General features: G+C 44.7%; 53 protein-coding genes, 1 tRNA gene, 1 rRNA gene and 2 other annotated features (1 of these 57 only partly in view). Of the genes, 12 read left to right on the top strand and 43 right to left on the bottom strand.

Going from position 1 to position 57671, the window contains the following annotated elements:
* Positions 1–168, bottom strand: the start of a protein-coding gene (locus tag ADU24_RS01360) for an AAA family ATPase (protein WP_053364951.1). Its footprint begins 2148 nt before the window's first position; 168 of the gene's 2316 nt are visible here — the first part of the coding sequence; the start codon lies at positions 166–168; its stop codon lies beyond the left edge, outside the window.
* A 394-nt stretch (positions 169–562) separates the two neighbouring features.
* Here ADU24_RS01360 and ADU24_RS01355 point away from each other — a divergent pair, with 394 nt between their 5' ends.
* The gene (locus tag ADU24_RS01355; protein ID WP_053364950.1) at positions 563–1462 is read left to right on the top strand and encodes a GIY-YIG nuclease family protein; all 900 of its coding nucleotides are present in this window, start codon (positions 563–565) and stop codon (positions 1460–1462) included.
* Positions 1463–1638: 176 nt separating this feature from the next.
* Here the strand turns inward: ADU24_RS01355 and ADU24_RS01350 are convergent, their stop codons facing one another.
* The 3 genes from ADU24_RS01350 to ADU24_RS01345 form a co-directional block, all read right to left on the bottom strand.
* Complete coding sequence (locus ADU24_RS01350; protein WP_053364949.1) at positions 1639–1839, bottom strand: hypothetical protein; 201 nt, start codon at positions 1837–1839, stop codon at positions 1639–1641.
* Positions 1829–1993, bottom strand: coding sequence for a hypothetical protein (locus ADU24_RS22855; protein WP_156324484.1), 165 nt, complete (start codon positions 1991–1993; stop codon positions 1829–1831). Before ADU24_RS22855 ends, ADU24_RS01350 begins: the two co-directional genes overlap by 11 nt.
* A 90-nt stretch (positions 1994–2083) precedes the next feature.
* Positions 2084–2302 carry a helix-turn-helix transcriptional regulator gene (locus tag ADU24_RS01345; protein ID WP_053364948.1) on the bottom strand — a complete coding sequence of 73 codons (219 nt, stop codon included), beginning with the start codon at positions 2300–2302 and terminating at the stop codon, positions 2084–2086.
* A gap of 208 nt (positions 2303–2510) precedes the next feature.
* On the opposite strand from ADU24_RS01345, the gene ADU24_RS01340 reads away from it, so the two are divergent.
* A complete protein-coding gene (locus ADU24_RS01340) occupies positions 2511–3278 on the top strand; it encodes an NYN domain-containing protein (protein WP_053364947.1) in 768 nt (255 codons plus the stop codon).
* A gap of 285 nt (positions 3279–3563) precedes the next feature.
* Here the strand turns inward: ADU24_RS01340 and ADU24_RS01335 are convergent, their stop codons facing one another.
* The 6 genes from ADU24_RS01335 to ADU24_RS01310 all read right to left on the bottom strand — a co-directional run bounded on the left by ADU24_RS01335 (position 3564) and on the right by ADU24_RS01310 (position 12150).
* Positions 3564–3935 (bottom strand): hypothetical protein, encoded by a 372-nt coding sequence (locus ADU24_RS01335; protein ID WP_053364946.1) that lies wholly within the window; start codon positions 3933–3935, stop codon positions 3564–3566.
* A gap of 392 nt (positions 3936–4327) precedes the next feature.
* On the bottom strand, positions 4328–5815 hold the full coding sequence (locus ADU24_RS01330) for a class I SAM-dependent DNA methyltransferase (RefSeq protein ID WP_053364945.1): 1488 nt from the start codon (positions 5813–5815) through the stop codon (positions 4328–4330).
* Positions 5812–7059 (bottom strand): restriction endonuclease subunit S, encoded by a 1248-nt coding sequence (locus tag ADU24_RS01325; RefSeq protein WP_053364944.1) that lies wholly within the window; start codon positions 7057–7059, stop codon positions 5812–5814. The genes ADU24_RS01330 and ADU24_RS01325 overlap by 4 nt, the downstream gene beginning before the upstream one ends.
* Positions 7056–9851 (bottom strand): type I restriction endonuclease subunit R, encoded by a 2796-nt coding sequence (locus ADU24_RS01320; protein WP_053364943.1) that lies wholly within the window; start codon positions 9849–9851, stop codon positions 7056–7058. Before ADU24_RS01320 ends, ADU24_RS01325 begins: the two co-directional genes overlap by 4 nt.
* 232 nt (positions 9852–10083) lie before the next feature.
* Positions 10084–11463 (bottom strand): 23S rRNA (uracil(1939)-C(5))-methyltransferase RlmD, encoded by a 1380-nt coding sequence (gene rlmD / locus ADU24_RS01315; protein ID WP_053364942.1) that lies wholly within the window; start codon positions 11461–11463, stop codon positions 10084–10086.
* An 84-nt stretch (positions 11464–11547) separates the two neighbouring features.
* Entirely contained in the window at positions 11548–12150 is a 603-nt protein-coding gene (locus tag ADU24_RS01310) for a hypothetical protein (protein WP_053364941.1), read from the bottom strand.
* A gap of 124 nt (positions 12151–12274) precedes the next feature.
* Here ADU24_RS01310 and ADU24_RS01305 point away from each other — a divergent pair, with 124 nt between their 5' ends.
* Positions 12275–13075 carry a hypothetical protein gene (locus tag ADU24_RS01305; RefSeq protein ID WP_053364940.1) on the top strand — a complete coding sequence of 267 codons (801 nt, stop codon included), beginning with the start codon at positions 12275–12277 and terminating at the stop codon, positions 13073–13075.
* Between the two features lie 49 nt (positions 13076–13124).
* On the opposite strand, the gene ADU24_RS01300 is transcribed toward ADU24_RS01305, so the two are convergent.
* From ADU24_RS01300 to ADU24_RS01280, 5 genes are all read right to left on the bottom strand, one after another.
* A complete protein-coding gene (locus tag ADU24_RS01300) occupies positions 13125–13673 on the bottom strand; it encodes a GNAT family N-acetyltransferase (RefSeq protein ID WP_053364939.1) in 549 nt (182 codons plus the stop codon).
* A 783-nt stretch (positions 13674–14456) separates the two neighbouring features.
* Positions 14457–15932: a nicotinate phosphoribosyltransferase gene (locus ADU24_RS01295; RefSeq protein WP_053364938.1), complete on the bottom strand. Its 1476-nt coding sequence runs from the start codon at positions 15930–15932 to the stop codon at positions 14457–14459.
* Between the two features lie 27 nt (positions 15933–15959).
* A complete protein-coding gene (locus ADU24_RS01290; RefSeq protein WP_053364937.1) occupies positions 15960–16511 on the bottom strand; it encodes a cysteine hydrolase family protein in 552 nt (183 codons plus the stop codon).
* A gap of 184 nt (positions 16512–16695) precedes the next feature.
* On the bottom strand, positions 16696–17637 hold the full coding sequence (locus ADU24_RS01285; protein WP_053364936.1) for a diacylglycerol kinase: 942 nt from the start codon (positions 17635–17637) through the stop codon (positions 16696–16698).
* A gap of 220 nt (positions 17638–17857) precedes the next feature.
* Positions 17858–18070 (bottom strand): hypothetical protein, encoded by a 213-nt coding sequence (locus ADU24_RS01280; protein WP_053364935.1) that lies wholly within the window; start codon positions 18068–18070, stop codon positions 17858–17860.
* Positions 18071–18688: 618 nt separating this feature from the next.
* On the opposite strand from ADU24_RS01280, the gene plsY reads away from it, so the two are divergent.
* Complete coding sequence (gene plsY, locus ADU24_RS01275; protein ID WP_053364934.1) at positions 18689–19309, top strand: glycerol-3-phosphate 1-O-acyltransferase PlsY; 621 nt, start codon at positions 18689–18691, stop codon at positions 19307–19309.
* A gap of 70 nt (positions 19310–19379) precedes the next feature.
* Here plsY and ADU24_RS01270 read toward each other — a convergent pair whose 3' ends face one another.
* Complete coding sequence (locus tag ADU24_RS01270) at positions 19380–19931, bottom strand: thioredoxin family protein (RefSeq protein ID WP_053368719.1); 552 nt, start codon at positions 19929–19931, stop codon at positions 19380–19382.
* Between the two features lie 234 nt (positions 19932–20165).
* Between ADU24_RS01270 and putP the strand changes: the two genes are divergently transcribed.
* Complete coding sequence (gene putP / locus ADU24_RS01265; RefSeq protein ID WP_053364933.1) at positions 20166–21659, top strand: sodium/proline symporter PutP; 1494 nt, start codon at positions 20166–20168, stop codon at positions 21657–21659.
* 242 nt (positions 21660–21901) lie between these two features.
* Here putP and ADU24_RS01260 read toward each other — a convergent pair whose 3' ends face one another.
* The 8 genes from ADU24_RS01260 to ADU24_RS01225 are packed head-to-tail and all read right to left on the bottom strand — an operon-like array spanning position 21902 to position 27416.
* Positions 21902–22387 (bottom strand): hypothetical protein, encoded by a 486-nt coding sequence (locus ADU24_RS01260; RefSeq protein WP_053364932.1) that lies wholly within the window; start codon positions 22385–22387, stop codon positions 21902–21904.
* Between the two features lie 57 nt (positions 22388–22444).
* Entirely contained in the window at positions 22445–23269 is an 825-nt protein-coding gene (locus ADU24_RS01255; RefSeq protein WP_053364931.1) for an urease accessory protein UreD, read from the bottom strand.
* A gap of 1 nt (position 23270) precedes the next feature.
* Complete coding sequence (gene ureG, locus ADU24_RS01250) at positions 23271–23882, bottom strand: urease accessory protein UreG (RefSeq protein ID WP_053364930.1); 612 nt, start codon at positions 23880–23882, stop codon at positions 23271–23273.
* 34 nt (positions 23883–23916) lie between these two features.
* Positions 23917–24603: an urease accessory protein UreF gene (locus tag ADU24_RS01245; protein WP_053364929.1), complete on the bottom strand. Its 687-nt coding sequence runs from the start codon at positions 24601–24603 to the stop codon at positions 23917–23919.
* Entirely contained in the window at positions 24596–25051 is a 456-nt protein-coding gene (ureE, locus tag ADU24_RS01240; RefSeq protein WP_053364928.1) for an urease accessory protein UreE, read from the bottom strand. Before ureE ends, ADU24_RS01245 begins: the two co-directional genes overlap by 8 nt.
* Positions 25052–25061: 10 nt before the next feature.
* Complete coding sequence (gene ureC, locus ADU24_RS01235; RefSeq protein ID WP_053364927.1) at positions 25062–26777, bottom strand: urease subunit alpha; 1716 nt, start codon at positions 26775–26777, stop codon at positions 25062–25064.
* Complete coding sequence (locus tag ADU24_RS01230; protein ID WP_053364926.1) at positions 26774–27097, bottom strand: urease subunit beta; 324 nt, start codon at positions 27095–27097, stop codon at positions 26774–26776. Before ADU24_RS01230 ends, ureC begins: the two co-directional genes overlap by 4 nt.
* A gap of 16 nt (positions 27098–27113) precedes the next feature.
* Complete coding sequence (locus ADU24_RS01225) at positions 27114–27416, bottom strand: urease subunit gamma (protein ID WP_053364925.1); 303 nt, start codon at positions 27414–27416, stop codon at positions 27114–27116.
* Between the two features lie 455 nt (positions 27417–27871).
* Here ADU24_RS01225 and nikR point away from each other — a divergent pair, with 455 nt between their 5' ends.
* The 6 genes from nikR (at position 27872) to ADU24_RS01195 (ending at position 33345) form a co-directional block, all read left to right on the top strand.
* Positions 27872–28291 carry a nickel-responsive transcriptional regulator NikR gene (gene nikR, locus ADU24_RS01220; protein ID WP_053364924.1) on the top strand — a complete coding sequence of 140 codons (420 nt, stop codon included), beginning with the start codon at positions 27872–27874 and terminating at the stop codon, positions 28289–28291.
* Between the two features lie 59 nt (positions 28292–28350).
* The gene (locus ADU24_RS01215; protein WP_053368718.1) at positions 28351–29943 is read left to right on the top strand and encodes an ABC transporter substrate-binding protein; all 1593 of its coding nucleotides are present in this window, start codon (positions 28351–28353) and stop codon (positions 29941–29943) included.
* Between the two features lie 2 nt (positions 29944–29945).
* Positions 29946–30935, top strand: coding sequence for an ABC transporter permease (locus ADU24_RS01210; RefSeq protein WP_442853731.1), 990 nt, complete (start codon positions 29946–29948; stop codon positions 30933–30935).
* Positions 30932–31762, top strand: coding sequence for an ABC transporter permease (locus ADU24_RS01205; protein WP_053364922.1), 831 nt, complete (start codon positions 30932–30934; stop codon positions 31760–31762). Before ADU24_RS01210 ends, ADU24_RS01205 begins: the two co-directional genes overlap by 4 nt.
* A 73-nt stretch (positions 31763–31835) precedes the next feature.
* Complete coding sequence (locus tag ADU24_RS01200; RefSeq protein WP_053364921.1) at positions 31836–32759, top strand: ABC transporter ATP-binding protein; 924 nt, start codon at positions 31836–31838, stop codon at positions 32757–32759.
* Positions 32749–33345, top strand: a complete 597-nt coding sequence (locus ADU24_RS01195) for an ABC transporter ATP-binding protein (protein WP_053364920.1) — start codon at positions 32749–32751, stop codon at positions 33343–33345. The genes ADU24_RS01200 and ADU24_RS01195 overlap by 11 nt, the downstream gene beginning before the upstream one ends.
* A gap of 170 nt (positions 33346–33515) precedes the next feature.
* Here ADU24_RS01195 and ADU24_RS01190 read toward each other — a convergent pair whose 3' ends face one another.
* Positions 33516–34358: a carbonic anhydrase gene (locus tag ADU24_RS01190; protein ID WP_053364919.1), complete on the bottom strand. Its 843-nt coding sequence runs from the start codon at positions 34356–34358 to the stop codon at positions 33516–33518.
* A 428-nt stretch (positions 34359–34786) separates the two neighbouring features.
* On the opposite strand from ADU24_RS01190, the gene ADU24_RS01185 reads away from it, so the two are divergent.
* Complete coding sequence (locus ADU24_RS01185; RefSeq protein WP_053364918.1) at positions 34787–35002, top strand: hypothetical protein; 216 nt, start codon at positions 34787–34789, stop codon at positions 35000–35002.
* 172 nt (positions 35003–35174) lie between these two features.
* Here ADU24_RS01185 and ADU24_RS01180 read toward each other — a convergent pair.
* From ADU24_RS01180 to rrf, 18 genes are all read right to left on the bottom strand, one after another.
* Positions 35175–35248: transfer RNA gene (locus ADU24_RS01180), tRNA-Pro, on the bottom strand.
* 530 nt (positions 35249–35778) lie between these two features.
* Positions 35779–37206: an Asp-tRNA(Asn)/Glu-tRNA(Gln) amidotransferase subunit GatB gene (gene gatB / locus ADU24_RS01175; RefSeq protein WP_053364917.1), complete on the bottom strand. Its 1428-nt coding sequence runs from the start codon at positions 37204–37206 to the stop codon at positions 35779–35781.
* Positions 37207–37220: 14 nt separating this feature from the next.
* Positions 37221–38666, bottom strand: coding sequence for an Asp-tRNA(Asn)/Glu-tRNA(Gln) amidotransferase subunit GatA (gatA, locus tag ADU24_RS01170; protein WP_053364916.1), 1446 nt, complete (start codon positions 38664–38666; stop codon positions 37221–37223).
* Positions 38667–38678: 12 nt separating this feature from the next.
* Positions 38679–38972 carry an Asp-tRNA(Asn)/Glu-tRNA(Gln) amidotransferase subunit GatC gene (gene gatC, locus ADU24_RS01165; RefSeq protein WP_053364915.1) on the bottom strand — a complete coding sequence of 98 codons (294 nt, stop codon included), beginning with the start codon at positions 38970–38972 and terminating at the stop codon, positions 38679–38681.
* 356 nt (positions 38973–39328) lie between these two features.
* On the bottom strand, positions 39329–41197 hold the full coding sequence (locus ADU24_RS01160) for a S8 family peptidase (protein ID WP_053364914.1): 1869 nt from the start codon (positions 41195–41197) through the stop codon (positions 39329–39331).
* Between the two features lie 142 nt (positions 41198–41339).
* Complete coding sequence (locus tag ADU24_RS01155; RefSeq protein WP_053364913.1) at positions 41340–42164, bottom strand: VanW family protein; 825 nt, start codon at positions 42162–42164, stop codon at positions 41340–41342.
* A 156-nt stretch (positions 42165–42320) separates the two neighbouring features.
* A complete protein-coding gene (locus ADU24_RS01150) occupies positions 42321–42767 on the bottom strand; it encodes a YueI family protein (protein ID WP_053364912.1) in 447 nt (148 codons plus the stop codon).
* A 526-nt stretch (positions 42768–43293) separates the two neighbouring features.
* Positions 43294–44457 (bottom strand): CamS family sex pheromone protein, encoded by a 1164-nt coding sequence (locus tag ADU24_RS01145; RefSeq protein ID WP_053364911.1) that lies wholly within the window; start codon positions 44455–44457, stop codon positions 43294–43296.
* Between the two features lie 17 nt (positions 44458–44474).
* Positions 44475–46478 (bottom strand): NAD-dependent DNA ligase LigA, encoded by a 2004-nt coding sequence (gene ligA / locus ADU24_RS01140; RefSeq protein WP_053364910.1) that lies wholly within the window; start codon positions 46476–46478, stop codon positions 44475–44477.
* 32 nt (positions 46479–46510) lie between these two features.
* A complete protein-coding gene (gene pcrA / locus ADU24_RS01135; RefSeq protein WP_053364909.1) occupies positions 46511–48766 on the bottom strand; it encodes a DNA helicase PcrA in 2256 nt (751 codons plus the stop codon).
* 67 nt (positions 48767–48833) lie between these two features.
* Positions 48834–49526: a heptaprenylglyceryl phosphate synthase gene (locus ADU24_RS01130; RefSeq protein WP_053364908.1), complete on the bottom strand. Its 693-nt coding sequence runs from the start codon at positions 49524–49526 to the stop codon at positions 48834–48836.
* Positions 49527–49680: 154 nt separating this feature from the next.
* Entirely contained in the window at positions 49681–49995 is a 315-nt protein-coding gene (locus tag ADU24_RS01125) for a YerC/YecD family TrpR-related protein (protein WP_053364907.1), read from the bottom strand.
* A gap of 54 nt (positions 49996–50049) precedes the next feature.
* Positions 50050–51096, bottom strand: coding sequence for a DUF3048 domain-containing protein (locus ADU24_RS01120; protein ID WP_053364906.1), 1047 nt, complete (start codon positions 51094–51096; stop codon positions 50050–50052).
* A 122-nt stretch (positions 51097–51218) separates the two neighbouring features.
* A complete protein-coding gene (locus ADU24_RS01115; RefSeq protein ID WP_053364905.1) occupies positions 51219–52961 on the bottom strand; it encodes an adenine deaminase C-terminal domain-containing protein in 1743 nt (580 codons plus the stop codon).
* Positions 52962–53295: 334 nt separating this feature from the next.
* Positions 53296–54588: an adenylosuccinate lyase gene (gene purB / locus ADU24_RS01110; protein WP_053364904.1), complete on the bottom strand. Its 1293-nt coding sequence runs from the start codon at positions 54586–54588 to the stop codon at positions 53296–53298.
* A gap of 160 nt (positions 54589–54748) precedes the next feature.
* Entirely contained in the window at positions 54749–54934 is a 186-nt protein-coding gene (locus ADU24_RS01105; protein WP_053364903.1) for an NETI motif-containing protein, read from the bottom strand.
* A 98-nt stretch (positions 54935–55032) separates the two neighbouring features.
* Positions 55033–55713 (bottom strand): DUF421 domain-containing protein, encoded by a 681-nt coding sequence (locus ADU24_RS01100; RefSeq protein WP_053364902.1) that lies wholly within the window; start codon positions 55711–55713, stop codon positions 55033–55035.
* A 637-nt stretch (positions 55714–56350) separates the two neighbouring features.
* Positions 56351–56466 (bottom strand): 5S ribosomal RNA (gene rrf, locus ADU24_RS01095).
* A gap of 87 nt (positions 56467–56553) precedes the next feature.
* Positions 56554–57420: a sequence feature (23S ribosomal RNA rRNA prediction is too short), on the bottom strand.
* A gap of 34 nt (positions 57421–57454) precedes the next feature.
* Positions 57455–57671: a sequence feature (23S ribosomal RNA rRNA prediction is too short), on the bottom strand.

Raw genomic sequence — 57671 nt, 5'->3', positions numbered from 1 at the left:
CCTTTCGTCTTTGTGGATGCGGGATTTGCCAGCCATCACGAGCAATCGGGCAATTTCCTTTGCGCTAAGCGTTTGATCATGCTCCATTATATAAGCGAGGATTTCTACCTCGTCATCGATGTACCCTTTTTGTTCTAGTTCATCGTTCCATGTTGTTTGCCCCTGCATAGTTCCTCACACCTGTTTACTGTTTCTTACTATCGTATCATATTGGACACGGGGTTACGAAAGGCTGCGTTTAAAAGGAACAAAGGCCTGATTTTAAGACCCCTTTAAGACTGCCCTTCACGAAGCAGTCATAAGCAGTGAACAATATGAAAGTAAAGGTTATTCAAACATCTCTCGCCTTTCTTGCTCTACCTTCACCGTTTACACTTCCACTATGAAATCTAAAATGAATCATAGCAACTTGACACTAAATTGTATTTTGTAAACAATAATCTACTAATTTGCATTAACACATTCAAAAGAATACGATAAAGAAAATAAATATGATAGCCTTAACTGGCCTTGAAAATATTGCAGAAGTAGTTCCTGGGCCTGTTAAAAGGAGGATATGTAAATGGCCTTACGAGGTAAGAGCATTAATCTGTTTTTAATGGATGGCACATCAAGCGGCAGAATTAAATGCACTTTGGCGAATTGGACAGGCGTTGCTTACAGAATCCCACGTACAGAACTTGATAAATGTAAGGGACGTGATGACCTTTCACAAAGTGGCGTTTATTTTTTATTCGGTACATCTGACCAAACTGGAGACAATGTGGTGTATGTCGGACAAGCTGGGGTTCGTAAAAATGGAGAGGGCTTGCTTAGTCGACTAGTGGAACACAAACGTAACCCAGACAAAGACTATTGGACGGAAGCTATCGTATTTACTACTTCCAATAATTCATTTGGACCAACAGAAATAAGTTACCTGGAAAATCGTTTCTGTAGGCTCGCGGTAGAGGCAGGCCGTTACACAGTTAAAAATGGCAATGAACCTGCCATTGGCAATATAACAGAGGAAAAGGAAAGTGAACTTGAAGAATTTATAGATTATGCCAGGATTATAATGGGGACCTTAGGCCACAAAATATTTGAACCTCTTATTGAAAACAATAATCCTGTCGTAACAGCTGGGGCTCCGGAAGATGACTTACTGCTTTATATGAAACGGAAAAGCCGGAAAAGCGGACTTGTCATTGAGGCAATGTGTAAACAGACGAATGAGGGTTTTGTCGTCTTGAAAGGAAGCCGTATTGAGACTATAGATTCCGATAGTATTCCATCCACGATTAAGGACCGACGGAAAAGCGCAAATATTGATGCGAACGGAATCCTGCTGGAAGACATTCTCGTCCGAAGCCCGTCCTATGCTGCTGCATTTGTGATTGGCGGTTATGCAAACGGACTCACAGAGTGGAAAACAGAAGACGGGCAATCACTAAAAGAGATAGAAACCAGTGACCTTACATAAATTGTACAATGAGAAAACTCAAAGGCAACTCTCATAAAGGTTAGTTGCCTTCCTTTAGTATTATTTTCGCTACTGCCTCAACATGTGTTGAGTGTATGTGACAACACATGGGGTGCTTGGTGAGTTTACAAAAAAATAGCCCTCCATGAGCTAAGTATGAAGGGTTTCATTATTACTTATAGATCTTCTAATGCTTTTTTGTTAGCAATATAGATTCGCATAGGCTCATTGTTTCCTTTTGCTAAAGCTCTCCCTGCAGCTCCCCTGTATGATTCGTTTACCTCTGTTCCACCGGCCTTGAAAACTGTCTTAAAAGCATCTTCCATCCCTTTTGCACGATTCTCTTCTAATGATTTGTTAATTTGTTTATTTCCCATTCTTCTTTTCCCCCTTTTGCTTTATTGATTTAAATTCATGACCGAATTTCTGAGCATATAAATCAGCTGTTTCAGTTAAAGGTAAGGTAGTTCCATTTTTTTCATTTCTTTTTAACTTAAGCTCAGCTAAAGAAACAACCCTTTCGTCTTTCATTAATTCACAACCCTTAAAAGTTAATAAAAATACAAAATTTTTAAAATAAAGAAAAAAGGAAAAAGAAATAAATGATATGAAATAACTCCTTTAACTTTTATCATTCAATTTTTGGAATAATAATTCCAATGAAACTTTTAGAACCTTTGCCAAGGCCAAAGCTAAGAATACATTAGGGATTGAAGTGCCATTTTCAATCTTTCTAATTGTTTCTTTAGTAACTCCTACCATAGACGCTAATTTCTCTTGTGATAATCCTTTATTTTCTCTTTCTTCTCTTAATGGTGTTTTAAACTTAGGATCAGCCACTTTTATAACCCCTAACATATTTATATTTATACTTTACCGCAGAGAACAAAAGTTGTCAATTATAGTTGACAACTTTTGTTTTCTTTTTAAAAATGATTTACTTCGCCTATCTAAATTATTCTTAAACCCATCCTTCTGCATTTTTCCTTTATATTCAACTATTTACCAAAAAATATGTTAAAATGTAGGGAAGAATGGGGGCATTTTGATGAATAATGTTGCAATTTTTTGGGATTTAGATAATACACATCTAACAATCCAAGAACAATTTGGTACGCAAGAAGGTTATTTAATCAATTTAATTGATGCAGTCGATAACCTCTTTGCAGATGATAGTATAAGAATTTTTAGGGCCTATGCTGACTTTGAAAAAATTAGAAAAGTTCAATCCGAAATTCAAAAGAAAAAAGTAACACCAAAACATGTTTTTAGCAGTAATTCAGGCACTGATAGCAGAAAGAACGCTAGTGATATTGAATTATGTTTAGATGCATTAGAAATTGCCATTAAGAATATAGACATAACTCATTTTGTAATAATTTCTGCAGATAAAGACATGATCCCCTTAATGCATAGGTTAAAATATTATGGAAAGAATGTTTATCTAATTTACTTAGAAGCTGCAATTTCAGAAGATAAATTGGTTCTCGACTTTTGCGATGAAAAAAAGTCTTTAGAAGAATTAATTAATTTAGTTAAAAAAGATCCTAATAAGCTAACAGAAGATGAATTCACTAAAGGTACCGAAGATGCTGTAGAGGTAGTAGTCAACTTCTATGAAAGAAATAAAGAAAAACCTCATGTGTTTTTTGGATTACCATTTTATAAGCAAGATATGATAAGTAAAGGTTATTCTGGTGAAGTAGCCGAAACAATATTAAGACATTGCCTGGAAAATTGCATTTTACAATCTGAGGATCTAGGCGGAAATAAATTTAAAATCTCAATAAAAAATGAGGCAAAAGTTGGCAGTTAATTATTGACATTAATTTCATTTTTTAATATGATAAGTATATCAAGATTTAATCAAATTTCTTATCAACAGTTTTAATCAATGTTTTTATCTAGAAACACCATCTTTTTGACCCAGTTATCTCACTGGGTCATTTCTAATTTATTTATTGTTTATTATAAATTAAAATAAAAAAGCAAGCCCGCCTTTAACCATTGGTAAAAGGCGGGCTTGCTTTTTTCACTTCTTAGTTATAAGTGATTACCATAAAGAACAATCAAAAATATACAACACTTAACAGTGAATTATTTACTTATAGAAGTACTGCGCACTACCAACAATAAAATTTCTATATTGTTTTCTTTCTTGATTTGCATAACCAAGAACAAATTTAAACAGGTTTCCAAACATTGCTCCAATACCACGTTTTTCTTCATCAGATAATGAAGGTAAGCCGGCACCATAATAAACCAAAAAAGTTTCAACTGGCGGTATCTTCAAATAATTATTATTAAAAACAGTGATTTTTAGAAAGTCAAAGTCAGCAATGGCTAAATTAAATTGCTTATGAACCCTACCACCGATTAACTTTGATACAGCCCTGTAATTATTTATTAAACAAGAATCCGAAGCGAGAACCAAAGAAGTGGGAGTGAAAGCTGCTATTTGCGGAAAATGCATATTCAGAGCCCTCCTTTATAATTTAAGATGACTTATTTGAGTGATGAGCTGATGCAGAAAATTAGCGTAGCAATTATTAGGCAAAGTCGTTCTTCTGTTTACGGCCGGATTGTGAGACTCGAGGAGCAGGAACGGCTTCTAGCAGTAACGGTTCGGTGGAGTTTCGACTGGTTACAGTTACGGCCAAGTGTGCTTTTCACGAAATGCGCGAAGGAGTTTTTACTTTTTTAACTGAAGAAGCTGGGAAAAGTGCATATCCTCTGCACAGTCGCCTGGGTTAATTGTGGTCAACAAATTAGGCGCTCCACTAATTAAGAGCGCCTAAAGTAAATCATCCTCATATATGAGTCTCGGTTTTGCACTTAAAATTGGTTATATTCTTTACTTTGGAACTAATTGGAACCGCCATTTAACGTAAGCATTATTTCTTTAAAGCTTTCTAATCCAGCTTCAATGTTTTCAATAATTTCGTTTGCTAGTAAATCTGGATCCGGGAGATTATCTAAGTCTGCTAAGCTTTTATCTTTAATCCAAAAGATATCAAGGTTTGTTTTATCTCTTGCTAAAATTTCTTCGTAAGTGAACCTACGCCATCTACCATCTGGATTACTTTCTGACCAGGTCTCTGTACGATCTTGTCGATTAGATGGGTTATAACACCTAATGAATTCCTCTAAATCATTGAATGTCATTGGTTTCTTCTTCAATGTATGGTGAACATTAGTTCTATAATCATATATCCAAACTTCATTGGTCCATGGGTCTTTTGCGCCAGGCTTGTTATCAAAGAAAAGAACATTGGCTTTTACTCCAGGTCTATAGAATATTCCAGTAGGTAAACGCAAAATTGTATGGAGCTCCGTAGTTTGTAGGATTTGCTTTCTAACAGTTTCCCCTGCTCCGCCTTCAAAAAGAACATTATCAGGTAAGACAACAGCTGCCTGTCCAGTTTCTTTTAAAAGGGTTCTTATATGTTGCAAAAAGTTTAGCTGTTTGTTTGAAGTTGTAACCCAAAAGTCTTGTCGGTTATAAACCAAATCTTCTTTTTCTTGTTCTCCCTCCTCATTAGTAATGGTCATACTGGATTTTTTACCAAAAGGAGGATTGGCCAATACATAGTCATATCTTTTGCCTTCATCTGCTACTAAAGCATCGGCAGAAGAAATAAACGTCTCACCGTCAATTTCCCCAATGTTATGAAGGAACATATTCATTAAACACAATCTTCTTGTATTAGCAACTATCTCGTTACCGTAAAACGTTTTATTCTTTAAAAACTCTTTTTGTTCTCGATTTAATTCATGATTGTCTGTAATGTAATCATAGGCTGCCAAAAAGAACCCACCTGTGCCACATGCGGGGTCTATAATGGTTTTCATTGGTTCTGGTCGAACACAGGCTACCATAGCCTTGATAAGAGCTCTAGGGGTAAAGTATTGTCCAGCACCACTTTTTGTATCCTCTGCGTTTTTTTCCAACAATCCTTCATATATCTTTCCTTTAAGGTCAGCTCCCATCATACTCCATTTTTCTTTATCTACCATATCGATAATTTTATGGAGCTTAGCTGGGTCTTGAATCTTGTTTTGTGATTTTGTAAAAATCTGACCTAATGTCCCTTTAGTGTTAGAAAGTTCTTTCAAGACTTTATTATAATGTGTTTCTAATTCCGCACCTCTTATATTTTTTAAAGTTTCCCAATCACAACCCTCTGGGACACTGATATTACGGAAATATGGCGGTTTGGTAAATTCATCAACCATTTTAAGGAATAGCAAATAGGTAAGCTGTTCTAAATAGTCACCATAACTTACACCGTCATCACGAAGTACATTGGCAAAACTCCATACTCTTGATATTATGTTTACTTCATTGCTCATACTTTAACTTCCTCATTCCTTTTAATTCTTTCTAAAAGCTTATCAGCGGGTTCCCAATCCGGCTCCCTACGGCAATCTTCTATTTCTTCCTCGCTTAGAAGTTTACCCTCAAAGGCTTTGTTAAGAATGCTTTGACGTAATGCTTCTGCTCTTTCAAGGTCCTGTTCTATGTTTGCTATAATTTTATCACACACGGATAGTCGGGTTTCTATTTCATAAACAATTTTAGTTTGTTCGTCTAATGTTGTTTTCGGAAATGGATAACCTTTTAACTTTGTTCCATTTATGTTTGATTGATTAACACCAAAACTTTTCACCTTATTCCCATATATCTTGGCAATATGGCAATTTAGAAAATAATTTAAATAGTCACCATTTACAACGTCTTTATCGTAGTTAATTCGAATCAAATATCCCGCAAAAATTGCCTCTCTTTCACCTTTAAAAATAGCTGTTTTTCCTACATGCTCAGGACTGTTCGTACGGTTAAACAATACATCCTCTTTATATAATCGATATTTTTCGATTTCTTCTTTATTAGAGGTGTATTTTAAATCTTCCCAATCGATTTTTCCGTTTTGGATATTTCCCATTCGTAATACAGGTATCAAACCTTCGTTATCAGACTTACTTGATGTTCCATATTCAACATCAGAACAAACCTCACCAAGTGTTATCCACTTGATATTATTTGTATTTGTCAATTCACCCTCAAACGCTTTTTTTAACACGGCTTGACGGTAAATTTCTAATTTTTCTTTGGCATTTTTGAGGTTAGAAATACTATTATCTAACTTACTAAAAAGTTGGTCAATTTTGTCTACAATGGCTCGCTGTTCGGGCAAAGGGAACAGAAAAAACTTATGTTTTTCAATATGCTGATAATGTCGAGCATATCCTTTATCTTTTATTTTCATTACAAGAGTTTGAGTAACATAGAATAGAAATTTAGGTATAACTATACTTTTTGGCTCTAGCACTTTCGTCCCATCTGCTCCAGGTGCGAAGTTAAAATTTATTAGTTTAACTATTTTTGTATGGTCTCCAAATACCAATACAGGTAGGTCGCATTCCAGAAGTTTTGATTTATCATCGGTATACCCACCCACTATTTCTTGGCCTTGGTCTATAACAGGATAAAGACCTTTTGTTAGATAATCTTTTTGCTTAATTTTATGTTTTGATGTAGATACTTTGTTAACCACCTTTTTATATTCTATTTCAATCCAGTTTTCTCTAATCATGCTGCCAATACCTCATTTAGTTCATTTATAATTTCAATCATCTGATCACCAAATAATTGATACATTTTACCTCTGCCGCCTTGGGCATCAAAAGGTGTATAGTCTAAGTCATCCATTTGAAGGTGGAAGCTTGTTGCTATATGATCTTTAAGCATCCTTAGCCAATTCATCTGCCCTTCATTAAACTTTAGCGGGCCGGCTTGTTTGCCAAACACCCATTTCTGAAAGTTCTTATCAACCACTTTGTTATATGGAGTAAGTTGTTGGTCAATACCAGTAACCCTCCGAATTAATGATACTAACGCAACCAATTCATTTTTGGGCTTATTTCCTTTTACCGTTTCCAGTTGGGCATAGGCATCCCATACATAGTGTGGAGCCAGTAATGGTTTTTCCAATATTAATTTGTCAAAAAGCTCCTTTATCATTTTAAAAGTTAGGTGTCTTCTCCGATATGGCTGATTGTAAAAGATACTCAGTGCGACAATTTCATCTTTATTATTCACTATATATTCCTCGAAATTTTTTACTAATTCCTCGGCTTTTTCTTTTGTGAAGTTGTCCCATTCAGCCCGTATAACCTTATCTTGATTAACCACATCAATTATTTGCTCATGGACTTTTCGAACATTCTCTATATACTCATTTATCTCCCCTGTAAAATTTTTGGCTGCATTCGTTGCCAAATCAGACTGCACCTTTTTTCGGCATTCACTCTCCAAAGCGGGGCTACGGTCATTTTCAGGAACTTTATTAATGATTATTTGTGTTCTTTGTTCAATTATATCCGGGTCATAGGCATTGAGAAGTTCTTTTACAACTGCATTTAATTTCTTGCCGCCGCTAAGTTCTTGGAACTTATTTTTTTCATCATCTGTAAGCAGCTTTTCTAGCCTAATCAATCGGTTTGCTAAAGATGTAAATAAATCTTCATCTTGCACACCCATCGCTACTGCTCCTAAGATATCTTTTAGTGGAGTGCCTGGTTTTCGTTCTAACGGCCGACTGTCTGTTTTTTTCGATTTAGTAGCCCCAATAGCATCTACGATGATGAAATGAGTTTTAGTGTGCTTTGCTGTACGGGTTACACGTTTTAAATCATCAAATCCAATTGTTCTGGTGCCACGGCCTTTCATTTGTTCAAAGTAATTAACACTTTTAACATCCCTCATGAAGAGTAGAACTTCCAATGGCTTTACATCAGTGCCTGTAGCAATCATGTCAACCGTAACAGCGATTCTTGGATTCCAAGAGTTCCTAAATCGATTTAATACCGATTTAGGATCCTCCTCAGCTTTATAAGTTACTTTTTTACAAAAATCATTACTTTCATTAAATTCTTCTCTAATAATCTGGATAATATCATCAGCATGACTATCATTTTTAGCAAAAACCAATGTTTTAGGCACCTCAAACTCACCATTTTCATCAAAACGGTCGGTAAAAATAGTTGGAAGCGCCTCTTTGAACGCTCTTACGATTTGTCTAATTTGACTAGGATTTACAACGTCCTTATCAAGCTTATTAGAGGTATAAGCGTAATCTTCATCCAACTGTTCCCACTTTTTTCTGCGCGTCAGTTTTTCTCTTTTATCCACATATTCCATTGCCTTAATCTTTGCCCCGGCTCTTGTAATTTCTGTTTCTATAGTAAACACATCATAAGGAACGTTTACACCATCAGCAATCGATTCCTCATAGGTATACTCACTTACAACATTTTCATTAAAAAAACCAAATGTTCTCTTATCCGGTGTGGCGGTTAATCCAATTAAAAAAGCATCATAATAATCAAGAACTTGTTTCCATAAGTTATATATAGATCGGTGACATTCGTCAATTATTATAAAATCAAATTGCTCAATAGGATTATTAGCTGAATACTCTACCGGAAGGGGTTCTTTTTTTTGCCATGACCAGCTTTTTTCGTTGGGATTTTCCTCCTCAATCGATTCATTAAATTCTTCGCCCTTTAAAATAAAATAGAGCCTTTGAATCGTTGATATGCAAACCTGACTATCAGAAGCAATATAACTAGAATTTAATCGCTGGACATTATATAGTTCGGTAAATTTTCTATTATCATCATTTGGCTGATACTTTAAAAATTCTTGTTCTGCCTGTTCTCCCAAGTTTTTCGTATCTACCAAAAACAGAATACGCTTGGCATGAGCATATTTTAACAAGCGATACACAAAAGTACATGCTGTAAATGTTTTACCAGCACCAGTTGCCATCTGAATAAGCGCTTTAGGCCGATTATTTTTAAATGATTTCTCAAGGTTTTCTATCGCGTTGATCTGCGCCGGTCGAAGCCCCTCTTTATCTAATTCAGGAATATCCACCAAACGTTTACGAAGGGATTTCTTTTGGCCAAACCATTCCAAGAGTGTAGAAGGTTGATGAAAGTGAAAAACAGACCTTGAACGAGGTTTGGGATCACGATAATCAGTAAAACGAGTCAAAACTCCAGTACTCTCATATACGAAAGGAAGGGGTTCTTTATTTAGATTATATTTTAATGTTGCATTTGCGTACCCAGAGGATTGATCTTCCACAACGGTGATTCTTAAGCCTTCTTCTTCTTTTTTTGCTTCTATTACACCCACAGGTTTTCTGTCTACAAATAAAACATAATCAGCGGGACCTATGTCTGTTTGGTACTCCCTAACTGCAATGCCTTTTCCGGCAGACAAGTTCACTTTGTTCTTCGATTGTACTATCCAACCTGCCTCAGCTAACATTAAATCAATTTTATCCCTAGCTATCTGTTCTGGATTCTGATTACTCATTTTTTCACCCCAATTCACATTCCTTTGAAATCAAATTCCTTATATAATTTTTAATTAGTTTAATTATACCAAGAATAGTTAGCTATTTTTATCCTATAAATATAAATCCCAAAATTTTTCCGTAGGTTTTGAATGAGTAATTTTTAGGTTTGTTTCTTGCTGTTGCGACTAACTACAAATCATTTTACATATCACAAGATAGTTAAAAAGGCAACTCCCCTTTATATGAGGGTTAGTTGCCTTCTTTCAAAATTATTTTCGCGACCGCTTCAACATGTGTCGTCTGCGGAAACATGTCAACAGGCTGAACTTCAACCGTCTTGTATCCCCCATCCTCAAGGATCCTCAGGTCGCGGGCGAGTGTTCCCGGGTTGCAGGAGACATAGACGACTTTCGCCGGCTTCATATCAATAATTGTCTGTAGGAGTGCTTCATCACAGCCTTTACGCGGCGGGTCGACGACAAGGACGTCCGCCCTGTTGCCTTCCTTATACCACTTAGGAATTACTACTTCCGCTTCCCCCGCCTCGAATTCCGAATTCGTAATGCCGTTTAGCTCCGCATTTCGTTTCGCGTCTTCGATTGCCTGTGGCACTACCTCGACGCCGAATACCCTGCCCGCTTTTTGCGCGAGGAACAGCGAGATGGTCCCGATTCCGCAGTAGGCGTCAATGACCGTTTCGCCCCCGGTCAGCCCTGCATATTCCAGCGCCTTCTCATACAGCACTTTTGTCTGGTCGGGATTAACCTGATAAAATGACATGGCCGAAATGGCGAATTTAACGTCGCCAATATAGTCATAGATAAATTCATTTCCCCATATTACCGTTGTTTGGGGCCCCATAATGACATTCGTCCGCATTGAATTGACGTTGTGGACGATTGATTTCACCTTTGGAAGCTTAGCGGTAATTTCTTCAATGATCTTGTTTTTTTGAGGGAGCTCCAGGGTCCTTGTAATCAGGACAACCATCAGTTCTCCGGTTTGCTTGCCATAGCGGGCCATAATATGGCGGAGGACGCCTTTATGGGTCTGCTCATCATAAGGCTCGACGCCAAGCCGGCTGCACGTTTCCTTGACCACATTGATTGCTTCATTGACCTCAGGGATTTGGATCAGACTCTCATCCGTGTCGACAATCTCATGGGTTCTAGGTTTAAAAAAGCCCGCGATCAGCTTTCCGTCCTTTTCACCGACCGGGACCTGAGCCTTGTTCCGGTAATGCCACGGCTCGTCCATGCCTTGTACTGAATGGACAACCACATCTTCAAGCTTGCCTATACGTGTCAGCACTTGCCTTACCTGGTTCTCCTTATATTTCAATTGGCCTTCGTAAGACATATGCTGCAGCTGGCAGCCACCGTATTTATGTTTGTCCCGCGCCGGGATGTCAACCCGGTATGGGCTTTTTTCGGTGATTTCAATCAGTTTTCCAATTGCATAGCTTTTTTGTGTTTTAATGATTTTTATTTTTCCCGATTCTTCAGGCAAGGCGCCAGAGACGAATATCGGAAATCCGTCCACCTTGGCAACCCCCGCACCGTCATGGGTCAAGTCTGCAAATCGTACATCTATATAGTCATTTTTCCGGACTGGAATTGATTTTGTCATTGTTTCGCCCTCGCTCTTTTTAATACAAGGATTTTATCATAATCGGAAAGCGAATGCGAAAAAAGCCGGTTTTTATCGATTGTCCTAGAGGCTGTTTTCAAAGACTTCCGAGGCTAGTTTCAGCATTTTCCTGACCTTAAGGAATAAATAAAGAATAACGACTATTAATCCTATTATGAGAAGAACGCCCGGCCCGCCAATCTGTAGCTGGACAACTTCACCCGCAAAGATGACACTTCCCAATAAAATAATAGCCCCGGCCGCTTGGTAAATCATAAATAATTTATTTGTTTTTGCCGCCCTCTCCGCCAAATCCGAATTGTCTTCCTTACCTGCTTCCTCGCTAATTCCTTTTGAAAGGTTATAGAAGAAGAATACGGACAATAACACTGTGAGCAATGTGGTTATCCCGATAAACAATCTTCCTTCGATCGAATCCGCCGCGTTTATTGCTCCATTCAGGATGGATGAGTTTTTAACAAACAGATCAAGCACCGACATCGCGATTAACAAGAGCGCGGTTTTGCCTAGAACATGAAAATGTTTATTATCAATACGCCCGGCAAGCCGGTCCCCTCCTATGCAAAGAAGGATATAACCGACAATATCCGGGAAGAGATTCACCGGCCCAAAGTTAAAATTAAAGAATATAAAAAAGAATCCAACTATCATCGTCCCAAAGCCCATGCTCATTCCCCCTATCGCGCTACCCATTCGCCATGTATAATATTGGTAATAGTATACTATTAATTGTTGTAAAGGAGGGGCAGAACTGAAAAATAAACTTTCTTTTCTTCGGATTGCAAGTACCGTGACAATATTATTATTCATTTATACAGGAGCCGCCTATCTCGACTACATAACCCAGGCAGTGGTTATCACAGACTTTGAAAAACTTGAAAACCCAGATTCATCAATATCTGACAGTGACTTGCGGGATCTGGAACAGCTTGGCTTTTCCAAAACAGCAATCAGCCATATGGACAATACGGAACGAGCTGCATTCCTAGGGATTGATGGAAAGATTGTCTCTGAGAAAGATATTTACAGAAAGATTGATGCACGTAGAATTGATGTGCTTTCGAAAAAAGAATATGAATCTATGTTAAAATCGTATTCAACTTCTTATATGCCAAAGTTCTCTAGCCTTGAGCGAATCAGCTTGAAACTGCTTCATGAAGGGGACAGGAATTTCACGTTGATTACTGAGCATCACTTCGACTATGTGTCTGGGCCGATAAAACCAATGGGAATTGAAATCCAAATCGCCCCGGAAACTCCAGCGCTTGAGAAATACGCAAAGCAAGTATGGTGGACTGCATCAACCGTAGGCTCTGAAAAAATTAATTGGGGATATGAAAAAATTCATCCTTCAGCACAGCAAAATGAAAACAATGATTTCCCTTTTTTCCAAATGAACTCATCCCCTTATTTATACTATTCGGTTCCATGGATAAAACCTGGTTTTTTTAAGGATGTCGTCGGCCTTCACTTTACGACGGCAACCCGTTTTGAAACCCGTGAGGATTACTACTTTGCAAATGTCTTTATACAGGGACAAAACCCTTATCTGTCAGAACACCTGCAATATGATTTTAAAAACCCCGAATAACTACAGCTTCAGGTGGCACCTGACTGAAGCTTTTTGTTTTAGGCTATATTTACACAAACTTCGCCATCAGGAAAAGATTACGGTAACCAGTGTCCGTCTTGACAGCCTTCCTTTTGATTCCTTCCATTTCAAAGCCAAGCTTTTTATACAGGGCGATGGCCGTCGCATTATCGGAAAAAACTTCAAGGGTGACCTTTTCGATGGATGGGTTGCCCTCAGCCCACTCCAAAAGAGCAACGAGAAGCGCCATGCCGACTCCCTTATTCCGGTATTCCCGTTTCACGCTCATCCCGAATGCGCCTTGATGCCTGTTTCGGATACGGTTTCCGTTATGAAAATCAAGAAATCCAATAATCTTTCCATTCGACTCCGCAACAATCACCAGCTTATTTGGATCCTCCGCCATTCGTGTAAGCCACTCCTGCTGCTGGCTTGCTGTCTGGGTAAACTCTTCGGATGTTGTCATTAAATACGGGGAATCAGCCAGGATTTCCTGTGTATATTCCAGGACTGCTTCCGCATCCTCTGCGGCAGCCTCCCTAAGGATAAGCTGTTTGCCATCGTTCATGTTTATGTGTTTCGGGCTTATTTTTGCCATAGGAAATCCCCCATCTGATTGAATCTTATTTAGTTTTTCAGAGCTTTAAGGATAGCAGAAAATGAGAGTCAGCTTTGCAATTACGCGAAGTAACTGCCATTCCAATCCCCTTCTATCCAGGCACCAGCCAATCTAATCGCCGACACTACATTAATTTGGTTTCATTTTAATGGAAAAGCCATGTTTTTGCGAACCGTTTAATTTATAGAGGATTGGTTTTACGAGGTTTCTATAAAATCAAATGGACAACTTCTGACTCGATAAGTACCAAATCATGAAAAGCTGTCAGAAGCCAGGGCAGCTTCTGACTAGATGGGCACCAAATTCCGAAAAGCTGTCAGAAGTCAGGGCATCTTCTGACTCGAAGGGCACCAAATCCCGAAAAGCTGTCAGAAGCCAGGCCATCTTCTGACTCGATGAGAACCAAATCCCGAAAAGCTGTCAGAAGCCAGGGCTTCTTCTGACTCAATGGGCGCCAAATCCAAAAAAGCTGTCAGAAGTCAGGGCATCTTCCGACTCGATGAGCACCAAATAAAAGCTGTCAGAAGTCAGGGCAACTTCTGACTCAATGGGCACGGAAATCAGAAAAGCAGTCAGAAGTCGGGGGAGCTTCTGACTCGACTAGCACCAAATCCCGAAAAGTTGTCAGAATTCAGGACAGCTTCTGACTCAAGGGGCACTAACTCCCGGAAACCTGTATCCTGGACGCATGTTCATACAAAAAGGCGCCCGGCAAAGCCGGACGCCTTCAAAGATCGTTGCCCAATTCTGGCCCCGACCCCTCTATTCTTTTTCGAACATTGCCGCAACCTTTTCCTTCACTTCTTCAATGTTGCGCATTTTGTTGTTCCAGCACTTCTGGCTCAAGTCAACCGGATATTCCTCCGGATTGGCCGTCCGCTTGTATTCATCCCAGATTTCGGAGAGGTTTGTCTCCAAAAACTCGCGGGATTCCTCCAGGCATGGTACTTCATAGACAAGCTCCCCGCCGACGAAAATATCCTCGTGAAGCTCCCTTGCCGTGAAGTTGGACACATACTTGCTAATGTACGTATGGGTCGGATGGAACATCTTGATTCGCTTTTCCTCCTGGGGATTTTCGGTCTCGAGTGTGATGTAATCCCCTTCCGAAAAGCCTGTCCGATTGTTGATGATCCTGTATACCCTCTTCAGCCCCGGGGTTGTCACCTTTTCCGGATTGGAAGAGATTTTGATCGTATCAATCATCTCGCCGTTTTCATTTTCAATCGAGACAATTTTATAAACCGCCCCCAGCGCCGCCTGTTCAAACGCTGTTATTAGCTTTGTGCCGACGCCCCAGCTGTCGATTTTCGCATCCTGGGCCTTCAGATGAAGGATCGTATACTCGTCCAAATCGCTGGACGCAACAATCTTGGCATCTTTATAACCCGCGTCGTCGAGCATTTTCCGGGCCTCTTTGGACAGGTAGGCAAGGTCGCCGCTGTCGAGCCGGATGCCGACGAAATTGATTTTGTCGCCCATTTCCTTCGCAACCTGGATGGCCGCGGGTACACCGGAACGAAGCGTGTCGTACGTATCGACAAGGAATGTGCAATCCTTATGCGTCTCGGCGTATTTTTTAAAAGCGGTATAATCATCCCGGTAAGCCTGGACCATTGCGTGCGCATGCGTTCCGGCCACGGGGATATTGAACTTTTTGCCGGCGCGGACGTTGCTCGTCGCATTGAACCCTGCAAGGTATGCGGCGCGCGTACCCCAAATCGCCGCATCGAATTCATGGGCGCGCCTTGTCCCAAATTCCATGGCAACTTCATTTTTGCCAAGTACCTGTTTAATCCTCGACGCTTTAGTCGCAATGAGTGTTTGGTAATTCACAATGTTGAGCAGGGCTGTTTCCAGAAGCTGCGCCTCGGCAAGGGTTGTATCGACACGGAGGATCGGCTCGTTTCCAAAAACGAGCTCGCCCTCTTTCATTCCCCTGATTGTCCCGGTAAAACGCAACCCTTTCAAGTATTCAAGGAAATCATCGGCATAGCCTGTTTCATTTCGCAAATAATCAAGATCTTCTTCGGTAAACCGGAAGCCTTTCACATATTCAATAATTCGCTCAAGGCCGGCAAACACGGCATAGCCGTTCCCGAACGGCAGCTTCCGGAAATAAAGCTCGAACACAGCCTTCCGGTTATGGAGGCCATCCCTCCAATACGTTTCGACCATGTTGATTTGGTAGAGATCGGTATGCAACGCATAGCTGTCATCTTTATAGATGTGTTTCATTCTGCTAACCCCTTTATGTTATGTCGGCTATTTAACCTCTGCCCCAAGCGCCCCTTCAAAATGCCCGAGCGCCCACTCATGGCCTGCCTGGTTAAATGACGCGACGCCTTCCTTATGAACAACAATCTTGAAGCCTTTATTATAAGCATCAACGGCCGTATGCAGGATGCAAATATCCGTGCACACCCCGACAAGATGCACTTCGGTAATCCCGCGCTCACGCAATTTTATTTCCAGATCGGTTCCGGCAAAGGCTGAGTACCTTGTTTTATCGAAATAGTATACATTTTCGAGATGCTTATTTGCATCATACACTTTCTGAAGCTCCCCATACAAATCACGCCCGTTCGTACCGCGGATGTTGTGCGGAGGAAATAGCTTCGTCTCCGGATGATACTCGTCGCCCTTGTCATGGACGTCAATCGCAAAAACAGTATAGTCGCCGTTCCTGATGAACTCTTCGGTCAATTCAACTATTTTCTGCTCAATAACCTGTCCCGGTTTCCCGCATGTTAATGCGCCGGCATCGGCAACGAAGTCATATGTATAGTCGATATTGAGCAAAGCCCTTTTACCCATTTTGCCACCCCTTTTCGCAAAATAAGAACCAATCCCATTGTACCATTAAATTTCCTTTTCGCCATTTCCATTTTTCACAGGACTGGCAGCATTCCAAAATAGAATACCACAAGTTTGCGGGAAAATGGTATTGTTCATCCCCGCAAAAGAAAAACGGCCCGCCCCAAAAGGAACGGAACCGCTATCAGCTGTATTTCTTTCCTGGAATCCAATCAGCCGGGATATCTTCCGGGCGCAAGTCTTCAGTCGGCGCGAACACTTCGAAATGCCTGTACAGGTTTTCGAATTCGGCCGGAAGGAGACCCCCGTATTCCCCATCAAGATTCAATTGCACTTTATCGTTGGAATGAACCTTAATCCTATTTGCCTTTGTATAAAGCACGTTTTCATCGTGGATATGCTCACCTCGGACTGCAAGTGTCGCAACCCTGATAAACTCGGCAAGGTTCAGTTTTTTCAAAATGATGAGCGTAAACATGCCATCATTAAGCGATGCATCAGGAGCTAGCTTTTCAAAACCGCCAACTGAATTGGTCAGCCCGACAAGGAAGAACATGGCTTCGCCTTCAAAAAGCTTTCCATCGTATTCAATGCATACATGGCTCGCCCTGATGGAAGGAAGCATCTCTATTCCTTTCAGGTAATAAGCCAGCTGGCCAAGCATAGTCTTCAGCTTGCTCGGTACCTCGTACGTCAGCTCTGTGAGGCGTCCGCCGCCAGCTATGTTTATAAAATATTTATCATTCATTCTTCCGATATCAACCGGAATACGGTTGCCTTTGACAATGATGTCGACAGCCGTATCTATATCTCTTGGGATATGAAGCGCTCGGGCAAAATCATTCGTCGTTCCCATCGGAATTATGCCCAGCTTTGGACGATMCTCCTGATTCGCTAGCCCGTTGACGACTTCGTTAATCGTTCCATCCCCGCCGGCCGCAATCACAATATCATAACGGCGTTCGACCGCAATTCTCGCCGCCCTGATTGCGTCCCCAGCGCCAGTTGTCGCATGGCAGGAGGTTTCATATCCGGCTTTTTCAAGTTTCTCCAGGACTTCGGGCAAGTTGCGCTTGAATATTTCTCTTCCGGAAGTAGGATTATAAATAATTCGCGCTCTTTTCATCTATATCATCCCTATTTCAAAATGCTATTTCCCATTTAAATCCATCCGCCATCTTTCATGATAACCTATCGTTTTCTCTTCCGCAATGGGATTTAAGGGGAATCCGTACCTATCATACAGCCTGGCGCATGCCCATTGCAAAAATAAAGGGCGGGAGCATGGGCCGATAAAGCTAAACCAATAGCAAAAGGATCCCAGCGAAGCCAGAATCCTCTCTAAATCATTGTCCAAATAGCAAAATAATCATAGCCAGCACATTAAGTCGAATCGAAGCCTTCCCCCAGCTATCCTTTTCCTTCAACAGGCTGATTAATCCGTATCCGAATCCGAAAACAGCAGCCGCGCCAGCAAACCAGCCCGCATAAGGCAATGGCTTTGCATAATAGAGCACAACGGAAAGACAGGCTGCCACAATTGAAAGATACTTAAACATGGCTTGCCGCTTTCCTTATTTTTTTAAAAAGGAATTCTAACATTGCTGCTGAAGCCATAGCCAATCCAATTATTACATCCATCCATTTTATGCTTTTCATCCCCTTAACCTCCTCTAATAACCTGCGAGAAAGGACTTCTATCCTTATGACGTGAATTAGCAATTTGCTATCCACCTCTTACCAGCATCCTCTTGGAGCCGATATCTTGTCCTTGATTACCCTTATATATGTAGACGTAACAAACAGGGATTTTTCTACAAAAATTGCAAATAAATTTTCCAGCCTCTAATAAATGAGGTTCTTCACCATAAGAAGTGGTTTATCCTTCCCTCCTGCTGTTCAGTCACCAGGTCTTCGTTTAGTGGCCGAAGGAGGGGCACTCCACTGCCGTTCGGGCACTAAGTCTTTTTTTGGCACAAATGGCGGATAGGGCGCGTTCGCCGATTCGTTAAAACAACTTTTTGAAGTGAGGATTCATAAATAGGTTCATATACAGCTTTCAGGTGAATAAACTAGCAAAAAAGGGTTGCCCCTTTTAAAACTACTTCTTCCACGAAGAACGATATGATACAATATATTCCATATCCATCCAGTAATATGATAAAAGGAATGATGGTATGCTGGCAATCCTGATCGCCTATTTAATAGGGTCATTCCCGACCGCGCTCATTGTGGGCAAGCTTATGTATGGAGTTGATATTCGCGAACACGGCAGCAATAACCCCGGTGCGACAAACACGCTTAGGGTTATGGGAAAAAAGGCCGCCTTGTTTGTGTTAGCTGTTGATGCCGGAAAGGGGGCAATGGCCGCGTCCATCCCCGCTTTTATACCGGTTGGGGGAGACCCTCTCCATCTCGGAATGGTTGCCGTTCTCGGGCACTGCTTTCCTGTTTTCGCCGGGTTTAGGGGCGGAAAGGCGATTGCTACAACGGCCGGAGCACTGCTGGCAACCAGCTTTCCGATGTTTTTGGCGGCATACCTGTCATTCATTCTAATAACCTATTTAACGAAATACGTTTTTTTTGGCTCCATTTCTGTGGGCCTCTCCCTGTTTATCTATTCATTCATCTTCCCTGAAACAGGGAACAGCCTTCTGTTCGGATGTTTTACATTGCTCCTTGTCTATTTGCACCGTTCAAATATCCGCAATCTCATCTTGGGTATCGAGCCGAAGATTAATGATAAAGGCATTAAAAAGGACCGCATTCCTCCCAACGGAACGTTTCCATTTAAATAGGAACAAAAAGGACCCCATTAGGCAACGAAAAAGCAGCTTCAACACCGAAGCTGCTTTTTTAGCATAGTAATTATATTATCGTCTGGATAATACTTTCCGATACGGTTTGCCAGATGCCCTTGTCTGTACGGTACGATTCCATCAGGTCCCTGTAAAAAGCTTTTTGTTTCTCGTCAAAATCAGGCGCGTCCTTTTCAGGCAGCTCTGCACGCCCACGGTCCACAAGGTCCTGGACCTTTGGTGCGCGCGGCCCCCAGACAGCGTATTCCTTTCCTTCGGCGTCGATAAAAATATAAATCGGGATCGCCCTGGATGTCCCATTTGTAAGATACTGGTCTATCAGCTCAAGATTGGAGTCCCTTAGCAAAAAGCGGACTTCCATATCAGCCGCCTCGGCAATTTTTAAAAGGATGGGGTTGTTCAGCATTGCGTCCCCGCACCAATCCTCCGTAAGCCCTATAACGCGGAGCTTCTTTCCCTTTATCCCTTCAAGGCTAGCCTTTTGTGGTTCTGACAGGCCAAACTCCCTGTAGATATCGAGCATACCTTCCTTGTGCGTTTTCATGCCGTCTACATACGTTTCAGCCGGCATTGCTTTTTCAAACCAGCCATTCAAATCCATATTGTTCACCCTTTCTCCCCTTTTTCTTTATCTTACTAATCCTTCCTCCTGATTACAAATACCCGGGTTCTCTCCAGGGAAAAACACTTTCCGGTATCTGTAAATTACTATAGTACCAAAACTTTTCATATTGACTAGGAAATTAGTTATATATTATAAATAAAAAGAGAGAATATTTTATAAATATGAAATATTATTTTAAATATTTTCCATATTTGCAAAGGGGGTAATAGTATGACGAATGGGGTGCTCCAGCTTATATCGATTGGGATATACATGGCCGGTATGCTTTTGATCGGCTGGTATTCCTATCGCAAGACAAGCAACCTGACTGATTACATGCTTGGGGGACGCTCTCTCGGCCCTGCAGTAACGGCTTTGAGTGCCGGGGCGGCCGATATGAGCGGATGGCTGCTAATGGGGCTGCCAGGGGGAATTTATGTTAGCGGACTAGCCGACGCATGGATTGCGATTGGCCTTACAACGGGGGCTTATATCAACTGGCTTTTAGTTGCGCCGCGCCTCCGCGCATACACGGAGGTTTCAAACAACTCCATCACGATACCAAGTTATTTGGAAAACAGGTTTAAGGATAAGACAAAGCTTTTAAGAATCGTTTCAGGCATTGTAATTCTTATTTTCTTCACTTTCTATGTTTCTTCCGGACTTGTTGCCGGTGCTGTCTTCTTTGAAAGCTCATTTGGCACAAGCTACCTGACTGGCCTGTACATCGTTGGCGGGGTTGTTGTCGCCTATACTTTATTCGGCGGTTTCCTCGCGGTTAGTTACACAGACTTTATTCAGGGCTTGATGATGCTGATTGCCTTGCTGCTCGTTCCGGCTATCGGAATTTTTGTGACAGGCGGCCCTTCAGAGACATTTGAAACAGTCAGGGCTGTAAACCCGGCCTTCATGGATCTTCTAAAAGGAACTACATTCATTGGCATCATTTCAGCAGCGGCATGGGGACTGGGTTATTTTGGCCAGCCGCATATCATCGTCCGCTTCATGGCGATTACAGATGTTAAGGAAATCAAAAATGCCCGCCGAATCGGGATGGGCTGGATGATTATCTCCCTTATTGGAACTATTTTCGTCGCACTTGTCGGTATTGCCTACTTCCAACAAAACACAAACGTGAAACTCGACAATCCGGAAGCAGTCTTTATCGTTCTTGGCCAAATCCTGTTCCATCCGATTTTCGCAGGCTTCATGCTGGCAGCCGTTCTTGCAGCAATCATGAGCACGATTTCTTCCCAGCTTATCGTTACATCGAGTGCACTTGTTGAGGACCTGTATAAAGTACTCGTCAAAAAAGATGCATCAGACAAGCATCTCGTCTTCCTGGGCCGCATGTCAGTCTTAATTGTCGCACTTATTGCGGCGGCATTGGCATTTGACCAGGACAACACCATCTTGAACCTGGTTGCCTATGCGTGGGCTGGATTCGGCGCTTCCTTCGGGCCAATTATCATCATGAGCCTTTTCTGGCGTAAAATGACCAATTGGGGCGCAATCGCCGGGATGATTGTTGGAGCCGTTACAGTCATTGTATGGTCCAACTATGACCTTGGCAAAGTTTTGTTCGGCGAGTCGCTGTATGAAATCGTTCCAGGCTTCCTTCTGAATCTGGTCGTGGCTTATGTAGTCAGCCTCATGACGTACAAGAAGAATGACGAAATCGAAACCGAATTTGATCAAAGCATGCACCTATTGAAAAGCGAATAAGCGGAAGGCCGGGACCCATTGGGAGCCCGGCCTTTTTCGGCATTGTGGTAAAAACAACTCGGATGTTGTTGGGTCGGCGGTTTTGCAATCCGGCGAATAAAAATTATTGGTTGCTTCCGGAAAAAATTGCTGCCCGATATACATACATAAAAAGCAAGCCAGGACTGCATGATGGATTGAAAATTCACTTGGACATAAAAAAGGAAGGCTATTGCGAAGCCTTCCTTTTTGTCTTATAACGATCAGTCTTTCTGTTCTGGTTGGCCCTCTTGTTTGGCCGCTTCCTTATGGATTTCCGATTCAATTGCCTGAACCTGTTCCTCTTCAAGCTTTTGATGGGGCTGAGGATGGAACCAACGAATTTCGCCATCTGCCACGAAAGCCCTGTATTCCTCACCGTCGACCATCAGGGTGAAGAGTGGGCGTTCATGCATTCTGTCTTCGAATGCTGCCTTGATTTCAAGATCTTCGATTCCGCTGTAATCGGATATTCCTTCTTTTCTCATCAATAAATGAATTTCGGCTTCAACAGCTTCCAATTGTTTTTCATCCAGCACTTGCTGCGGGTGCGGGTGGAGCCATTGAATTTCATTTTCATGGTAGAATCCTTTATATTCATTATCATTGATAGTAAAGGTAAAAGTGGCTCTTTCGTGTATACGATCCTCAAAAGCGGTATCCACTTCAAAATCTTTAATTTCAGGCGTTTCTTTTCTGTCTTCAGGCATGAGTGCGCCTCCTCCAATACTTGTTGGTTTCCCCGAGGTACTGTCGTAAGGTAATCTTTAATATTTCCTTAAAGGACTAGGCGTGGTATTATTCCACTTTTCACTGATTATTCTGTGGCAATTGTTGAATATACGTTCAATAAGCTGCGTCGAATTAGCCAGGATTCTGATGCTTAAACCCGGGATTGCCAACCTAGAAATGCCAAATTTAAAGTTTTGCTCCTCTGAATGGATGATTTCACATAACTCATCGAGAAGCTCATTGGTCGTATCTTCGCTGACAGCAATCATGGACCCAAGGTGGGTAAAGCCTTCCATGAACCCCAAGCCTGTCATCGGGCTTTTTCCTGGAACAAGCTTGATATGATCGTAAACCCCAAGTTTTCCGTCCAGATAAATTTCATTTTTTAATTGAATCGTGTCATAGCTGAATTTTTCTCCACTTGGCGACCAGCCAGGAGTGAGAATATCCGTATATAAGAACGTCGAACCCGATTCCAGATAAACCACATTTTTTTGCTTATAATGGGCGTTTTCATAGGCAATCAGCGGATCCGGAAGATATTCCAGGTAACTTCCCTTTTTAAGGGAGATTTCAGTTTCCTGATACACATGGTCGGTCGGCGTCTTATACACTTTCGTCGCGGATTGCGTTGTTAAAGTCACTTTTGAATTTTCAGCGGCGGAAATTTTCATTCTATACCGATCGCCGTCCAAATACCCGCCCCCCGGGTTTAATAGATAATAACAAACCTGTCCGGAATTGTCATGGTAAATCGGTCGCATGACTTTAAACGCACCCTGGAAATAGACATTTCTGGCAACCGTTTTCCCATTTCGGTTTTCCAAGTCAAGAGATAAATCGCCTGTCCATTCCGTCATATTATTCCAATCCTTTTAATAACGCATGCTTCTTAATCCAGTCAATAACTTCGGCAAGGCCTTCTTCATCCTTTAAGTTTGTGAAGATAAACGGTTTATCTCCACGGAACACCTTCGTGTCCTTTTCCATGATTTCAAGGCTTGCGCCGACAAAAGGAGCAAGGTCCGTCTTGTTGATGATGAACAAGTCGGATTTAATCATTCCCTGGCCGCCCTTACGGGGAATCTTTTCGCCTTGGGCAACGTCGATGATATAAATGGAGAAGTCCACGAGTTCCGGACTGAAGGTCGCCGCAAGATTGTCGCCGCCGCTCTCAACAAAAATGAGCTCTACGTCCGGATGGCGTTCAATCAGCTCATCAATGGCCGCGAAGTTCATTGATGCATCTTCACGAATGGCCGTATGTGGACAGCCGCCCGTTTCAACCCCGATAATCCGGTCTTCAGGCAAAACCCCATTTTGCATTAGGAATTTCGCATCCTCTTTTGTGTAAATGTCATTTGTGACTACAGCCATATTAATTTCATCTTTTAAATGGCGGGTCAATTTTTCCACTAGCATTGTCTTTCCCGCGCCAACAGGGCCACCGACCCCGATTTTAATTGGTTCCATAAAAACACTTCCTTTAATAAAGCTTTCTTGATTTTTAAGACATGAAAATACGGATATTGACTCGTTCATGTTTCATTTGTGATAATTCCAGACCCGGTGACACAATTCCAAAATCATCTTCGGTCAGCGATAGGATGTTTTCAACGGCCTCTGTCAGGTCGTCCATAAATTGATGGATAATCATCTGCCCTGCCGTTTGGCCGAGTGGAATGGCACGGACCCCATTTTGCACAAGGCTGGAAATCGAAGAATACAAATAGTAGAGTACTGCATTTGTTTTTGATACTCCGAGGCCATGGGCGACCATCGTGAATACAATGGAAGGGTGGCCGAATGCATTTTTCCTTTTCAGCTCATCTTTGTATTTCGCCAAAGTTGGAAATCCGAATAATGTTTCGGCCAGTTTAAGCATCCGGCTGCCAATCATTTGTGTGCCTTCCCTCGTTTCCCTCGGTAAGTTTTGTACATTTAACAGTCGGTCCAGTTCCCAGATGCGCTCAAAATCCTCATTCAATAAAGCCTCATAGACGAGCCTGCAGGCAAGCCCATCCGTATAAATGAGTTGCTCATGCAAATACACCTGCAGCCACCTGTAGAATGTCTCCTGGTCCGTCACCAGGTTGTCCTGGATATAACTTTCCAGGCCAAATGAATGGCTGAAGGCGCCTGTAGGAAAATTCGAGTCACAGAGCTGGAACAGGGATAGGATGTTTTTATCCATGGCTGTGCCCTATATGGCGGAATGCCTGCTTTACTTTCCGTTCTTCCCGTTTAAAAGGAATTCCAAGTTCCTGGAGCAGTTCCTCTACTAAATAATCATATTGAACAAGCATATCTTCATGTTCAAACTGGGCCGGCAAATGTCGGTTCCCCAGTTGGTGTGCAATTGTTCCCATCTCTTTCATGTTTCTCGGGCTGATAACGAGCAAATCATCCGATAGGACGTCGATGACAATCATATTTTTTTCGTCCATATACAGGACATCGCCGGCTAAAAGGTCTCGCGGCTCTTTCAGCCGGATTCCAAGTTCATTTCCGTGATCTGTTTTTACCCTTTGGATCCTTTTTACGAGATTGGCGCTCTCCAGGTACACTTTCTCCTTATGGCGCTTTCTGACTTCCTCTTGATCCATGTTTTCTATATTCCCGACAATCTTTTCAATAATCAATGCTTTCACCTCAGAATAGGAAATAACGCTGTCCCATTGGAACAGTATCAACAGGGTCACACGTCAATAGCTCCCCGTTGACACGAACCTCATACGTTTGTGGATCGACCGTAATTTCAGGCGTTTCGGAATTCAGCTTCATATCTTTCTTGGATAGCTTCCGGATTCCTCCTACCGGGTGAACCAGTTTTTCAAGGCCAAGCTTTTCATGGACTCCATCATCGTAAGCCGCTTGGGAAATGAACGTTACGGAACTCTTTGACAACGCTTTTCCGAACTGTGCGTACATCGGGCGGTAAATGTAAGGCTGTGGCGTTGGGATTGAAGCGTTCGCGTCTCCCATTAATGCTTTTACAGCCATGCCATTTTTCAAAATCATTTCGGGTTTTACTCCGAAAAATTTCGGGGCCCAAAGGACAAGGTCGGCCATTTTCCCGACTTCGATCGAGCCTACATGCTTGGAAATTCCATGTGTAATTGCAGGATTGATCGTATATTTTGCGATATAGCGCTTTGCACGGTTGTTATCCGCGTATTGGACGTCTCCTTCTAGAAGGCCTCTTTGTTTTTTCATTTTGTCGGCAACTTGCCAAGTGCGCAAGACTACCTCTCCGACACGTCCCATTGCCTGTGAATCTGAGCTGACCATGCTGAATACACCCATATCCTGAAGGATGTCTTCGGCCGCAATGGTTTCACGCCTGATCCTGGAGTCCGCAAAGGCGATATCTTCCGGAACAGAAGGATTTAAGTTATGGCAAACCATAACCATGTCCAGGTGTTCATCGATTGTATTTACTGTATAAGGTAAGGTAGGGTTTGTTGATGAAGGAAGTATGTTTAAATACCCCGCTGATTTGATAAGGTCAGGAGCATGTCCGCCGCCTGCGCCTTCCGTATGGTACATGTGAAGGACCCTGTCTTTTACCGCAGCCATTGTGTTCTCCATAAAGCCGTTTTCGTTCAATGTATCTGCGTGGAGGGCGACCTGGATATCATATTGATCAGCGGCGCGCAGTGCGTGATCGAGGGCTGAAGCGGTAGCTCCCCAGTCTTCGTGCACTTTGAGGCCGATTACACCTGCTCTGATTTGCTCGGCTAAAGGTTCCATTGCCGCGGAGCTTCCTTTTCCAGTGAAGCCGACGTTGATTGGAAGGCCTTCCGCAGCCATTAACATGCGGTGAATATTCCATTCACCCGGAGTGACCGTCGTTGCCCTTGATCCGGTCGCGGGCCCGGTTCCTCCTCCGATTAACGTAGTTGTTCCTGCTGCAAGAGCCAATTGGATCTGATCAGGATTCATAAAGTGAACATGCGTATCAATGGCTCCGGCGGTAACAATAAAGCCTTCACCGGAAATAACCTCTGTAGCGGCGCCAATGATAATATCGACCCCATCTGTTATAAGCGGGTTGCCTGCTTTTCCTATTCCGTCAATCTTTCCGTCACGGATGCCGATATCCGCTTTATAGATTCCGGTCCAATCAAGAATAACCGCATTCGTGATGACCGTATCTACTACGCCATCTTTTTCCCGGGTAGCAAGCGGATGCTGTCCCATACCGTCGCGAATGACTTTACCGCCGCCAAAAACGACTTCCTCTCCATACTTTGTGAAGTCCTTTTCAATACGAATAAATAAATCCGTATCAGCAAGACGGATTGAATCGCCCGTTGTTGGACCGAACATTTCAGCGTATTGCTTTCTGGACATGTTAAAACTCATGATTGATCCCTACTTTCCAATGAGCCATCTACTTTATTGTTAAACCCGTATACACGGCGTTCTCCACCAAAATCAATAAGCTGGATTTCTTTTTTATCACCGGGTTCAAAGCGGACAGCGGCGCCAGCCGGAATGTTCAGCCGTTTTCCGTACGCTTCCTCACGATTGAATTCAAGCGCTTCGTTCACCTCATAGAAATGGTAGTGAGAACCGATTTGGACGGGGCGGTCACCGGTGTTTGTAACGGTAATGGTGTAAATCTCGCTGCCTTGATTACAAATAATGTCTTCGTCTTTTAGAATGTATTCGCCTGGCAACATTCGCGTTCCCTCCTATTTATCGAATCGGACTGTGGACAGTTACTAATTTGGTCCCGTCCGGGAAAGTGGCTTCCACCTGAATATCATCAATCATTTCAGGAATCCCTTCCATTACATCTTCCCTGGAAAGAATAGTCGCCCCATACTCCATCAGCTCGGCTACAGATTTACCGTCCCTCGCACCTTCTAACACTTCATACGTGATAAGGGCAACAGCTTCCGGATAATTTAACTTTAATCCTCTTTCCTTCCGGCGTTTCGCAAGATCTGCGGCAACGACAATCATAAGCTTATCAATTTCCCTCGGCAATAAATGCATACTTAAACCTCCTTTAAACTCATTTAAAAACCCCCTTTTCAGAAAAAGGGGAATTTTTACAGTAAGCGCTAAAAACCATTATTTATACTGCCCCAATAGGCACAGGTATAACCGCTACAATAGAAATTCTAGCATAGAAATTTTTCAAGGTGAAACATAATGCAACTTGTTGCACACAGGGTTCTTCCCTCGGTTCAGAAAAATAAACTATGTAAAAGTGCCTATATTACGCTTTAGTACTACCTTTATTTAATTTTGTAACACGACAGTGGGGAATCCATTCATTATAGAAAAATCATAGCATTTATCTTATTTAGTTTGCATAAAGGTTGAATAATTGAAGTAAGGATTATACTATATAAATGTCCTTTTTCAGTGACAACTGCGATTGTTTGTGTTACGAATGTTTCAAAAAGTGTCACCGAACTCACGGAAAAAGAATTTGGGAGGAAACGATGGAAGATTCAACATTAAAACGATTTGGGATATCAATGGAGGGGCATTTAGTCCGAAAGTTTGACCATTTGGTTAAGCAAAGAGGGTATGAAAATCGCTCCGAAGCGATTCGTGATCTTGTCCGCGATGCTCTGTTCCAACATTCATGGGAAAAAGATGATCAAATTGTTGCAGGGAGCATCCTGCTATTCTATGACCACCACAAACGAAATTTATTGGAAGAACTGACTAAAGTCCAGCATGAGATGCACGACCTCATTATGTCTACCACTCACTTCCACCTCAACCATACAAATTGCCTCGAGCTCATTATCGTAAAAGGGAAAGCGAAGGAAATTCAACTGCTGAGCAATAAGCTAACCAGTTTAAGAGGCGTCCAGTATGGAAAATTCACAGCGGCGCCGATAGAAAATATTTAATTCATTTTAAAAATCGCTACATAAATGGGGGAGTTTTTTTGAGAAAGAAACGATCGAAAATGATTATATTGGCCACGGTCATTTTTTCCTTTGTTCTCGCAGGCTGTACCCAATCCAAGCCGAGTGGGGCAAATGCAAAAACCAACGAAGGGAAAAGAGATGAGCTTGTGCTGGCCTTCGGATCGGAACCTGAAACAGGATTTGATCCGACGACGGGATGGGGGCGCTACGGCTCACCACTCTTCCAGAGCACACTGCTAAAAAGGGATGACAAGCTTAACATTGTCCATGATCTGGCAACCGGGTATGAAGTAAATGAAGATGGCAATGTTTGGACGGTAACCTTGCGTAAGGATGTGAAATTCTCGGATGGCAAGCCTTTAACCGCCGAGGATGTCGTATTTACCTTTGAAACAGCCGCAAATAGCGGATCAGTCGTCGATTTGAGTATATTGGACAGAGTTGAGGCGGCAGACGAATATACAGTGAAGTTCACACTAAAAGAACCACAATCGACTTTTGTCAATACGTTAATCGGGACTGGAATTGTCCCAAAACATGCCTATGGCCCGGATTATGCCGAGAATCCCGTAGGTTCCGGGCCATTCCAGCTCGTTCAGTGGGACAAGGGACAGCAGCTCATTATAAAGGCCAATCCAGAGTATTATGGCAAGCAGCCTTATTTTAAAAAAATCACCTTTCTCTTTTTAAGCGAGGATGCATCTTTCGCCGCTGCCCAGGCAGGCGTTGTTGACCTGGCCTCTATACCGCCCGCTTTCAGCAAACAGAAAGTTCCCGGCATGCGGCTGGAGTCCATTGAAACAGTCGATAATCGCGGAATTGCCTTCCCTGTAGTAAAATCCGGGGAATTCACGGAAAAAGGGAGCCCAATTGGCAATGATGTGACAGCCGACCCGGCAATCCGCCATGCCATCAATATGGCTGTTGACCGGCAGGCGCTTGTCGATGGGGTGCTGGAAGGACAAGGCACACCAGCCTATACGTCAGTGGATGGGCTTCCATGGTGGAACCGGGATACGGTCATTGAAGACGGTGATATGGAAGGGGCCAGGAAACTTTTAAAAAAGGCCGGGTGGAAGGATAACGACGGAGACGGCATACTCGAAAAAGAATCTCTGAAAGCAGAGTTCACCCTTTATTACCCGGCTAATGACGCGATTCGGCAATCGCTGGCCATCTCTGTCGCGGATATGATGAAACCTCTTGGCATCAATATAAAATTGGAAGGCGGAAGCTGGGATGTAATTGAAAAGAATATGCATTCCAATGCCGTTCTTCTTGGTTGGGGAAGCCACGATCCTCACGAAATGGTGAATATTTATAGTGGGAAAAATGCCGGAGTAGAGTTCTATAACACTGGTTTTTATCAAAATAAAACGGTAGATTCGTACTTTGAAAAGGCTCTTCATGCTTTAAACGAAAAAGAAGCAATTGAATTCTGGAAAAAAGCCCAATGGGATGGAACAACCGGCCTGAGTGCGAAAGGCGATGCTCCGTGGGCATGGCTGGTGAATATTAACCACCTGTACTTGGTGAAAGATGGATTGGATATCGGAGAACAAAGAATCCACGTCCATGGGCATGGCTGGCCAGCGACGGATAACATTGCTGAATGGAAGTGGATGAAGTAACAGTGGGTAAACATATAGGAAAATTCCTCATTCTGAAAGGAGTAAGGATGGCGACATTGCTTTTCGCCATTTGTCTCATTTCCTTTCTTTTAATAAAAAATTCTCCAATTGACCCAATTCAGGCATATATTGGCGCCGATATGTTAAAGGTCGGCCCCGAGCAGCGGGAGATCATAGCAAGCTATTGGGGCCTTGACCAGCCTTTAATGGTGCAATTCTTTCATTGGGCATCATCCCTGATGAAGGGAGATTTGGGTACATCCATGATGTTTCGCCGCCCTGTTGCCGACATCATTGGTGAGAGGTTCCTTAATTCACTGGCCCTTATGCTTGCTGCCTGGGTTTTATCGGGAATCATCGGATTTTTCATGGGCGTTATCGCAGCGATGAAAAAGGGCACATGGGTCGATCGGTTAATTAAATGGTACTGTTTTACACTGGCCTCAACTCCAACTTTTTGGATGGGGCTTCTCTTTCTTATCGTTTTTGCCGTATGGCTAAAATGGTTCCCGATTGGAATGGGCGTTCCGGCAGGGGTTCTTGCCGAAGATGTTACATTAGCCGATAAGATCAGGCACCTCATCCTTCCAGCGCTTACCCTGAGTGTGATTGGCGTTGCGAATATTGCGATGCATACGAGGCAGAAGCTGATTGATGTTCTTGCAAGTGATTATATTTTATTCGCAAGGGCCAGGGGTGAACATGGCTTCACCCTCTTTTGGCGACATGGATTACGGAATGTGGCCTTGCCGGCAATCACCTTGCAATTCGCCGCTTTTAGCGAATTGTTCGGCGGAGCTGTGCTGGCCGAGCAAGTCTTTTCATATCCAGGATTGGGACAGGCTACGGTAGAGGCTGGCCTGAGAGGCGATGTTCCTCTTTTATTGGGATTGGTTATATTCAGCACGCTGTTTGTTTTTGCCGGAAATTTACTCGCGGATTTCATTTATCTTGTTTTGGATCCACGAATGAGAGAGGGGCGTTCCATATGATTCTCTCTCTGAATAGAAGAAAGAAGACACTCGTTTCGATTGTTGTTGCGTTTGCTTATTTGGCCGCGGTGATTCTTGGAAGCTTTTTATTGGATGAAGGAAAAATTGCCACGAACCTTTTAAATCGGAATTCGCCCCCATCCCCTGCCCATTGGTTTGGCACGGACTGGTTGGGAAGAGATATGTTTACAAGAACCATTATGGGGCTCTCCTTAAGCATTTGGGTTGGCTTGATTGGAGCGATTGGCAGTGCTTCCATTGCTGTATTCCTTGGAATGGCTGCAGCAACAATGGGAAAAACCGCGGATACAATCATCTCATGGCTCATTGACCTTTTCCTGAGCGTCCCCCACCTTGTAACCCTTATTTTGATTGCATTCACATTGGGTGGCGGGTTTAAAGGGATAGTGATTGGACTTGCCGTAACCCATTGGCCAAGCTTGGCCCGTGTTATCCGGGCGGAGGTGATGCAGGTCCGCTCCGCGGAATTTGTGCAAGTGTCCCGCAACATGGGGAAATCGAATTGGTGGATTGCCCTCCATCACATTTTGCCGCATGTCTTTCCGCAAGCTTTAATAGGCTTTATGCTCATGTTCCCCCATGTAATTTTGCATGAAGCGGCCGTTACATTTTTAGGCTTGGGGATGTCTCCACACGAACCGGCCATTGGCATTATTTTATCGGAATCGATGAAATATTTATCTTCAGGAATGTGGTGGCTCGCCTTCTTCCCAGGGCTTTGCCTGCTGCTGGTCGTGAGGACCTTTGATTCCATTGGAGAAAATCTAAGAATGCTTATTGATCCGGCAAGGGCGCATGATGAATAATCGGCCTGCGCCGAGTCCGATTGACAATAATAATTTTTCATAGAGTACAGTTGATTAGTAGAGGGGTTGAGCAATGGCTATCCTTGAAGTAGAGAATTTATCCGTTTCTTTTAAGCAATATACTTCCGGCCTGAAACAGGTCCATCATCAGGTGATTTCAAATTTAAGCATCACTCTCGAGACCGGCAAAATCCTTGCTGTTGTAGGTGCGAGCGGGTCGGGGAAAAGCCTGCTGGCACATGCCATCCTCGGCATCCTTCCTGGCAATGCTAGCACGAGCGGTACGATGAAATATGCGGGCGAGATCTTGACTCCTGCCCGTCAAAAGGCATTAAGAGGGAAGGAAATAGCGATTGTGCCGCAATCGGTTAACTTTCTTGATCCGCTCATGCGCGTCGGCAAACAAGTCCGTACTTCTGCCCAGAATGGAGACGCGGCTGCGCGCCAGCGGGAAGTATTTGAGCGTTATCACTTAAAAAAAGAAGTCGAAACGATGTATCCGTTCCAGCTTTCCGGCGGGATGGCACGAAGGGTGCTGCTCTCGACCGCCATGGTAAGCGGGGCAAAAGTCATTATTGCCGATGAGCCTACCCCAGGCCTCGATCCGGTTGTAATCAAAGAAGCATTGGCGAATATCCGTGAGATTGCCGACAAAGGCTGCGCAGTGTTGTTCATTACGCACGATATCGAATCCGCCCTTAAAATCGCCGACAACATAGCCGTTTTTTATGCGGGAACGACCGTAGAAGTTGCCCCGGCGGAAAATTTCACTGGAAAGGGCGAGGCGCTCCGGCACCCTTATACTCAGGCATTATGGAGGGCGCTCCCGCAAAATGATTTCATCCCGATTCCGGGCTCACAGCCACATCCAAGTGAATTGCCAACAGGATGCTTGTTCGCGCCCCGCTGTCCGCTGGCTACCCCCGAATGTCAGGTAGCCCTGCCGGCTATGAGAGAATTGAGAAACGGGATGGTGAGGTGCATTCATGCAGATTGAAGCAAAAGAGATTGGATTCCACTATGGAAATGGCCCGATGCTGTTTCAAGGCATCAATTTAACCTTGAATTCTGGCGAAATCGTCGGAATCACCGGACCGAGCGGGCGCGGGAAAACCACTTTTTGCCGAATTTTGGCCGGTTTCGAACAGCCTGTCGAAGGAAAGGTTTTACTTGATGGAGAACCATTAAGGAGGAACGTCTACAATCCTGTCCAGCTGATTTTCCAACACCCCGAAAAAGCTGTGAATCCCCGCTGGAAGATGGGAAAAACGCTTCATGAAGGCTGGAACCCTGATCAAGGGCTGCTGGATTTATTGGGCATTAAGCAGGAATGGCTGGGGCGCTGGCCGAATGAATTATCCGGCGGAGAGCTGCAGCGATTTTGTGTCGCCCGTGCTCTAGGACCAAACACCCGCTTTCTCATCGCGGATGAAATGACAACGATGCTTGACGCCATTACCCAAGCGCAAATCTGGCATGCCGTACTGGAAATCGCCAAAGCAAGAAACATGGGAATCGTCGTTGTCAGCCATGAAGCAAAGCTGGTTGAAAAGATTTGCCACCGTGTGATCGAATTCGGTTAATCTAAAACATTTTCATTATTATAAAAAACCCCAAGGTGCTTAATTCCTTGGGGTTTTAGTTTTTACTTATTTAAAGGAAGCGCCCATATATTGTGTGTATATAATGGCGTTACCGTACCGTTTTTCGCGGCAGGCTCCGTTGCCTTTGCGCCTTAATGCCTACAGCATTATTAGCTTTCTTTAATGATTTCACGCTCATTTAAAGGCTGAACAGGACGGTGGTTATCCGGGAAAATATCCTGGAATTTTTTCAATTGTTCTTTTGACATTTCAATCGGCTCTTCAAAAACAATCCAGTTCACTTCTTCCGTACACGGCGGGGTCGTTAACGATCCGGCGTAATTGAAAAAAGTTTGATTTGAAGGCAGCAATGCTTGTAAATCAACAGGTTCTTTCACGTCAATTTCTTTTTCTGTTTCATTCTTTGGCAATACACTCCAAATGGAATCCAACGCTTTGTTCTCTTTTCCTTCTTTCATCATGACACCAAGTACGGCAAGCTTTCCATCCGCATTCTGGTGTACAAGGTGCAGCTCCATATCAAAGTGTTGATTATTGAATTGGTGCTCACTTGGTGTATGGAAATGGAATTGAACAAGTTTGTATTCTTTTCCGTCAACAACAATATTATTGCTTGGTGCCTCAGGATTAGCCTGGATGGTATGACCGTTGTTGACTACTGAAAAGCTGGTCGGCTCATACTGAATTTCTAGGTTTTCCAATTCTTTGCTCGGCTTTACTTGATTTGATTCGATATTGATAGGCGATTGTTCATTCCCTCTCAAACAAGCTGAATAGGATGCATCCAATTTACCCCAGTGCTCAGGCCCTGTTTTATCCTCGTAAGACCATTGAGCGGTTGATGCATCATTTGACTTTGTTTCTTCATTTTCTTTTGTCTCAGTTGCTTCTTCCTTTTTTGATATAGTGGTATCCTTTTTCTGTTCAGAGCAAGCTCCCAGTAAAAAGATCAAAGATACCGCTAAAAGTGCATACAAAAAGTTCTTTTTCATATTCAGCGTCTCCCCTTCTTTTATTTTTATCTATCATCACGCACACAAAATACAATACTAAAATAATAAAAAAACTCAATACAAACAGGCTGGAATCCGGCAATTCAGTAAGTAAGCACTATATAGTCGAAAACAAAAACGGGTGAACATGTGAATTTTCACTTAGTGCATAATGACTACTTTGCATTTTTTTGGAAAGCATTTTTTTGCTTTTCCGAGCTGCAAATAAAAATATTAATATCTCCTTTATCCCTAAAAAAACCACCATAGTTGTGAACCTCGAAAGAGAAATGCCTTCATAATTTATCCTAAACTCCTCTTGGCATCTCATTAAATTTTAATGTTCTTATTATGTCTGTCTCATTTTTAAAGTCTATTATTTAAACATGGAACAGGAAAGCCATTAAAATTCCAGGAGGTTGATTGCTTTGTTTACAAAAATAAATGTAGAAAAAACGTTGTTTAAAAACCAGTATCATGAAGGATATCAATTTGAATTAAATCATAAAGGAAAGCAGTTCAGAGGCCTCTTCCAAAATGGGGAGATTAAATGGTTTAACCCACAGCCATTACACTACATTAAGGAAAAACAGCTGGATAAAGTTGAATCTAAAGTTCGGAAAAAATTAAAAAAACACATCTGATTAATTAGATATTAAGAAACACATTATGTTTTTGAATGATAAAACCCTGATTCGACCCTCTTGTTAGGGAAGAATCAGGGTTTTTAGTTCATTTCATTTGCCTGGATTTAATGCCAGCACGTAAAAAAGCGCCCAACCCATTGCTTTGAATGAGTTGGACGCTATTTTAAGATCGGGATGACAGGAATCGAACCTGCGACCCCTAGCACCCCATGCTAGTGCTCTACCAAGCTGAGCTACATCCCGAATATAAAATGGCATTCCGAATCCTTTCAAGTACCTGTGTCCCCGCCTCAGGAAGCTTATGCAAGTTGCGGCTCGGCGGGTACAACTCGCAGCTTTTTCAGGGAAGCGCAGCTCGTCTCTACCAAGCTGAGCTACATCCCGATTATAATATGGCATTCCGAATCCTTTCAGATACCTGTGTCCCCGCCTCAGGAAGCTTATACAAGTGGCGGCTCGGCGGTATCAAATTACCTACTTTAATTATAACTTTTTACCTAGCTGTTTTCCACACTATTGATTCCTAAGTTCCGGCATCCTTCGGCAAACCTAAATTCAATCAAACGTTTGATTGAATTCTGCCAAAATAATACCGTACATAATAATTCCCCAAATTCTCTCTAAAAAAATTGCCGTAATCAGTCGCCTTGAATGTGCAATCATTCGACAACCATTTATGATAGCAATGCCGCAATTACGTGCTAATGGGAAACCAATGTTTTTAAAAAAAGAAACAGCCGGCGGGTCCTTCCCCACCGGCTGCAGCAAAAAGTTTATCGTTTTTTAATTTCTTCCGCCAATATCTTATTCACAAGCTGTGGATTTGCCTGGCCCTTCGTCGCCTTCATTATCTGGCCAACGAGGAAGCCAATGGCTTTGCTTTTGCCGCCTTTAAAGTCCTCAATGGATTGCGGGTTGGCATCGAGCGTTTCATTGACAATTTTCAAAAGGGCGCCTTCGTCCGAGATTTGGACAAGCCCTTTTTCCTTCACAATTTGCTCCGCGTCGCCGCCATGCTCAATCAGTTCCTTGAACACGGTCTTAGCGATTTTGGAAGAAATCGTTCCGTTCTCAATCAGCGTGATCATTCCAGTCAAATTCTCCGGAGTAAGCCCAGTTTCGTGGAGCTCCTTCTGTTCAGCCTTCAAGTATGCGGATACCTCTCCCATTAGCCAGTTCGATGCCTGCTTTGCGTCCACACCGGCATTGACCGACGCTTCAAAGAAATCAGCCATTTCCCTCGTCGCTGTTAAAACTTTCGCATCGTACTCCGGCAAGCCGAGTTCCGACACATACCTTTCAATACGCTGGTCAGGCAGTTCGGGAATTTCCGCCTGGATGCGGGCCTTCCACTCTTCATCGATAACAACATCGAGCAAATCAGGTTCCGGGAAATAGCGGTAGTCTTCAGAGCCTTCTTTGACACGCATTAGAAGCGTTGAACCGGTCGCTTCATCATAGCGGCGGGTTTCCTGCTGGATGGTCCCCCCCGCGCTGACAACCTCGCGCTGGCGCTTTTCTTCAAACTCTAGCCCCCTGCGCACAAAGTTGAACGAGTTCAGGTTTTTCAATTCCGTTTTGGTCCCGAATTCCTTCTGGCCAACCGGACGGATGGAGATATTCGCATCGCAGCGGAGCGACCCTTCTTCCATTTTGACATCGGAAACGCCCGTATAAAGGATGATGGACTTCAGCTTTTCAAGATACGCATACGCCTCATCAGGTGTACGGATGTCCGGCTCAGACACGATTTCAACGAGCGGCGTTCCCTGGCGGTTGTAATCCACGAGTGACGCGCCCTTTACGTGGTTGAGCTTGCCTGCATCTTCCTCAAGATGCAGCCTTGTGATTCCGATTCGCTTCTTGTAGCCATTCACTTCGATATCAATCCAGCCGTTTTCGCCAATCGGCTTATCAAACTGGGATATCTGGAAGGCCTTCGGGTTATCGGGGTAAAAATAGTTCTTCCGGTCAAATTTCGTGACAGGCGCAATCTCGCAATTCAGTGCCATGGCGGCCTTGATGGCATACTCGACCGCTTTCTTGTTCAGAACCGGCAGGACGCCCGGATAGGCCAGGTCAATCACGGATGTATTCGAGTTTGGCTCGGCGCCGAAATGGTTCGGGCTGTCCGAAAAAATCTTCGACTCTGTTTTTAATTCAACATGGACTTCAAGCCCAATGACGGTTTCAAAGTTCATTTTCCATTACCTCCCTAAAGCGCCGGCCGCTGTTTATGATAGTCTGTTGCCTGCTCGAACGCATGGGCTGCCCTGTAGATGGTACTTTCATCAAAAGGACGGCCGATGAGTTGCAGACCGAGCGGCAAGCCATTTTCAAATCCACATGGCAAGGACAGGGCCGGTACGCCTGCCAGGTTGACCGGGATTGTCAGGATATCGTTCGCATACATCGTGAGCGGATCATCAACATTCTCGCCGATTTTAAAAGCCGGAGTCGGGGCGGTTGGGCCAATGATAAGATCGTATTTTTCAAACACGTCGTCAAAATCCTTTTTGATCAATGTCCTGGCTTTCTGCGCCTTTTTGTAATAGGCATCGTAGTAGCCGGAGCTAAGCGCGAATGTGCCCAGCATAATGCGGCGCTTTACTTCATCGCCAAAGCCTTCCGCCCGTGTTTTTTTGTATAAATCAATCAGGTCCTCGGCATTTTCCGTCCTGTATCCGTAGCGGACCCCGTCAAAACGGGCCAGGTTCGCCGATGCTTCTGATGAAGACAGCAAATAATATGCCGACAAAGCATATTTCGAGTGCGGCAAGGAAACCTCTTCGATAACGGCTCCCTGCTTTTCAAGAATCTCCATAGCTGATTTGATGGCGCTTTTGACTCCTTCGCCAATTCCTTCACCCATGTATTCTTTCGGCACGCCAATTCTCATCCCTTTTACATCGCCTGTCAAACCGGCTGTGAAATCAGGGACTTCGACGTTGGCGGACGTGGAATCCATTGGGTCAAGGCCGCAAATCGCGCTTAAAAGATGGGCGTTGTCCTCAACATTCCTCGTAATCGGCCCAATCTGATCAAGCGATGAGGCGAATGCCACAAGCCCATAGCGTGACACTCGGCCATATGTAGGTTTCATGCCCACAACACCGCAATAAGAAGCCGGCTGGCGAATCGATCCGCCTGTATCGGAGCCGAGCGAGAATAAAACCTCCCCAGCTGCGACCGCCGCAGCCGAACCGCCTGAAGAGCCACCAGGCACCCTTTCAAGGTCCCATGGGTTCCTTGTTACCTGGAAATGGGAGTTTTCGTTGGAAGAACCCATCGCAAACTCGTCCATGTTCAGCTTCCCGATTGCAATGGCACCCGCCTGGTTAAGCTTGTCCATGACCGTTGCATTGTAAATTGGGTCAAAGTTCTCGAGCATTTTGCTCGCACATGTCGTTTTAAGGCCTTTTGTCACAATATTGTCCTTAATCCCAATCGGCATCCCGGAAAGGATGGTGCCTGGCCCCTTGGCATCGAGTTCTTTCGCCTTTTGGCGGGCATTTTCTTCATCAAGAGTGAGAAACGCCTGAACTTTACCCTCAACTTCGCCAATCCGTTTATACGATTCCTGGACTAGGTCGAGAGAGGTTAGTTCTTTTTTCTGTAAAAGTTTATGTAAATCTGAAAGTGAATGATCAAATAAGCTCACGTTCGTTCCCCCTTATTCGCCTAAAATGGACGGCACACGGAAAAAGCCATCTTCATGGTCTGGAGCATTTTTCAAAACTTCTTCCCGTGGAAGGCCCTGCCCCGCTTTATCTTCCCTCAGTACGTTGGTCATCGGCAAAACATGCGATGTCGCCTCAACGCCCTCTGTGTCCAATTCATTTAATTGTTCAGCAAACCCGATGATTGCATCCAGCTGCTGGGCGAACATTTCTGCCTCTTCCTGGCTTATTTCAAGCCTTGCCAGATGGGCGACATGCCGCACCTGATCAAGTGATATCCTCGACATTTCCTATTCCTCCCGTTCAACCATAATACTATTGATAATAACAGAAAATTCTTGTGCTCCGCAATGGAAGGAGGTGTTAACTGGAGGAATCGAGTGGAAAACTGTCTTTTCTAAGTTGAAGAATCTTTGTCGCTCATTTTGATGTGTGTGACACCACTTACAGATTTTGAATGATTAGCTATTTACCATAAGGAGTGGTTTATTCCTCTTTTATTGACCGAAGAAGGCTGTCCACTGCTGTTCGGGCGTCAAATTCTCTTTTAATGCCCCAAGGAGAGGCTATCCACCAATGTTCAATTTTAAAGCTTCCTAAGCAACCAAAAAAAAACCGCATTCAAACCCATGCGGCCATTCATTTATTTCTTTTTCGCCTTTTCTTCTGCTGCCAACTCTGCTTTAACTTTTACCATTAAGGATGTGTTGTACTTCTTTCTTGCCATTTCATCTATTACCTTTTGGGCGTCAACAGACGTCTTTACATTTCGTTTAATGTACGCCTTTACCAGGTTTTGGTCCGCGCTCTTATCGCTGAACACTTTTACCGAAACTGAAACAACAGACAAAGCGGATGGCTTTTTCTTTGCCTTGTTAAATTCGTTGATTATGGCCTGGTATTTGCCAATGAACTCCACAGTTGCCTGCTGGGACACCGTACCCTTTTTAAAAGAGGCAAGGGATTTATTTACAGCCGCCAATTCTTTTGTTGCCTGCTGGGGGCTGTTTATTTTTAAATCCATCGCCTTTTGCGCGCTGGCAAGGCGGTTGTTCAAGTCGGCGATTTTCTTTTCCCATTCTTCCTTTGAAGAATCAGGGGCAAGCTTAGGCTGCTCTACCGGAGGCACAGGCGCTGTTGGCGAAGGTACCGGGGCCGGGGCAGAAACAGGTGGTGCCGGGACAGGCGCAGGTTCAGATACTGGTGCTTGTACAGGTGCTGGCGCAGGCTCGGGAACCGGCGCTGCCACCGGGGCAGGTACTGGTACTGGCACTGGTTCCTGGATTTCTGATGGCACCGGCGCAGGCTGAGGAGCGGATTCCGTCACTGCTGGAGTTTCCACTGTCGCAGCAGGAGCGGGAGCTACATAAACGCCGTAATTAATCAACCCGTTTCCATACAGGCTGTCGACCCCGATGGCGCCAAGATCCTCTGTGTAAAGCTTTAGCGTTTCTATCAGCTCTCCCGCTGTTTGGCCAGGATACTTTTGCCTAAGGCCGGCAAGCAAGCCAGCTACATGGGGCGCTGCCTGGGAAGTACCGCTCATCCGGGCGAATCGATTGCCAGTATACGTGCTAACGATTCCCACTCCCGGCGCGGCAAAATCAATCTCCGTACCGAAATTGGAAAACGATGCGAATCGCTTGGTTGAATCGACAGCGGAAACCGCAACAGCGCTCTCATACTTGGCGGGATAAGATACTGATGTGCTTTCATTTCCTGCCGCCGCAACGACAATGATGTTCTTTTGGCGGGCGGTATCGACAAGGCTATGAAGCACTCGTGAATCTGATGGCGTCCCAAGGCTCATATTGACGATATCCATTCCGTTCGCGATTGCCCAGTCGAGGCCCTCAATTACGTCCACGAGTGTTCCGCTGCCGTCGGCTCCCATCACTTTAACAGCATACAGTTTTACATCTGGGGCAATCCCGACCATGCCTTTTCCATCACTTTTTGCCGCGATAATACCTGAGACATGGGTGCCATGCCCGTTGTCGTCATCATACGATGCTGTATAGTCGACAGTTGAAACGCCCCCTGCGATAACAAGTTCATCGTGGGCGGAAATCCCAGAATCGATTACCGCGACTTTAACTCCCGCCCCCGTCAGGCCATCCGTCCGGGTTTTCGCCTTTCCAGTGACCTGCTGGAACCCGTACTGGTCCTCTTCACCCACAATACTGAATGAAACATTCGGTTCTATATAGGCGATATCCTTATCTTTCTTCAGCTCATTTACGTCCGCATTGGTCAATGTCGCAGCGACAGCCGGGACGTTTTTAAATTGGTGGTCTATCTCAATGCTGTTATTAAGCACTTTTTCCTTGCCATCTTCATTCTTATATACAATGACAACTTCCTTTTCACCTAAATCACTTGCCCTCACAGGAGCGGCAAATGGCGCATAAGAGCCAAACAAGACCGCAGAAACAATTCCGACTTTGATTGCCATTCGAAGCAAGGTTTGTGTATGATGCCTCGTCTCCTGATGAATGGAATTTTTCCACATTCAATTTTCCTTCTTTCATATAAAGAATAACCGTTGGCAGGTTCAGATAATGATTGTATCGGCTAGGTTGTTTAATAAGGKGATAGAATCCTTAATTATTAGAATAGCTGTTGTTTCAACCAGGAGCGGGTGCCAGCCTTCATTAACGTATCGATCGCTGCTCAATCAGCGGCTCATACATCATAATTGCATTGTTTTCAGTTATAAATTCTTCCTCAACAAGCTTATGTTTCCTGTTATAAACCTTGCGCCAAAGTTCATTGTGGCGGATATAGCCTCCCCAGTAAGCAGGCGTGATGCTATGTTCTTTTTCATATATATGGTACGAATAAAGCTGCGGCTCGGCGCTTCTCCACTCGCCGACAAGATCCGTATCGGTCAGGCGGACATGCAGCTGATACGGCACGTCTGTCTCATTTTTGATTTGGAGATCAAGATAGTTGTATGCACATGTTGCCCCGCTTCCGAATGGCTGCGTCCGATTGGAATCCGGGAATACATCGAAGCTGTGGCGATGCCTTTCCGTCACAGTCAACGGCGTATGGAGCGCCATCCAGTAAATGAGGTTGGACAACTGGCAAAGCCCGCCGCCAATCCCTTTCGTGAAACGCCCATAATGAAGCACCATCCCGTCCACATATCCCTTGCTCTTTGTTGGCCTTCCGATGAGCTTCCAATACGAGAACGTCTCGCCTGGCTGGATGATGATCCCATTCAGCCGCTCGATCGCAAGCTTCAGGTTCTGGATTTTATTATATTGGTAAGACATATCGACTCCCTGCAGCTTCCTGAGCAACGGGGTCTGATGGCTGAATGCCGAATATGGCAGGAGGACCCTTTGCCGCGTCTTTGCGAATGTACTGCTGTTCAACAGCCACCCCATATAGCGCCTGGACGTATAATACATTTTGCCAAGCTTTATCCTAAGCGCGGAACGCTCCTTGGGCCTTAAAGCAACCGGGTTCATAGTAATCTCCCTTTTTATATGTTCTTTTCAGCTCTAACTTCAATCAATATCGTAATCCGTTTTTATAAAAAAAGAAAGACCCATTTTTTTGAACTGCCAATTCCATAAAAAATAGGAACCCGGCCATCCGGATTCCCATTTCTTTCAAATTAAAATTCACTTGCCAAGGAAGCTGCCCAATTTCGCAAAAAAGCCCTTTTTACTTGGGGCAGGGGTCTTTTCCGGCTCGTCGACGCTTCCCTTAATAAATATTTCTTCTTTATCCACCGCATAGCCACAGGCCAGCACAAGCCCAATATCCGTATCGTGTCCCTGGTTTGCCACAATCGTGTACTCGATTTTATATTTATTCGCCTCTTTAAGATACTTGGAAAACTCCTCATAGGCGATTGTGCCGTTTGTATACAAGTGGGCATCGGGATATTCCTTCATAAGCCGTCCCACTTCAGGGTAAGTCCCCGGTTCATAAACCTGGCTCTTCGTCAGCGCGACCAGGATCCGTTCCCGGATCGTCCCCAGAAACCTCCGCCTCTCTTCAGGCTTTAATTCCTTTGGCCCGTGAATCCCCTGTTTAAGAACGTCATCGACCGTTGGCTTGTTCATCTCCATCCCCCCATCCGCTATTACTATGTATGATTAAACCCTCTTTTCTGTGCGAGAAGAGCCTTCTTGCCTACTCACCCGAAAAAGCATGACAATTCCCAAGCACCCCGTCTCGTATTTACAAACCCCCATCCATAAAGGACAGGGGTAATTTTATTCCTGCATTTTGGATTAACACGGTAGTACCGCCATAAGTTCGATAATCCCACACAGGCGCAATAAGAATTCGTTCGGCCGGCTTTGCACCGGAACCCCGTCTTTCAATAGTAGCATGTGGTGCGCGTAAGAATCCAGGAAGCCGCTGTATGGCTCAACCTTTTTGGCCCGGCTCTGCCCCGCTTCCTACCATGCATCCTTCATACTCAAATGGGCATAAAATCAAGATATGCAAGTAGTTCCGGACAATTATTTCCCTATATCAGTATTCCAATTGCTTGTAAAAGTTAATCGTTCATTAACCGAGTCCAAAATAAAACAGCGGCATGCCTCCTGGCACACCGCTGTCAAACTCCCGTTTCGAACCGGCTTAATAAATATACACAAATGGTTCGTCCTTGTCCGCTTTTCGGACAATGAGCGATTCAGGTCCGTTCACGGATGTGACGCTGACCGAAACGGAGATGTATTTTGGAAAATGCTCCATCACCAGTCCGGTTACATACTGGGTAAAGCCGATTCCTTCCGCTTTGCCGTAAAATTGGATTGGTATCGTGATGCTCAACTCCTTCAGCTGCCCGTCCACATAATGCGCTTTTCCTACTACCCCATTGAAGTTGGGGAAGTATTTTTCCACATCCTGCTTGAAGTTATCAAATGCAATCGCATCCTCACGATAGTTATCCCGGGCATCTTTGGAAGGAAACAAGTAGTATTTTTCATTAAACTTTTCCCACTTGTCAATGTCAGCCCCCTGCTTTACGGTTGTATAGGCGAAAAAGTTCCCCGGTACAACCGATTCAATGCTTGCCTGTTCAAACAAAGCAATTGTAATCGGGATATTTCTAAACTCGTCCATGGCACGAAGCCGTTTCAGGACTTCCTGGGCAATCTTTTTCCCTTCCCGTTCCATCACCTGCCGGTCAATGTTCACGTGGAAAGTATCCCCATACCTTTCCTTTTGGTAATAGTGGACCGAATTCAGGGCAATTCCAATCGCGGCTCCGCCAAGCTTGTACTTGTCGTTATCCCCTTTTACAAGGAAGTCGTATTCCAGGAGATGGGCGAGGTAGATTGGGCTTTTTTTATTCCGCGATTCAATATCCCCGACCCCTTCATCAATAGGATTCAGGCCAAGATTGTCTTCTTCCTTCATTTTTAATTCTTCGAGCTGCTTTTTCGTATACTTACGTTTCAGCCATGCCTCGACAGTTTTTCTCTTCAGGATTTGGCCTTCCCTGAACACATACTGATCTGGATCGAACGTATTTTGGGATACCCTCATCAATCCCATTTCAAATTCATTGATATCGTAGCGGGTATTGAGGTTATTGACAGTCAGCCCCCGCGCCCCGCTTGGTTCAAATGGCAGGAGTGTCCGGTAGTATTTATCCGAAATTTTGTACTTTGGTATAATCGCCTTTTCCTTCGTGTTCTTTGGCTGGTCCACGACTTCATCCCGTTTTTGGAAGTTCGGCGCGCACGCACCCAAAAGAAGCGATAAGGAAAGGAGCGCGATTGTCAGCTTTCTCACGTTTCCTGCACCTCTTACTATTCGATTTCCTCAAGCAGCCTCTCTTCGTCCCAAATTTCAATTCCAAGTTCCTGCGCTTTCGTAAGCTTGGAGCCTGCATCTTCCCCGGCAATGAGAATGTCTGTCTTTTTGCTAACACTTCCGGCCACATTCGCGCCGAGGGCTTCCAGCTTTTCTTTCGCTTCATTGCGGGACATTTTTTCCATTTTACCAGTCAGGACGACCGTTTTTCCGGCAAAAATTGAATCGGCTGACTCAATTGCTGTTCGTTTCGGCCCTTTGTATTCCATATTTAAGCCAGCAGCCTTCAGCTCATCTATCAGTTCGCGTACTTCTTCCTGTTCAAAGAACGCAACGATTGAGCTGGCCATCTTTTCCCCAACCTCGTTAATGGCCATAAGGTCACTTTCGGTTGCCGCCGCAAGCCGGTCCATCGTTTCGAATTCCTGGGCAAGCGTCCTCGCCGCCTTTTCCCCGACATGGCGGATTCCAAGGCCAAACAATAGGCGCTCCAGCGAGTTCTCCTTCGAACGGTCAATCGCCTGGAGCAAATTGGTGACGCTCTTTTCCCCCATTCGTTCAAGGGCAAGCAGTTCCTCCGCGGTCAATTTGTATAGGTCCGCCACATCTTCCACAAGCTTATGGGCAAACAACTGGGCAATTACCTTTTCTCCAAGGCCGTCGATATTCATCGCATTCCTTGAGACAAAATGAATCAAGCCCTCCCTTATTTGTGCGGGGCATTTCGGATTCAGGCACCTTAAGGCTACCTCACCCTCAAGCCTGACAAGGTCGCTTTCGCATTCCGGGCAATGGGTTGGCATGTGGAAATCCGTTTCATTGCCGGTACGCTGCTCCAAAAGGACGTTAACAACTTCCGGGATAATATCCCCGGCCTTTTTAACAACTACTTTATCGCCAATTTTCAAATCCTTCTCCCTGATTAAATCTTCATTGTGCAGGGATGCGCGCTGGACAGTCGTTCCGGCGACCCTTACCGGTTCGAGGATGGCGGTAGGTGTAACAACCCCTGTCCTGCCGACGCTCAGCTCAATGTCCAAAAGGGTCGTAACGACTTCCTCAGCCGGGAATTTGTAGGCAATCGCCCAGCGCGGGCTTTTAGCCGTTGTCCCGAGCTGTTCCTGCATTTCGATCGAATCTACCTTAATGACGATGCCGTCAATGTCATAATCAAGATTTGGCCGCTTTTCGCCCCAGCCGTTTACATAGTCTAGAACCTCTTCAATTGATGCGCATTTCCGCCGTTCCTTGTTCGTTTTAAACCCAACCCTGTCGAGATAGTCGAGGGCTGCGCTATGTGATTCGATTCCAAGGTTTGGCGCATCCGCGAGCCCATATAGAAAGATATCAAGGTTCCTGGACGCCGCAATGCTCGTATCAAGCTGCCTAAGTGAGCCTGCCGCCGCATTCCGTGGATTCGCGAACGGTTCCTCACCGCGCTCTTCCTTCAGCTTATTGAGCTTTTCAAAGGACCTTTTCGGCATAAAGGCTTCCCCGCGCACCTCAAGGGAAACATTCTCCCTTAATCTGAGAGGAATTGATTTAATGGTCCTTAGGTTCGCGGTAATATCCTCGCCAGTCGTGCCATCGCCCCGCGTCGAGCCAAGCACGAACCGGCCATCTTCATAAGTGAGCGCAACGGCAAGCCCGTCGATTTTCAGCTCGCACACATAGCTCGCATCTTCCCCTGCCGCCTGCCGGACCCGCCTGTCGAAATCCCGGAGATCCGCTTCATTGAACGCATTCGCCAGGCTGAGCATCGGGCTTTTGTGCCGTACTTTTTCAAACATATCAAGAATGGCGCCGCCAACCCTGACGGTTGGCGAATCAGGCGTTTTGAACTGTGGGTACTTTTCCTCAAGCTCAATCAATTCACGCAGGAGCCGGTCATATTCCGCATCCGGGACTGACGGTTGATCGAGAACATAATATTCATATCCATATTGATGCAGCAGGGTCTGCAGCTCCCTGGTTTTCATTTCGGCTTGTTGCAGGTCCATCCATCAATCCCTCTTTTCGTGAAAAATCATTGTTATACCTTTTTAATTGGAGCAAATTTTGCAAGCAGCCGCTTTACCCCGGTCGGGCTTGGGAACGCTATATCCAGCTCCATCCCGTCTCCTTCGCCTCTTACGCCTACAACGGTGCCGATGCCCCATTTGCCGTGCTCTGCTTTGTCGCCGGCTTTCCAGCCCATCGTTTCCCCGCCCGAAACTGCGGGGCGGGTAACCGGCCTTCTCGCAGCCGGCTGCTGCGGCGCAGAGGATTGGCGGTTCATGCCGCCAGTTCCATAGCGGTTTCCTGAAGGCCCAAACGGAGAAGATCCAAACCTCTTTTCCGCTGGTTCCACGATTTCAATAAGGTCGGAGGGGATTTCCTTGATAAACCGGGACGGAGGATTCATATTCGTCCGCCCAAACAACGTCCTCAACTGGGCATTAGTGATAAACAAGTACTCCTCGGCCCTGGTGATGCCGACATAGGCGAGCCTGCGCTCTTCCTCCATTTCCCCTTCATCCATCAATGAACGGCTATGCGGGAATACCCCTTCCTCAAGGCCGATCAGGAATACGACCGGAAATTCAAGGCCCTTTGCCGAATGCAGGGTCATCAGCGTTACTTTTTCATTTTTCTCCGGCTCATCATTCATCGAATCTATATCGGCGACGAGTGCAAGGTCTGTTAAAAAGGCGACGAGCGTCTTGTCCTCGCTTGCCTCTTCAAAGCTCTTTGTAACAGAAAGCAATTCCTCAAGGTTCTCCATCCTGCTTTGCGCCTCAATTGATTTCTCGGAGCGAAGCATTTCCATATAACCGGACTTATCCAGTAAATCTTCAACGATTTCCGTTACAGACAGGAATTCCTGCATCCGCGTGTAATTTGCGATTAGGTCACGGAACTCGGCCGCCGCCTTGGCCGTTTTGGGGCTAAGCCCAACCAGCTCGATCGACTCAAGTGCCTGGTATAGAGTAAGATCGTGGAGATTTGCGAAATCAGCAATTTTATCCATCGAGGTCGAACCGATGCCCCGTTTTGGAACATTGATGACCCGAAGCAGGCTTATGTCATCATCCGGATTGGAAATGAGCCTCAGGTAGGCGAGTATGTCCTTGATTTCTTTCCTGTCATAGAACTTGATGCCGCCGACAATCTGGTAATCAATAACCGATTTCAGCAAAACTTCCTCCATGACACGGGATTGGGCATTGGTCCGATAAAGGATGGCCATGTCAGAAGCGGTATACTTGCCGGAGTCGATTAGCTCTTTAATTTTTCCGGCAACGAACTGGGCCTCTCCCTGCTCGCTGTCCGCCCTGTAATAGACGAGCTTATTCCCTTCCTGGTTCTCCGTCCACAGATTTTTCGGCTTCCGATTCAAGTTTTTGGCGATTACCTCATTTGCCGCCAACAAAATCCTTTTCGTCGATCGGTAGTTTTGCTCCAGCAAAATGACTTTTGCATTTGGATAATCTTTTTCAAATGAGAGGATGTTCGCAATATCCGCCCCGCGCCATTTGTAAATCGACTGGTCCGAGTCCCCTACGACGCACAGGTTTTTGAACCGCATCGCAAGCATTTTTACAAGCATATACTGGGCCCGGTTCGTATCCTGATACTCATCGACATGGATGTACTGGAACTTTCGCTGGTATTTTTCAAGCACTTCGGGAACCTGCCTGAACAGCTGGATTGTCATCATGATCAAGTCGTCAAAATCCAAAGCCTGGTTCTTGCGCAGCCTCTTTTGGTACTCCTTGTACACGTTGGCAACCTTTTGCTCTATGTAGCCGCCTGCCGTTTTTTCGTATTCTTCCGGCCCGATCAGTTCATTTTTCGCGGAAGAGATTGAACCAAGGATCGCCCTTGGATCGAATTGTTTCGGATCCATGTTCAAATCCTTCAGTATTCCTTTGATGACCGATTGCTGGTCGGTCGTGTCAATGATCGTAAAATTACGATTGAAGCCAATTCGGTCGATATCCCGGCGCAAAATCCGCACGCACATTGAATGGAACGTCGAAATCCAAATTTCTTCCGCGGCGCCGCCCATCAATTTTGAAACCCTGTCCCTCATTTCGCGGGCAGCCTTGTTCGTAAATGTAATCGCCAGGATGTTATAGGGATTTACCAGCTTTTCAAGCATAAGGTACCCAATTCGATGGGTCAGCACCCGCGTCTTGCCGCTTCCGGCGCCGGCCATAATCAGCAGCGGCCCATCCGTGGCCTTTACCGCAGCCTGCTGCTGGGGATTCAGGCCCCCAAGCAATTTATCTTTTAGGTATTGCATTCTCTCCACCACCATAACAAAACATATGTTCTGTTTTTATTGTAAGCTCTTTATTAGAAAAATGCAGCTATTTTTCAGTTTTAACAGCTTTGACTGTTTCCAACGCTTTTCCCAGGTCTTCATATAGGCAATTTCCTACGACAATAACATCCGCATACATAGCCATTTCCGCGGCCTGTTCTTTCGTTTTGATTCCGCCTCCATAAAAAAGGACCGATTTCTCCAGGCCTTTTTTGGCGGCCTCGGCCATCTCTGGATCCCCGTATGCCCCGCTGTATTCAAGGTAGAAAATCGGCATGCCGAACATTTTCTCGGCCATCATTGCATAAGCCTTAATATCTTCCTTCGACAACCTGGTTTCCGCATTGGTCAGCTTTGCCGCTTTGCAGTCTTCATTGAGGATTACATACCCCTCCATTGCAAACTCGTTCCAATCGATAATTTCCCCAAATTCCTTTACGGCCTCAAAATGAAGGCCATTTATCCACTTTGAGTCCTTGCTGTTGAGGATGGATGGGACAAAATAAAGATCGAACCCCGGGGTTACAGATTCAAGATTTGAGACCTCCAGTACGCATGGAACCGTAAAGCGGCGGATCCTCGCCATTAAATCCAGGACCCCTTCCAGTGTCACCCCGTCCGTTCCGCCGACCATCACTGCATCGGTGCCGGATTCACAAATCGCCTCCAAATCCGAATCGGATATCTCCCGGGCTGGGTCTAGCTTAAACACATGGCGCCACTCGCGAAAATCGTACATGAAAAAAATCCTCCATTCACTATTCCATTAGTACATTATAGCATTTGGTAAAACGTAAAAAAAAGAAAACGAGGAAAAAGCACGGTAGAAATCCTAACCAGTAAACGGGAAGAAATAAAAGAAGCCGAAGCATTGCCCCGGCCCCACTCTTCATCTATTCTTCTGTTCCGGAAGCAGCTGGCTCCGTAACCCGGTCAAGAACCATCTCGTAGGCATCATTGCCATAGTTGAGGCAACGCTTAACCCTTGAAATCGTCGCCGTGCTTGCGCCTGTTTCACTTTCAATCTTGTGATACGTTTTCCCTTCGCGCAACATCCTTGCGACTTCAAGGCGCTGTGACAGTGACTGGATTTCATTCACCGTGCAAAGATCATCGAAAAATCGGTAGCATTCTTCGAGGTCTTTCAGCGTGAGGATGGAATTGAAAAGCTGGTCGAGTTCTCTTCCCCTAAGCTTATTGATTTGCATCTTTTTCCCCCCTTTGGCATGAATGGCTTTCAATATTTTCAACTAAATTTATAGTTAGCTCTCTCCAATGGCGACACTCTTGGCTAAGCCGGGATTCGCTGGGATGATATTGACCCACGTTTTCCCGGGGACAAGGCCAGCCTCATTCCCATCTTTTATAGGAATAATCCTTCCATGGTCATTGAGCCAATCGACTTCAATCACCTTGCCTTTTTGAAAAAGATAGCCCTTTCCCCCGCTTTTCAAATCAATATCGCGAAGCCCCCCAGGCCCGGCTGGCGTGTGGACCAATTCAGCGATAAAAACATTATCGAGCAGGATCGGCTGATTTGTTTCCAAATCAACCATCAGTTCACCATTAATATACCGCTTATATTTTCCGATTGAAGGATCGTATTGATAAGTCGGGGAGTATGTTTTCGTTCCGTATGATACAAACGCCGAAAGCGCAATCCTGCCTTCAATGTGTCCAACTTCCTTCTCTGTCAGGAATTTGAAAGGCTTTGGAGCGGGCGCCAATTTAAAACCGTTTTTCTCGGCACCTTTTATCATGTTTTCATAAGGAATATATGAATTATGCGGCGCCTTCCGGAAGCTGGCCCTCTTAAACAGCGTTCCGTCATAAACCATGCCATTCAGATTATCAATGTAACCGGAATTCAGCATTCTTTTCGCTTCCACACTGTAGCCGTGGGCAATAAAAATGCTGTCGAGCCCTTTGGAGATTTCAATGTAATAATCCCGCGCACTTCTGACAGGCCCAATCGTTTTAGGCTTTTCGCTTTGATACACGGCGAGGAACCTTGTAACATCCCCTTCCGCGAGCAACTCATAGACAATATCCGCCTCGTTCAGGCCTGATTGCGGACGGGCTTTTGGAAAATTATTGACCACAACCGCAAACGCCCTGTTTTCCGCCTCCGTTTGCGAGCCGATACCTGTAAGCGGATACGAAAAAGGCAGCTCAGGTATGGCATGTTCCACTTTTTCCGCGGCAGCAGCTTTTTTCACAGGCTTTGCCGGTTCCTTCGAGGACTCCTTGTCGCTGCACGCCGATAGCAAAAGCAATGTTGCCGCCATCGCCAAAGACCATTTCCTCATTCTCACACCCCTGTTTGTGCATCTATCTATCTTAGCCGTGTCTGTCTATATTTTATCCTTCAAGTATGGGACAGTAAGCCCCCGAAAAGCCTTTCCACTGATGAAAGGCTCCCTTTATTATTTTAACGCATTATAGACGGAAAGAGTACCATTTTATTCATTACATCATACATTCCTTGCTGTGTAATTCGGATATAGGGCAAATGGGTGGATGAAAAGAAGAGCAGGCTATATATCGGGTCCGAATAGCTGTACCCCCGTTCACGCAAAATATAAAGCAGCCTTTGTTCTTTTTCCATCAATTCCTCAAGCGGCAGCTCCGTCATTAATCCCCCAAGCCTGAGCGGCAGCTCGCATAGTATTTCCCCGCCTTCTGAAACGACAATCCCGCCGCCAATCTCTTTCATTCTGTTAAAAGCGCGGAGAAGATCAGGCTTGCTTTTGCCAATAAGAATAATGTCCCCCGTGTTGGAAAATGAACTCGCCATCCCTTGAAGGCTGTTGGCGAACCCTTTCAGGATCGTATTGACCCGCCACTTCCCATTTCGGTCGATTAACATGAAAAAACACTCATCATGGCTGTCGGATAGCTGGTCTCTTGATACTTCGAGCGAAATGGAATAGGGCTTTGTAATGACGGCATTCTCCATCTTTATCCCAAATGGCATTGAGAACTGAAGGTCGTCCATCGTAAGCTCCCAATCAGGCCGCAGCGGCTCAAGCCCGTAGCCATTCCAGTCAAGGCGAGGAAATGTTTCGTGTAGTATCTCGCCATCACGCTTCACCCATTTTCCTTTCGCCAGGACAGAAACAGGGCATGGCTCCTCGACACTGGACAGGATATTGATGTTCGCGACCCTACCCGTGGCGATTTTCCCATGGATATGGCTCATATTATAATATCTGGCGGGGTTGATGGTCGCCATATTATAGGCATCAATAATTGGAATGCCTTTGTTAATTGCAATGCGGATCATTTGGTCAATGACCCCATTCCTGTAAAAACCGGACGAGGATCCATCCGTTGTAAACATCATATGGTCATAAGCCGTAATCCCGAGCCTTTTTAAGTCATCAAGGAGGCTTGGCAAGTCTGGCCGGATTGACGAGTGCCTGAGAGACACGGTATATCCCTGCATAAGCCGATTAACTACTTCTTCCCCCGTCATTGCTTCATGGTCACAGTCGGCACCAAGCAGCATCATCTTTGCGAGCGTTTTTTCGGATGCACCAGGAAAATGCCCCTCAATCTGCTTTCTCATCCGCTTTGCTTCCTGGATCCAATGCAGCATCATATCATCGCCGGCGAGCAATTTCGGCCAGCCCGTCAGCTCTCCCCCCTGGATGACAGCATCATGCTCCAGCCATGATTTGACTTGGGTATGTGAAAAGATTTCTTCTTCGTTAAGGATTTCCGTCTGGGCGTCGAACCTGCACCACCAAAACATGCTTGCCGGAATTCTCCGCAAATCCTTCATAAGCAGAAATGCCTGTTTCTTATTTAATTGCAAAATGAGGGCCATGTTATCATTGATAATTGTCGTAGTCCCTCTTCCCGAAGCGTAGGCTGCAAATGAATGCGGATTATATAATTGGAAAGGGTGGGCATGGGGCTCGATATACCCCGGTACAATAAATTGCCCTGAACAGTCTACAATGCTGCAATTTACAAGGTTTTCAGGCAGTCTTTCGCCAACATAGACAATCCTGTCATCATATATCCAAATATTCGCCTGCATCCAGCGGCGGAATGTCTGGTTCAGATATGTACAATTTATTAAAAGAATCGACGGTGCAAGCTTCCCGTCCAGAACATCCACATGCTCGCGCAAATCTTTGTTTTTCCACCTGTAGCGCTGCTCCATCTTCTCTCCACCCTCCGCCAAAAGAATATCTATACAACTCTATAATTTCATTAAGAAAGCCCTTACATTTTTATAGTACCATAATCAATCCTTATATGGAGCAGTGGGTGACAGAATCGATTTTATTTTTTGTGAAAAAATGAGCAAGTTTGGATGGCTCTCTTTCCGTTTGGACATTTGAACTTGGACCTGGCTTTTTTATCAGTGAAATGCCTAAAGTCCATTCATTCAAATTCCATACTCCCATTTAGAGCTTTAACCTTAAGATGTCGATGATTCCTCTTTTTTTAAAAAAAGCATTCACCCTTGATGGATGAATGCTCCATATCTTTTTTTAAAGGCCAAGCCTTTGAAAAATAGTATCAACATGCTGCAGGTGATAGCTGTAGTCAAAACAATCATCCAGTTCCTTAGGGCTTAGATGCTTCGTAATCTTCTCATCCTGGTCAAGCAGGCTCCGGAATGGGACTTGTTTCTCCCATGCCTCCATTGCCCTTGGCTGGACCGTATCGTAAGCCTCCTCGCGGGAAAGGCCCTTTTCAATCAGGGCGAGCAATACCCGTTGCGAATAAATCAAGCCCAGCGTCCTGTCCATATTCCGTTTCATGTTTTCCGGATAGACTGTCAGGTTTTTAATGATGTTCCCAAACCGGTTAAGCATGTAATTCAACAGGCTGGTCGCATCAGGCAGGATAATCCGTTCAGCCGAGGAGTGCGAGATATCACGTTCATGCCAAAGTGGGACATTTTCATACGCTGTCAGCATATGCCCGCGGATAACCCTTGAAAGTCCGGTCATATTTTCAGAGCCGATTGGATTCCGTTTATGTGGCATCGCCGATGAACCCTTCTGGCCTTTTGCGAAAAATTCTTCCACCTCACGGGTTTCGCTTTTTTGCAGGCCGCGAACTTCAACAGCGAATTTTTCTATCGACGTTGCAATGAGTGCCAAAACCGACATATAGTGGGCATGCCTGTCCCTTTGAAGCGTTTGGGTGGAGATTGGGGCTGCCTCAAGCCCAAGCTTTTCACATACATACTTTTCAACAAACGGATTTATATTCGCATATGTACCGACTGCACCGGAAATTTTTCCGAATTCAATGCCTTTTGCCGCTTCATTAAAACGATCCAGATTCCGTTTCATTTCCTCATACCAAAGGGCAAGCTTTAGCCCAAATGTTGTCGGCTCGGCATGGACTCCGTGGGTCCGCCCCATCATGACCGTGTATTTATGCTCTTGCGCCTTTTCTTTTAAAATGGAAATGAAACGCTCCAAGTCAGCCCTGATTATTTCATTCGCCTGCTTAATCAAATACGACAATGCCGTGTCGACTACATCCGTTGAAGTCAGGCCGTAATGTACCCATTTTTTCTCGTTACCGAGCGTTTCCGAAACCGCTCTCGTAAACGCAACAACATCATGCCTTGTTTCTTCCTCAATTTCTTTGATCCGTTCTACATCAAATCGGGCGTTTTCCCGGATTTTCCGGACATCCTCATGTGGAATTTCCCCGAGTTCCGCCCACGCTTCACAAGCAAGGATTTCAACTTCCAGCCATGCGGCGAAACGGTTGTGCTCTTCCCAAATTTTCGCCATTTCCGGCCTGGTATAGCGGTCGATCATCATGAATCCCCCGTTTTAGTTAGTTATATAGTTCATATCAGCCCGAAATCTCTAAAAGAATGGTTCAGGCGAATCCATCCTTATCTTATCAGCCATGCTCAGGGAATGTCAAACCCAATGGCGAACATTATTTATACTAATAATAATATCGTTCGGGTTTTTACTCTTCTTTTCGTTTTCCTTCAAAAATGATTTGTCGGCCCGCCGGGATTACCTCATTTCCTTCTTCCTTAAAAATTGGTTTTTCAATTCTTTTAATTGGAATGAAACCTTGTTGCTCCATTCGTTTAAGGCAATCGTCAATCGTTTCATTTTCTTTTACCTCAAACAATTGCTTCTTCCCCACAAACAATCTCCCCTTTGGTTTTTTCTTAGTATACCCCAACTCTCATACAACGTAGAAATGCCGGGCAAAGTCACCCGGCACTTCATGAAAGTTTGAATTTACTTTTCTTCATACACCTCTATATAAAAACCTTGTTGTGGCGACCATTCGGCATAGTAGACATCTTCTATATTAGTAACGCCTTCCTTTTTAAGTTCCTCCCTAAGCCATGCTTCATCCTTCCCTGCAGTTTTTAAATCTTCTTCTTTTATTTGTCCCTCATCAACCAATAGCAAGGATGGATCAACCTCTTCGGCTTCGATATTTAACATTTCAGGCGTAACCGGATCAGTTGAAGCCTTTGTCATTACACTCAACTGCCCTCCTGTTTCCATAAAAACATACCTAACATCTTTTAATGAAAACACTCCTTTTGTGCGAAGCAGGGCACGGAGCTGTTCCATTTCCAATTGATTCTTCCTCATTTCCTTGTGGTTAATCTTCCCCTCACTTATCAGGACAGACACCGTTCCTGTAAGAGGAGTCCGGATTTTCTCAAATCTTTCTCCGAGTTTTTCAACGATATAACTAACCCCACCCCATATCGCCACTGCAAATAACACATGAAAAATATTCACTTTCTCATCATAAACCGATTCCTCTATAATTCCTCCCAACAAGATGGCGAAAACAAAATCATAGGGAGTTAACTGGGACATCTCTTTTTTCCCAAGTAATCTTGTCACCACAACAAGGGCAAAAAAGCCGACAATCAGCTTTAACGCTATTGTGCCATACATAAATAGTTCCTCCTTCTCTCTTTCAATCCATATACCCCTTTTAGTTCGAAATAATGTTCCTCCTTTTGGAAGGTAACGATCTTTTTGGCTGTCTGCCATAAGAGGTGGGTTATCTTTCTTTTAGAGAGCGAAGGAGGGGGATTCCACTGCTGTTCGGACTTTAAGTTTGTGTTTAGGCCCATATGATACGGGGATTTGGACAGCGATTAGAGGTTTCTTAGCTTCAGTGTCCAAATGAGGGGGGGATTTGGACACCGATTAGAGGTTTCTCAGTTTCAGTGTCCAAATGAGGTGAGATTCCTTTAAACCGGGTACAAATAATTTGCACTTCCTTACATTTCCGCTTCTTTGGACACTCAACCCCTGAAGCTCACTTTGCTGTCCAAACATCAGTTATCGTTAGACAAACACAGTGAGATCTCGACAGCAATTAGAGGTTTCTTAGCTTCAGTGTCCAAATGAGTTGGGGATTCCTTTAAACCTGGTACAAATAATTTACACTTCCTTACACTTCCGCTATCTGTTCTTTGCTGTCTCTCAAATAGATAGGAAGGTTTTCGCTGGCTGGCAGTTCATTCACTTGTGTTCTAAATGCAAAAAAAGGCAACCCATTTAAAGGTTGCCTTCCAATTTGTTTGCCCGGCAGCGTCCTACTCTCACAGGGGCAAGGCCCCAACTACCATCGGCGCTGAGAAGCTTAACTTCCGTGTTCGGTATGGGAACGGGTGTGGCCTTCTCGCCATAACTGCCGGACTATGTTGTTTGAGGTTTCATTCCCTCAAAACTGGATAATTTTCAGAAGAAGTTCGGAAGAACAMRGTAATCTAWTTGGTTAAGTCCTCGATCGATTAGTATCAGTCAGCTCCACRCGTCGCCGYGCTTCCACCTCTGACCTATCAACCTGATCATCTTTCAGGGATCTTACYTCTTACGAATGGGAAATCTCATCTTGAGGGGGGCTTCATGCTTAGATGCTTTCAGCACTTATCCCGTCCGCACATAGCTACCCAGCGATGCCTTTGGCAAGACAACTGGTACACCAGCGGCGCGTCCATCCCGGTCCTCTCGTACTAAGGACAGCTCCTCTCAAATTTCCTGCGCCCACGACGGATAGGGACCGAACTGTCTCACGACGTTCTGAACCCAGCTCGCGTACCGCTTTAATGGGCGAACAGCCCAACCCTTGGGACCGACTACAGCCCCAGGATGCGATGAGCCGACATCGAGGCGCCAAACCTCCCCGTCGATGTGGACTCTTGGGGGAGATAAGCCTGTTATCCCCGGGGTAGCTTTTATCCGTTGAGCGATGGCCCTTCCATGCGGAACCACCGGATCACTAAGCCCGACTTTCGTCCCTGCTCGACTTGTAGGTCTCGCAGTAAAGCTCCCTTGTGCCTTTACACTCTGCGAATGATTTCCAACCATTCTGAGGGAACCTTTGGGCGCCTCCGTTACATTTTAGGAGGCGACCGCCCCAGTCAAACTGCCCGCCTGACACTGTCTCCCACCCAGATCATTGGTGCGGGTTAGAATTTCAATACAGCCAGGGTAGTATCCCACCGACGCCTCCACCGAAGCTGGCGCTCCGGCTTCACAGGCTCCTACCTATCCTGTATAAGCTGTACCAAAATTCAATATCAGGCTGCAGTAAAGCTCCACGGGGTCTTTCCGTCCTGTCGCGGGTAACCTGCATCTTCACAGGTACTATAATTTCACCGAGTCTCTCGTTGAGACAGTGCCCAGATCGTTACGCCTTTCGTGCGGGTCGGAACTTMCCCGACAAGGAATTTCGCTACCTTAGGACCGTTATAGTTACGGCCGCCGTTTACTGGGGCTTCGATTYAGAGCTTCRCTTGCGCTAACCCCTCCTCTTAACCTTCCAGCACCGGGCAGGCGTCAGCCCCTATACTTCGCCTTGCGGCTTCGCAGAGACCTGTGTTTTTGCTAAACAGTCGCCT

This window comes from Bacillus sp. FJAT-27245, from assembly GCF_001273955.1.
Lineage (GTDB): Bacteria > Bacillota > Bacilli > Bacillales > Cytobacillaceae > Bacillus_D.
Note: the sequence above shows the minus strand (reverse complement) of the source record. Positions and strands in the feature narration are given on the sequence as shown.

Coding starts and splice junctions, on each gene's coding strand:
- ADU24_RS01230 (WP_053364926.1), bottom strand. CDS start 27,097: ATGTTGCCAGGCGAATACATTCTAAAAGACGAAGACATTATTTGTAAT.
- ADU24_RS01325 (WP_053364944.1), bottom strand. CDS start 7,059: ATGATTAGAGAAAACTGGATTGAAATAGAATATAAAAAGGTGGTTAAC.
- ligA (WP_053364910.1), bottom strand. CDS start 46,478: ATGGACCTGCAACAAGCCGAAATGAAAACCAGGGAGCTGCAGACCCTG.
- ureG (WP_053364930.1), bottom strand. CDS start 23,882: ATGGAACCAATTAAAATCGGGGTCGGTGGCCCTGTTGGCGCGGGAAAG.
- putP (WP_053364933.1), top strand. CDS start 20,166: ATGACGAATGGGGTGCTCCAGCTTATATCGATTGGGATATACATGGCC.
- gatC (WP_053364915.1), bottom strand. CDS start 38,972: ATGTCGAGGATATCACTTGATCAGGTGCGGCATGTCGCCCATCTGGCA.
- ADU24_RS01320 (WP_053364943.1), bottom strand. CDS start 9,851: ATGAGTAATCAGAATCCAGAACAGATAGCTAGGGATAAAATTGATTTA.
- pcrA (WP_053364909.1), bottom strand. CDS start 48,766: ATGCAATACCTAAAAGATAAATTGCTTGGGGGCCTGAATCCCCAGCAG.
- ADU24_RS01155 (WP_053364913.1), bottom strand. CDS start 42,164: ATGAACCCGGTTGCTTTAAGGCCCAAGGAGCGTTCCGCGCTTAGGATA.
- ADU24_RS22855 (WP_156324484.1), bottom strand. CDS start 1,993: ATGAAAGACGAAAGGGTTGTTTCTTTAGCTGAGCTTAAGTTAAAAAGA.
- ADU24_RS01310 (WP_053364941.1), bottom strand. CDS start 12,150: ATGGGCTTTGGGACGATGATAGTTGGATTCTTTTTTATATTCTTTAAT.
- ADU24_RS01300 (WP_053364939.1), bottom strand. CDS start 13,673: ATGGCAAAAATAAGCCCGAAACACATAAACATGAACGATGGCAAACAG.
- ADU24_RS01295 (WP_053364938.1), bottom strand. CDS start 15,932: ATGAAACACATCTATAAAGATGACAGCTATGCGTTGCATACCGATCTC.
- ADU24_RS01215 (WP_053368718.1), top strand. CDS start 28,351: ATGATTATATTGGCCACGGTCATTTTTTCCTTTGTTCTCGCAGGCTGT.
- ADU24_RS01260 (WP_053364932.1), bottom strand. CDS start 22,387: ATGCCTGAAGACAGAAAAGAAACGCCTGAAATTAAAGATTTTGAAGTG.
- ADU24_RS01270 (WP_053368719.1), bottom strand. CDS start 19,931: ATGGATTTGAATGGCTGGTTTGAAAAAGCAATGCCGGCTGAAACGTAT.
- ADU24_RS01120 (WP_053364906.1), bottom strand. CDS start 51,096: ATGAGGAAATGGTCTTTGGCGATGGCGGCAACATTGCTTTTGCTATCG.
- ADU24_RS01200 (WP_053364921.1), top strand. CDS start 31,836: ATGGCTATCCTTGAAGTAGAGAATTTATCCGTTTCTTTTAAGCAATAT.
- ADU24_RS01280 (WP_053364935.1), bottom strand. CDS start 18,070: ATGTTTAAGTATCTTTCAATTGTGGCAGCCTGTCTTTCCGTTGTGCTC.
- ADU24_RS01130 (WP_053364908.1), bottom strand. CDS start 49,526: ATGTACGATTTTCGCGAGTGGCGCCATGTGTTTAAGCTAGACCCAGCC.
- ADU24_RS01225 (WP_053364925.1), bottom strand. CDS start 27,416: ATGCATTTATTGCCGAGGGAAATTGATAAGCTTATGATTGTCGTTGCC.
- ADU24_RS01290 (WP_053364937.1), bottom strand. CDS start 16,511: ATGGGTAAAAGGGCTTTGCTCAATATCGACTATACATATGACTTCGTT.
- purB (WP_053364904.1), bottom strand. CDS start 54,588: ATGATCGACCGCTATACCAGGCCGGAAATGGCGAAAATTTGGGAAGAG.
- ADU24_RS01245 (WP_053364929.1), bottom strand. CDS start 24,603: ATGGATAAAAACATCCTATCCCTGTTCCAGCTCTGTGACTCGAATTTT.
- ADU24_RS01160 (WP_053364914.1), bottom strand. CDS start 41,197: ATGTGGAAAAATTCCATTCATCAGGAGACGAGGCATCATACACAAACC.
- ADU24_RS01355 (WP_053364950.1), top strand. CDS start 563: ATGGCCTTACGAGGTAAGAGCATTAATCTGTTTTTAATGGATGGCACA.
- ureC (WP_053364927.1), bottom strand. CDS start 26,777: ATGAGTTTTAACATGTCCAGAAAGCAATACGCTGAAATGTTCGGTCCA.
- ADU24_RS01350 (WP_053364949.1), bottom strand. CDS start 1,839: ATGGGAAATAAACAAATTAACAAATCATTAGAAGAGAATCGTGCAAAA.
- ADU24_RS01190 (WP_053364919.1), bottom strand. CDS start 34,358: ATGAAAAAGAACTTTTTGTATGCACTTTTAGCGGTATCTTTGATCTTT.
- gatB (WP_053364917.1), bottom strand. CDS start 37,206: ATGAACTTTGAAACCGTCATTGGGCTTGAAGTCCATGTTGAATTAAAA.
- ADU24_RS01335 (WP_053364946.1), bottom strand. CDS start 3,935: ATGCATTTTCCGCAAATAGCAGCTTTCACTCCCACTTCTTTGGTTCTC.
- ADU24_RS01195 (WP_053364920.1), top strand. CDS start 32,749: ATGCAGATTGAAGCAAAAGAGATTGGATTCCACTATGGAAATGGCCCG.
- ADU24_RS01150 (WP_053364912.1), bottom strand. CDS start 42,767: ATGAACAAGCCAACGGTCGATGACGTTCTTAAACAGGGGATTCACGGG.
- ADU24_RS01205 (WP_053364922.1), top strand. CDS start 30,932: ATGATTCTCTCTCTGAATAGAAGAAAGAAGACACTCGTTTCGATTGTT.
- ADU24_RS01255 (WP_053364931.1), bottom strand. CDS start 23,269: ATGACGGAATGGACAGGCGATTTATCTCTTGACTTGGAAAACCGAAAT.
- nikR (WP_053364924.1), top strand. CDS start 27,872: ATGGAAGATTCAACATTAAAACGATTTGGGATATCAATGGAGGGGCAT.
- ADU24_RS01125 (WP_053364907.1), bottom strand. CDS start 49,995: ATGCAAATCAATAAGCTTAGGGGAAGAGAACTCGACCAGCTTTTCAAT.
- ADU24_RS01115 (WP_053364905.1), bottom strand. CDS start 52,961: ATGGAGCAGCGCTACAGGTGGAAAAACAAAGATTTGCGCGAGCATGTG.
- ADU24_RS01330 (WP_053364945.1), bottom strand. CDS start 5,815: ATGAGCAATGAAGTAAACATAATATCAAGAGTATGGAGTTTTGCCAAT.
- rlmD (WP_053364942.1), bottom strand. CDS start 11,463: ATGACAAAATCAATTCCAGTCCGGAAAAATGACTATATAGATGTACGA.
- ADU24_RS01340 (WP_053364947.1), top strand. CDS start 2,511: ATGAATAATGTTGCAATTTTTTGGGATTTAGATAATACACATCTAACA.
- plsY (WP_053364934.1), top strand. CDS start 18,689: ATGCTGGCAATCCTGATCGCCTATTTAATAGGGTCATTCCCGACCGCG.
- ADU24_RS01100 (WP_053364902.1), bottom strand. CDS start 55,713: ATGTATGGCACAATAGCGTTAAAGCTGATTGTCGGCTTTTTTGCCCTT.